This is a genomic window from Empedobacter sp. UBA7248 (assembly GCF_002472945.1).
GTDB classification, from domain to species: Bacteria; Bacteroidota; Bacteroidia; order Flavobacteriales; family Weeksellaceae; genus Empedobacter; species Empedobacter falsenii_C.
The window spans coordinates 314,109-371,779 of record NZ_DKSU01000005.1 but is presented as its reverse complement, the minus strand read 5'-3'; the positions used below and the strand labels follow the sequence as shown (position 1 = coordinate 371,779).

General features: G+C 32.3%; 54 protein-coding genes (2 of these 54 cut by a window edge). 29 read left to right on the top strand and 25 right to left on the bottom strand.

Going from position 1 to position 57,671, the window contains the following annotated elements; genetic code table 11:
- Nucleotides 1–1,183, bottom strand: partial view of a SusC/RagA family TonB-linked outer membrane protein gene (locus B4A23_RS04130; RefSeq protein ID WP_291117184.1) — the start only. It extends 1,898 nt beyond the left edge of the window; only the first 1,183 of its 3,081 coding nucleotides appear in the window; it begins with the start codon at nucleotides 1,181–1,183; its stop codon lies off the left edge, out of view.
- Nucleotides 1,184–1,668: 485 nt separating this feature from the next.
- Between B4A23_RS04130 and B4A23_RS04125 the strand changes: the two genes are divergently transcribed.
- Nucleotides 1,669–2,691 (top strand): LacI family DNA-binding transcriptional regulator, encoded by a 1,023-nt coding sequence (locus tag B4A23_RS04125; RefSeq protein WP_291117180.1) that lies wholly within the window; start codon nucleotides 1,669–1,671, stop codon nucleotides 2,689–2,691.
- A gap of 1 nt (nucleotide 2,692) precedes the next feature.
- Here B4A23_RS04125 and B4A23_RS04120 read toward each other — a convergent pair whose 3' ends face one another.
- From B4A23_RS04120 to kduI, 8 genes are read right to left on the bottom strand one after another with little or no spacing between them, the layout of a single operon-like run.
- Nucleotides 2,693–4,306, bottom strand: a complete 1,614-nt coding sequence (locus tag B4A23_RS04120) for a UxaA family hydrolase (RefSeq protein WP_291117177.1) — start codon at nucleotides 4,304–4,306, stop codon at nucleotides 2,693–2,695.
- A 9-nt stretch (nucleotides 4,307–4,315) separates the two neighbouring features.
- Entirely contained in the window at nucleotides 4,316–5,773 is a 1,458-nt protein-coding gene (locus B4A23_RS04115) for a tagaturonate reductase (protein WP_291117174.1), read from the bottom strand.
- 19 nt (nucleotides 5,774–5,792) lie between these two features.
- A complete protein-coding gene (locus B4A23_RS04110) occupies nucleotides 5,793–7,313 on the bottom strand; it encodes an MFS transporter (RefSeq protein WP_291117171.1) in 1,521 nt (506 codons plus the stop codon).
- Between the two features lie 44 nt (nucleotides 7,314–7,357).
- Nucleotides 7,358–8,032 (bottom strand): bifunctional 4-hydroxy-2-oxoglutarate aldolase/2-dehydro-3-deoxy-phosphogluconate aldolase, encoded by a 675-nt coding sequence (locus B4A23_RS04105; protein ID WP_291117168.1) that lies wholly within the window; start codon nucleotides 8,030–8,032, stop codon nucleotides 7,358–7,360.
- Nucleotides 8,033–8,034: 2 nt separating this feature from the next.
- Nucleotides 8,035–9,042, bottom strand: a complete 1,008-nt coding sequence (locus B4A23_RS04100; RefSeq protein ID WP_291117165.1) for a sugar kinase — start codon at nucleotides 9,040–9,042, stop codon at nucleotides 8,035–8,037.
- 8 nt (nucleotides 9,043–9,050) lie between these two features.
- On the bottom strand, nucleotides 9,051–10,448 hold the full coding sequence (gene uxaC / locus B4A23_RS04095; RefSeq protein WP_291117162.1) for a glucuronate isomerase: 1,398 nt from the start codon (nucleotides 10,446–10,448) through the stop codon (nucleotides 9,051–9,053).
- A gap of 14 nt (nucleotides 10,449–10,462) precedes the next feature.
- A complete protein-coding gene (locus B4A23_RS04090) occupies nucleotides 10,463–11,245 on the bottom strand; it encodes a gluconate 5-dehydrogenase (RefSeq protein ID WP_180906636.1) in 783 nt (260 codons plus the stop codon).
- Between the two features lie 7 nt (nucleotides 11,246–11,252).
- Nucleotides 11,253–12,089 (bottom strand): 5-dehydro-4-deoxy-D-glucuronate isomerase, encoded by an 837-nt coding sequence (gene kduI, locus B4A23_RS04085; RefSeq protein WP_291117159.1) that lies wholly within the window; start codon nucleotides 12,087–12,089, stop codon nucleotides 11,253–11,255.
- A 413-nt stretch (nucleotides 12,090–12,502) separates the two neighbouring features.
- Between kduI and B4A23_RS04080 the strand changes: the two genes are divergently transcribed.
- Nucleotides 12,503–12,994, top strand: a complete 492-nt coding sequence (locus tag B4A23_RS04080) for a hypothetical protein (RefSeq protein ID WP_291117155.1) — start codon at nucleotides 12,503–12,505, stop codon at nucleotides 12,992–12,994.
- Between the two features lie 49 nt (nucleotides 12,995–13,043).
- On the opposite strand, the gene B4A23_RS04075 is transcribed toward B4A23_RS04080, so the two are convergent.
- The 4 genes from B4A23_RS04075 to B4A23_RS04060 are packed head-to-tail and all read right to left on the bottom strand — an operon-like array spanning nucleotide 13,044 to nucleotide 15,681.
- Nucleotides 13,044–14,363 (bottom strand): serine hydrolase domain-containing protein, encoded by a 1,320-nt coding sequence (locus tag B4A23_RS04075; protein WP_291117153.1) that lies wholly within the window; start codon nucleotides 14,361–14,363, stop codon nucleotides 13,044–13,046.
- Nucleotides 14,360–14,956, bottom strand: a complete 597-nt coding sequence (locus B4A23_RS04070) for a hypothetical protein (protein ID WP_291117150.1) — start codon at nucleotides 14,954–14,956, stop codon at nucleotides 14,360–14,362. Before B4A23_RS04070 ends, B4A23_RS04075 begins: the two co-directional genes overlap by 4 nt.
- Entirely contained in the window at nucleotides 14,937–15,416 is a 480-nt protein-coding gene (locus B4A23_RS04065; RefSeq protein ID WP_286500612.1) for a PH domain-containing protein, read from the bottom strand. Before B4A23_RS04065 ends, B4A23_RS04070 begins: the two co-directional genes overlap by 20 nt.
- Entirely contained in the window at nucleotides 15,409–15,681 is a 273-nt protein-coding gene (locus B4A23_RS04060; RefSeq protein WP_286500611.1) for a DUF2089 family protein, read from the bottom strand. The genes B4A23_RS04065 and B4A23_RS04060 overlap by 8 nt, the downstream gene beginning before the upstream one ends.
- 125 nt (nucleotides 15,682–15,806) lie before the next feature.
- Between B4A23_RS04060 and B4A23_RS04055 the strand changes: the two genes are divergently transcribed.
- Entirely contained in the window at nucleotides 15,807–16,349 is a 543-nt protein-coding gene (locus B4A23_RS04055) for a lipocalin family protein (protein ID WP_291117145.1), read from the top strand.
- A gap of 59 nt (nucleotides 16,350–16,408) precedes the next feature.
- Here the strand turns inward: B4A23_RS04055 and B4A23_RS04050 are convergent, their stop codons facing one another.
- Together B4A23_RS04050 and B4A23_RS04045 are read right to left on the bottom strand one after the other, a co-directional pair.
- The gene (locus tag B4A23_RS04050) at nucleotides 16,409–17,779 is read right to left on the bottom strand and encodes a peptidylprolyl isomerase (protein WP_286485166.1); all 1,371 of its coding nucleotides are present in this window, start codon (nucleotides 17,777–17,779) and stop codon (nucleotides 16,409–16,411) included.
- Between the two features lie 135 nt (nucleotides 17,780–17,914).
- Complete coding sequence (locus B4A23_RS04045) at nucleotides 17,915–18,781, bottom strand: hydroxymethylglutaryl-CoA lyase (RefSeq protein WP_286485165.1); 867 nt, start codon at nucleotides 18,779–18,781, stop codon at nucleotides 17,915–17,917.
- A 64-nt stretch (nucleotides 18,782–18,845) separates the two neighbouring features.
- Between B4A23_RS04045 and pepT the strand changes: the two genes are divergently transcribed.
- Complete coding sequence (gene pepT, locus B4A23_RS04040; protein WP_291117140.1) at nucleotides 18,846–20,087, top strand: peptidase T; 1,242 nt, start codon at nucleotides 18,846–18,848, stop codon at nucleotides 20,085–20,087.
- Nucleotides 20,088–20,175: 88 nt separating this feature from the next.
- Nucleotides 20,176–20,844 carry a head GIN domain-containing protein gene (locus B4A23_RS04035; protein ID WP_038331627.1) on the top strand — a complete coding sequence of 223 codons (669 nt, stop codon included), beginning with the start codon at nucleotides 20,176–20,178 and terminating at the stop codon, nucleotides 20,842–20,844.
- Nucleotides 20,845–20,876: 32 nt separating this feature from the next.
- Here B4A23_RS04035 and B4A23_RS04030 read toward each other — a convergent pair whose 3' ends face one another.
- A complete protein-coding gene (locus tag B4A23_RS04030) occupies nucleotides 20,877–21,968 on the bottom strand; it encodes a DUF3810 family protein (protein WP_291117137.1) in 1,092 nt (363 codons plus the stop codon).
- Nucleotides 21,949–22,923, bottom strand: coding sequence for a bile acid:sodium symporter family protein (locus B4A23_RS04025; RefSeq protein WP_291117134.1), 975 nt, complete (start codon nucleotides 22,921–22,923; stop codon nucleotides 21,949–21,951). The genes B4A23_RS04030 and B4A23_RS04025 overlap by 20 nt, the downstream gene beginning before the upstream one ends.
- A gap of 156 nt (nucleotides 22,924–23,079) precedes the next feature.
- On the opposite strand from B4A23_RS04025, the gene B4A23_RS04020 reads away from it, so the two are divergent.
- Entirely contained in the window at nucleotides 23,080–23,418 is a 339-nt protein-coding gene (locus B4A23_RS04020) for a hypothetical protein (RefSeq protein ID WP_180906674.1), read from the top strand.
- A 151-nt stretch (nucleotides 23,419–23,569) separates the two neighbouring features.
- Entirely contained in the window at nucleotides 23,570–26,371 is a 2,802-nt protein-coding gene (gene uvrA / locus B4A23_RS04015; protein ID WP_291117131.1) for an excinuclease ABC subunit UvrA, read from the top strand.
- Nucleotides 26,372–26,945: 574 nt separating this feature from the next.
- Here uvrA and B4A23_RS04010 read toward each other — a convergent pair.
- The 5 genes from B4A23_RS04010 to B4A23_RS03990 form a co-directional block, all read right to left on the bottom strand.
- Entirely contained in the window at nucleotides 26,946–27,377 is a 432-nt protein-coding gene (locus B4A23_RS04010; RefSeq protein ID WP_291117476.1) for an OsmC family protein, read from the bottom strand.
- A gap of 129 nt (nucleotides 27,378–27,506) precedes the next feature.
- A complete protein-coding gene (locus B4A23_RS04005) occupies nucleotides 27,507–28,232 on the bottom strand; it encodes a hypothetical protein (RefSeq protein ID WP_291117128.1) in 726 nt (241 codons plus the stop codon).
- Nucleotides 28,229–29,038, bottom strand: coding sequence for a DUF4097 family beta strand repeat-containing protein (locus B4A23_RS04000; RefSeq protein ID WP_291117125.1), 810 nt, complete (start codon nucleotides 29,036–29,038; stop codon nucleotides 28,229–28,231). The genes B4A23_RS04005 and B4A23_RS04000 overlap by 4 nt, the downstream gene beginning before the upstream one ends.
- A 22-nt stretch (nucleotides 29,039–29,060) precedes the next feature.
- Nucleotides 29,061–29,888, bottom strand: a complete 828-nt coding sequence (locus B4A23_RS03995) for a hypothetical protein (protein ID WP_291117122.1) — start codon at nucleotides 29,886–29,888, stop codon at nucleotides 29,061–29,063.
- Nucleotides 29,881–30,444: an RNA polymerase sigma factor gene (locus tag B4A23_RS03990; protein WP_291117119.1), complete on the bottom strand. Its 564-nt coding sequence runs from the start codon at nucleotides 30,442–30,444 to the stop codon at nucleotides 29,881–29,883. The genes B4A23_RS03995 and B4A23_RS03990 overlap by 8 nt, the downstream gene beginning before the upstream one ends.
- A 221-nt stretch (nucleotides 30,445–30,665) precedes the next feature.
- Between B4A23_RS03990 and B4A23_RS03985 the strand changes: the two genes are divergently transcribed.
- Nucleotides 30,666–31,616 carry a M20/M25/M40 family metallo-hydrolase gene (locus tag B4A23_RS03985; RefSeq protein WP_291117116.1) on the top strand — a complete coding sequence of 317 codons (951 nt, stop codon included), beginning with the start codon at nucleotides 30,666–30,668 and terminating at the stop codon, nucleotides 31,614–31,616.
- A 59-nt stretch (nucleotides 31,617–31,675) separates the two neighbouring features.
- Nucleotides 31,676–33,871 carry a B12-binding domain-containing radical SAM protein gene (locus B4A23_RS03980; protein WP_291117113.1) on the top strand — a complete coding sequence of 732 codons (2,196 nt, stop codon included), beginning with the start codon at nucleotides 31,676–31,678 and terminating at the stop codon, nucleotides 33,869–33,871.
- Nucleotides 33,872–33,925: 54 nt separating this feature from the next.
- On the opposite strand, the gene B4A23_RS03975 is transcribed toward B4A23_RS03980, so the two are convergent.
- The gene (locus B4A23_RS03975) at nucleotides 33,926–34,552 is read right to left on the bottom strand and encodes a hypothetical protein (protein ID WP_291117110.1); all 627 of its coding nucleotides are present in this window, start codon (nucleotides 34,550–34,552) and stop codon (nucleotides 33,926–33,928) included.
- Nucleotides 34,553–34,899: 347 nt separating this feature from the next.
- Here B4A23_RS03975 and B4A23_RS03970 point away from each other — a divergent pair, with 347 nt between their 5' ends.
- The 19 genes from B4A23_RS03970 to B4A23_RS03880 all read left to right on the top strand — a co-directional run bounded on the left by B4A23_RS03970 (nucleotide 34,900) and on the right by B4A23_RS03880 (nucleotide 54,930).
- Nucleotides 34,900–36,057: a homogentisate 1,2-dioxygenase gene (locus B4A23_RS03970; protein ID WP_291117107.1), complete on the top strand. Its 1,158-nt coding sequence runs from the start codon at nucleotides 34,900–34,902 to the stop codon at nucleotides 36,055–36,057.
- A gap of 266 nt (nucleotides 36,058–36,323) precedes the next feature.
- Nucleotides 36,324–37,454, top strand: a complete 1,131-nt coding sequence (gene hppD / locus B4A23_RS03965) for a 4-hydroxyphenylpyruvate dioxygenase (protein WP_125350265.1) — start codon at nucleotides 36,324–36,326, stop codon at nucleotides 37,452–37,454.
- Nucleotides 37,455–37,597: 143 nt separating this feature from the next.
- Nucleotides 37,598–38,386: a phosphatase PAP2 family protein gene (locus B4A23_RS03960; RefSeq protein ID WP_291117105.1), complete on the top strand. Its 789-nt coding sequence runs from the start codon at nucleotides 37,598–37,600 to the stop codon at nucleotides 38,384–38,386.
- A gap of 129 nt (nucleotides 38,387–38,515) precedes the next feature.
- Nucleotides 38,516–39,775, top strand: a complete 1,260-nt coding sequence (locus tag B4A23_RS03955) for a dihydrolipoamide acetyltransferase family protein (protein WP_291117102.1) — start codon at nucleotides 38,516–38,518, stop codon at nucleotides 39,773–39,775.
- 5 nt (nucleotides 39,776–39,780) lie between these two features.
- A complete protein-coding gene (locus B4A23_RS03950; protein WP_291117099.1) occupies nucleotides 39,781–41,835 on the top strand; it encodes an alpha-ketoacid dehydrogenase subunit alpha/beta in 2,055 nt (684 codons plus the stop codon).
- Nucleotides 41,836–41,951: 116 nt separating this feature from the next.
- Nucleotides 41,952–43,289 carry a phenylacetate--CoA ligase family protein gene (locus tag B4A23_RS03945; RefSeq protein WP_286500589.1) on the top strand — a complete coding sequence of 446 codons (1,338 nt, stop codon included), beginning with the start codon at nucleotides 41,952–41,954 and terminating at the stop codon, nucleotides 43,287–43,289.
- Nucleotides 43,290–43,293: 4 nt separating this feature from the next.
- A complete protein-coding gene (locus tag B4A23_RS03940) occupies nucleotides 43,294–43,866 on the top strand; it encodes a TetR/AcrR family transcriptional regulator (protein WP_115000316.1) in 573 nt (190 codons plus the stop codon).
- Between the two features lies 1 nt (nucleotide 43,867).
- Nucleotides 43,868–44,950, top strand: a complete 1,083-nt coding sequence (paaE, locus tag B4A23_RS03935; RefSeq protein ID WP_180906686.1) for a 1,2-phenylacetyl-CoA epoxidase subunit PaaE — start codon at nucleotides 43,868–43,870, stop codon at nucleotides 44,948–44,950.
- Between the two features lie 22 nt (nucleotides 44,951–44,972).
- On the top strand, nucleotides 44,973–45,938 hold the full coding sequence (gene paaA / locus B4A23_RS03930) for a 1,2-phenylacetyl-CoA epoxidase subunit PaaA (protein WP_038335708.1): 966 nt from the start codon (nucleotides 44,973–44,975) through the stop codon (nucleotides 45,936–45,938).
- A gap of 4 nt (nucleotides 45,939–45,942) precedes the next feature.
- Nucleotides 45,943–46,230: a 1,2-phenylacetyl-CoA epoxidase subunit PaaB gene (paaB, locus tag B4A23_RS03925; protein ID WP_038335709.1), complete on the top strand. Its 288-nt coding sequence runs from the start codon at nucleotides 45,943–45,945 to the stop codon at nucleotides 46,228–46,230.
- Between the two features lie 3 nt (nucleotides 46,231–46,233).
- Nucleotides 46,234–47,010: a 1,2-phenylacetyl-CoA epoxidase subunit PaaC gene (gene paaC / locus B4A23_RS03920; RefSeq protein ID WP_286500585.1), complete on the top strand. Its 777-nt coding sequence runs from the start codon at nucleotides 46,234–46,236 to the stop codon at nucleotides 47,008–47,010.
- Nucleotides 47,004–47,492: a 1,2-phenylacetyl-CoA epoxidase subunit PaaD gene (paaD, locus tag B4A23_RS03915; RefSeq protein WP_291117092.1), complete on the top strand. Its 489-nt coding sequence runs from the start codon at nucleotides 47,004–47,006 to the stop codon at nucleotides 47,490–47,492. Before paaC ends, paaD begins: the two co-directional genes overlap by 7 nt.
- Before the next feature lie 6 nt (nucleotides 47,493–47,498).
- Nucleotides 47,499–48,284 (top strand): enoyl-CoA hydratase-related protein, encoded by a 786-nt coding sequence (locus B4A23_RS03910; RefSeq protein WP_291117089.1) that lies wholly within the window; start codon nucleotides 47,499–47,501, stop codon nucleotides 48,282–48,284.
- A 3-nt stretch (nucleotides 48,285–48,287) separates the two neighbouring features.
- The gene (locus B4A23_RS03905; protein WP_291117086.1) at nucleotides 48,288–49,445 is read left to right on the top strand and encodes a 3-hydroxyacyl-CoA dehydrogenase NAD-binding domain-containing protein; all 1,158 of its coding nucleotides are present in this window, start codon (nucleotides 48,288–48,290) and stop codon (nucleotides 49,443–49,445) included.
- 13 nt (nucleotides 49,446–49,458) lie between these two features.
- Nucleotides 49,459–49,872 carry a hydroxyphenylacetyl-CoA thioesterase PaaI gene (paaI, locus tag B4A23_RS03900; RefSeq protein ID WP_291117083.1) on the top strand — a complete coding sequence of 138 codons (414 nt, stop codon included), beginning with the start codon at nucleotides 49,459–49,461 and terminating at the stop codon, nucleotides 49,870–49,872.
- Nucleotides 49,873–49,943: 71 nt separating this feature from the next.
- Nucleotides 49,944–51,149: a 3-oxoadipyl-CoA thiolase gene (gene pcaF / locus B4A23_RS03895; RefSeq protein ID WP_291117080.1), complete on the top strand. Its 1,206-nt coding sequence runs from the start codon at nucleotides 49,944–49,946 to the stop codon at nucleotides 51,147–51,149.
- Nucleotides 51,150–51,305: 156 nt separating this feature from the next.
- Complete coding sequence (locus B4A23_RS03890) at nucleotides 51,306–51,899, top strand: transferase hexapeptide repeat family protein (RefSeq protein ID WP_291117077.1); 594 nt, start codon at nucleotides 51,306–51,308, stop codon at nucleotides 51,897–51,899.
- Between the two features lie 146 nt (nucleotides 51,900–52,045).
- Nucleotides 52,046–54,097, top strand: coding sequence for a phenylacetic acid degradation bifunctional protein PaaZ (gene paaZ / locus B4A23_RS03885; protein WP_291117074.1), 2,052 nt, complete (start codon nucleotides 52,046–52,048; stop codon nucleotides 54,095–54,097).
- A 77-nt stretch (nucleotides 54,098–54,174) separates the two neighbouring features.
- Nucleotides 54,175–54,930, top strand: a complete 756-nt coding sequence (locus B4A23_RS03880; RefSeq protein WP_291117071.1) for an enoyl-CoA hydratase/isomerase family protein — start codon at nucleotides 54,175–54,177, stop codon at nucleotides 54,928–54,930.
- 52 nt (nucleotides 54,931–54,982) lie between these two features.
- Here B4A23_RS03880 and B4A23_RS03875 read toward each other — a convergent pair whose 3' ends face one another.
- Entirely contained in the window at nucleotides 54,983–55,879 is an 897-nt protein-coding gene (locus tag B4A23_RS03875) for an aspartyl protease family protein (RefSeq protein ID WP_291117068.1), read from the bottom strand.
- Nucleotides 55,880–55,966: 87 nt separating this feature from the next.
- Between B4A23_RS03875 and B4A23_RS03870 the strand changes: the two genes are divergently transcribed.
- Complete coding sequence (locus B4A23_RS03870) at nucleotides 55,967–56,401, top strand: FKBP-type peptidyl-prolyl cis-trans isomerase (protein ID WP_286500574.1); 435 nt, start codon at nucleotides 55,967–55,969, stop codon at nucleotides 56,399–56,401.
- A gap of 174 nt (nucleotides 56,402–56,575) precedes the next feature.
- Here the strand turns inward: B4A23_RS03870 and B4A23_RS03865 are convergent, their stop codons facing one another.
- Nucleotides 56,576–57,671 carry the 3' portion of a tetratricopeptide repeat protein gene (locus B4A23_RS03865; RefSeq protein WP_291117063.1) on the bottom strand. It continues 599 nt past the right edge of the window, so only the last 1,096 of its 1,695 coding nucleotides appear in the window; the start codon falls outside the window, past its right edge; it ends in the stop codon at nucleotides 56,576–56,578.

Genomic DNA, 57,671 nt, shown 5'->3' with positions numbered 1-57,671 from the left:
TATCAGAACCATCTTGTTGTTCTGTTAATGCGACATTAAGATTAATTCCAACCGAAAATTTATCATTGATTCTATGATCAACACCAATATTTACAGAGTATTTATCTAAAGCTTCATTTTGTAAATTTCCTTTCTCTTTTTGAGCACCTAATCCAATGTTATAACCCATTCCATTCTCTGAACGTCCAGATAAATTAACATAATTATTTTGCGTCATTCCGGTTCTAAGGACAGCATCAAACCAGTCAAAGGTTTCATTTGCATTTACACGTCTCAAAAGTTCTGTATTTCTGGTACCAACAACTGCATTGTATAATGTTTGAGCAGATACTTGTCCAGTTGCCTGATCTTTTCCTGCCGTCGCTAGATAAGCGGATTGATGATAATACCACCATTTACTTCCGTCCATCATTTTAGGTAAACGAGCTACATCTTTTACACCATAATAGGTATCATAAGAAACAGTGAATCTTCCTTTTGCATTCGATCCATTTTTAGTCGTTACAATTACAACTCCATTCGATCCGCGTGAACCATAAATTGCAGTGGATGAAGCGTCTTTTAAAATATCAATTCGCGCAATATCTTGAGGATTTAAAAAATCTATATCAGAAGTAGGAACTCCATCTACAACAAAAAGAGGCTTAGAATCTGCGTTCATAGAATTGTTCCCTCTAATCACAATATCAAAACCATCCCCAATTCTACCTGTAGAAGTAGAAATCTGTACACCAGGCACATTTCCTTGCATCGCTTCCATAGGATTAGTCATACTTCTTTCAGTCAGTTTAGAAGCATCAATAACTCCAACAGAGCCAGTTAAATCTGATTTTCGTGCTTTTCCATATCCAATTACAACAACTTCTTCTAACTGTTTGTTTTCATTTTCTAATGGATTTAAAGAAAAATCAAAACTTTCTGTAGACTTAATAGGAATCTCAATTTGCTGATATCCGTCGTAAAGTATTGTAAGCGTAGCATCTTCTGGAACTTCAATTTCGTAGTATCCATTTTCATCTGTATATGCTTCTAAATCGGTTCCTTCTACAAAAACTTCTACTCCTGCCAAAGGTGTTTTTCCGTCAGTTGATTTTATTATTCCGGAAACAACCTTATTCTCCTGAGCAAAAGCTGCTATAGGTAAGAGTAAAAGGGCAAATAATGATATTTTAGACTTCTTCATAAAGTGTTAATTTTGTGCTTTTTAGTTAATTCATTATTAAATATATTTAAGTAATCGATTGCATTATTATATATTGATAGTTTTGTAATCGATTGCAAATTGATTTATTAAGTGTATAGAGTACACTAAAATATAACTATTTTTTTAAAATCAAACAAAATCTTAAAATTTTATAAAAAATAATTAATCTATTTGTTAATTATTGATATTTAGTGTAATATGTATTTATTTTGACTAATATTGATATATACTCTAACTTGAATAAGCTAAATGGTTAGTTAAAATCATAATTCTTTTGATGACTTATTGAATTTTTAATTCTAAAAATATGTAAATTGAAGTAAATTTGTAATCGATTACAAATTGTTTTAGATTCTGAAAAAAAAGTTTTAGAACCATTGTAATTTATACATTACTATATAATACTATTGAGATTTAATTTATATTTACCGAATCTTGATAACGAACTTGAATTTTACCTTATTATGAAAAAAAGTGCTACAATATATGATATTTCTGAAAAATTGAATATTAGTGCAGCTACCGTTTCGAGGGCTTTAAATGATCATCCTAAAATTAGTCAGAAAACGAAAGAGTTGGTTATGAAAGCTGCTAAAGAGCTTAATTACAAACAAAATACTTTAGCACAGGCTCTAAAAAGTGGGAAGACAAATAATATTGGGATTATTGTTCCATATATTAATACAAATTTTTTCTCATCTCTAATTCGTGGGATAGAAGAGGAGTTGTCTCCACATGGTTACCATGTTATTATTTGTCAAAGTCACGAAGATGTAGATTTAGAAAGAAAACAACTAAATACATTATTGAATGCACAGGTTGATGGTATTTTTATGTCTGTTTCTAAAACGACAGAAGATATTTCGCATATTGAAGCTGCAAAAGAATCTAATACTCCAATCATATTTTTTGACCGTAAAAAAGATATTGCAGGTATCAGCACTGTAACAATTGATGATTATAAAGGAGGATACTTAGCAACCGAACATTTGATTAAACAAGGTTGCCGAAGAATTTGTCATTTATCTGGAGATTTACGTTTGGAGATTTATCAGAATCGTTACAATGGATATATCAACGCATTGAAAGATAATAAATTGACGTTTAAAGAAGAATATGTTTTTCCAATTAAAAGTTCGATAGAAGATGGAGTTGAAGCAATAAAAACATTGTGGAATTTATCAACGCCACCAGATGGAATTTTCTCAGCCAGTGATTATGCAGCATTGGGTGCTTGTCAACAATTGAAAAAGAAAAATATTAGCATTCCAAAAGATGTTGCAATAATAGGTTTTAGTAATGAACCATTTACACAATATATGGAATTGCCTATTAGTAGTGTTGATCAGACACCAGATATAATGGGAAAAATTTCCGCTCAAGTATTTCTGGAATATATGAACGAAAATTTTTCAGGGATAAGCATAGAAAAAAAGGTTGTTTTAAATCCTCAAATTCATATTCGAAAATCTTCGAAAAGAAAATAGATTATAGAGAAACGCCTCTTTTCCATGGGATAAAATCGTTTTGATTTAAAATTTTAGCTTTTACTTTGACTTCACCGCTAGCAACTTTTATGATAAATTCTAAAAGTTCGTCAGCGGTTTCTTCAATTGTTTTATTTCCTGTGATGATTTCTCCTGTATTAAAATCGATAATGTCAGGCATTTTTTCTTGTAATGCTGTGTTCGAAGAAATTTTTACAACAGGAGCAACAGGATTTCCTGTAGGCGTTCCTAAACCTGTGGTGAATAAGACAATATTAGATCCAGTTCCGACTAAAGCCGTTGTACATTCTACATCATTTCCTGGAGTACATAACAAATTTAATCCTAGTTTTTTGATGTATTCTGTATAATCTAACACATCTTGAATAGGAGAGGAACCGCCTTTTTTGGCTGCGCCAGCAGATTTCATCGCATCTGTTATTAATCCATCTTTTATATTTCCTGGAGAAGGATTCATGTCAAATCCAGAACCAGCGGCAACAACAGAATCTTCGAAATCTTTCATTAATTGTAAAAATTTTTCGGCATCTTTTTCGTTTACACAACGATTGATTAATTCTTGTTCAACTCCGCATAATTCTGGGAATTCGGACAAAATTGTTGCGCCTCCAATTGCAGCCATAATATCTGATAAATAGCCTAAGGTTGGATTAGCAGAAATACCAGAAAAACCATCCGATCCTCCACATTCTAAACCTAAAACTAATTTAGATAATGGAGCTGGTTTACGTTCAATTTCATTGGCTTTTTTGATTGCTTCGAACGAATCTTTAATAATTCCGTTCAACATATTATCAACCGTTCCAGATTTTTGTTGTTCGTAAACGATAATTGGTTTTTGATTATCAGGATTGATTTTATGCAAAGCTTCTTTAAAAATTTCAACTTGTAAATTCTGGCAACCAAGGCTCAAAACTGTTGCACCAGCAACATTCGGATTGTTCACGTAACCAGCAAGCAGCCTTCCCAAAGCTTCAGCATCTTGTCGAATTCCGCCACAACCACCTTGATGTGTAACGAATTTGACATCAATATTTTTGAAAACTCTTGTGTCTTCTTCATCTGTTTCTTGCTCGTTTTCATCAGAATTCTGAATTAAAGAACGTAAAAGCAATTGATGTTTTGATGGTTTTTCGAATAATAATTCTTTTTCAAAAACATCTTTCAAAATTTCGACATTTCTATTTTCGCAAAAAACCAAAGGAAAAAACAACCAAATATTTTCCGTTCCAACTTGTCCGTCTTCTCTGTGATATCCCATAAATGTTCTGTCTTTCCATTTATCGATATTTGGAGCGGTCCATGACGTTGTAGCTGTTTTCTTTTCGACTTTAGAACTTTGATGTTTTACATTTTCAGTCGTAATAACTTCACCTTTTTTTATGTTGCAAACGGCTTTTCCGACAGTAATACCATACATCGTAATCGTATCATTTTCTACAAAATCTATTGCAGCAAATTTGTGTTTCGCATTTGTATCTTTCTGAATTTCATATTCAGCATTATCAACGACCACAATTTCATTTGCTTTTAGGTCAACTAATGCAACAATTACATTATCCGTTGGATTAACTTTTATAGCTTTTTTCTGCATTTTTCTCTCTTAAATCATTTGGTTGCTATACATTTCATAAGATTTTTCAATCCCATATTCATCAATTAGTCGAAGAGCTTTTTCAACTTCATTCTCTAATTGATTAACCTTTGTCAAATCTTGTTCCCAAAAATTTATATTTTTCAAAACAGAATGACTTATTTGTTGATAATCATTGTTTTTCCAAATATTTCTGAACTCATTTATAATCGCTTCGTCATCATTTACAGGTAATTCTTCATTGTTCCAATCACCTTTGTAAAAACGAATTAAACAAGCCAAAGAAAATGCAATTCCTTTCGGAATTTGATTGAATTTCTCTACATAATCTAATAAACTTGGAAGAACACGAACTTTGAATTTAGAGATAGAATTTAACGCTATACTCGATAAATAGTGCTTGATAAAAGGATTTCTAAATCGATCTAAAACATCTTCTGTATATTCTTTTAATTGTTCTTCTGGTAAATCAAGGATAGGAATGATTTCATTATAAATAATATTTTTAATAAAATCTCCAGCTACTTTGTTATCGATTGCATCACGAACAGTTTCTATACCTAACATAATAGAAAAAGGAACCATTGAAGTGTGAGCTCCATTCAAAATTCTGACTTTAGAAGTACGATAAGGCGCTATATTTTCGACAAGCAAAATCTGTTCATTTGCTTTACTAAAAGGAATTTTTTCTTCCAATTTTTCATCGCCTTCAATTGCCCAAAATAAGAACGCTTCTGAAACGACAATCAATTCATCTTCATAGTTTAATTGATTAGTGTAGTTCTCTAAATCATCTTTTGGAAAACCTGGTACAATTCTGTCTACTAATGTGTTATGAAAGTTATTTGAAGTGTTAATCCAAGTAATAAATTCATTTTCTAAGTTCCATAATTTAGCATATTCTAAAATATAATCTTTTAAAATAATGGCGTTATTCTCTATTAATTCACATGGAATAATTGTTAAGCCTTTGTCATTATCTCCATTAAAATAAAGATATCTTTCATACAAGAACGCAGTTAATTTTGCAGGAAAATTTTCGTGTGGTGCATTTTCTAAAATATCTTCTGAAGGATCAAATACAATTCCAGATTCTGTTGTATTAGAAAAAACAAATTCCAATTGTTCCTCTTTAGCTAAATTCAAAAAATCTTGGTATTCTTTATAAGGATTAATCGATTTTTGAATTGCAGAAATAACACGATTTTCATCAATCAATTCACCCTTTTTAATTCCTCGAATAAATAAAGTGTACAGATTATCTTGTTCTTCAAAAGTATGAAATGAACTTCCAGAAGGCGTAACTTTTATGTTTGCGATTCCTGCATTAAAATTGGCATCTTTATTCAGTTTATCGATTACATAATCTGTAAAAGCGCGCATAAAATTTCCACCTCCAAATTGAATAATTTTTATAGGAAGTTCATTTTCTTGATGATATAGTTTTTTATTTAATTTTGTTTTCAAGTTATTGAATTTAAATTGATTATTTAATCACTTTGTATTTTGGTACTAATATTTTCATGACAATCCATGCTGTTAAATATGCAACTCCACAAATTGTAAAAATGATCATATAACCTTTATTGATTCCATCAACTATAATTGCTCCTGATTTTTCTAAATCTGAAAGTAAATTTTCTGGTAATCTTTCGTTAATGTATTGAGGATATTTTTCTAATAATGGCGTACCATCGATAGTTGTCCAGTTTTTGTGCGAATAATCAAATAAAACTCCTGATGATTTGTTGATCAAAAAAGAACCAATTCCACCAGCCATACCACCAATTCCAACTATTGTAGCAATAGCACTTTTAGGAAACATATCTCCAACAGTAGAGAAAATATTTGCAGACCAAGCTTGATGTGCTGCTCCAGCAATACCGATGATAATTACAGGAATCCAAAAAGAGGTTGCACCAAGAGGTTGAGCTAATAATGCCAATAATGGAAAGAAAGCAAAAATTAACATTGCGCGCATTCTTCCTGAATATGGATTCATATTTAATTTGTCGACAAAATATTTTGGTAACCATCCGCCAATAATTGAAAGTAATGTGATGATGTAAAGAACAAATAAAGGTAAGGCACTTTGTGTGCTATCCATCTTGTATACTGAGCTTAAGTAGGCTGGAGTCCAGAAAAGATAGAACCACCAAACGCCGTCTGTCATAAATTTTCCGAAGATAAAGGCCCACGTTTGTTTGTATTTAAAACATTCAGAAAATGTTAGTTTTCTACCTTCTGTAGATGCGCCTGTATTTTCTTCTATATCTTGTTGAATATATTCTAACTCAGCACTATTAACCTTTGGATGTTTGTGTGGTTCTTGGTACAAATAAATCCAAAATCCCATCCAAATAAATCCTAATGCTCCGATGATGATAAAAGCCATTTCCCAACCCATCGATTTTGCAATAAATGGAATTGTAAGAGGAGCAGCTAACGCACCAACAGTAGCACCAGCATTGAAAATACTTGTAGCAAACGCGCGATCTTTTTTCGGAAAATATTCGGCTGTAGCTTTGATTGCTCCAGGGAAATTTCCTGCTTCACCAATTGCTAAAATTAATCGAGCAAAAATAAATAAGCTAACACTTGTTGAAATAATTAATGAAGTGTCACTTACTTTTTCTAAGATTTCTTTTGCTCCAGCAAATCCAACAAACCAGTTATCTGTAATAAGTCCTGCAGTTGCAATTCCACAAAAAGCGTGTAAACATGCACCAATCGACCAAATTGCAATAGCATATAAGAAACCTTTTTTAGTTCCCATTTTGTCAATAAATCGACCCGCAAATAACATACTTACTGCATAAAATATTGAAAAAAGAGCGGTAATATTTCCGTAATCATTATTATTCCAGTGAAATTCTGGAACTAAGTAATCTTTCCAAGTTAATGATAAAACTTGACGATCTAAGTAATTTATGGTTGTGGCAACAAATAGTAAACTGCAAATAGTCCATCTAAAACTACTTGGTTTAATGGAAGTTTCGTTCTTCATTTAGTGTGTTTTTGTGATTTATTATTTTGACTTCTTCCTTTAAATCATATATTTTTTAATTCTTTATAAATTTGTATTGATTCTCCAACTGTTCGTTCTATTTGTGAGTAATCATATTCTTTAGATGAATTTTTTGTGAACAATTGTGATCCAATTCCGACACAATAAGCGCCAGCATTTATCCAACTAGCGATGCTTTCTTTTGTAGGCATAACACCTCCACTTGGCATAATACTCGTCCAAGACATTGGTCCGTTTACAGCTTTTATAAAATCTGGCCCTCCAACTTGGCTTGCTGGAAATATTTTGATGATTTCTGCTCCTAATTCTTCTGCTAAAGATATTTCCGAAACAGAACCACATCCAGGCATCCAAGCTACTTTTCTTCGGTTACAAATTTTTGCTACTTCAGGATTTAATGAAGGTGCAACAATAAAATTTGCTCCTAATTGTAGATATAATGCAGCAGTTGGTGCGTCTAAAACAGAACCTATTCCTAAAATTAATTCTGGTAATTCTTTTGCCGCATATTTATTTAATTCAGCAAAAACTTCGTGCGCAAAATCGCCTCTGTTTGTAAATTCAAATAATCTAGCGCCACCATTGTAGCAAGCTTTTATTATTTTTTTAGAAATTTCGATGTCTTGATGGTAAAAAACAGGAACAATTCCAGTTTCTTTTGCTTTTAAAGCGACTTCTATTCTTGTAAATCGTGCCATTTTTATCTTTTTATTCTTCCCCCAAAATTCCCATTAACTAACTCTAAAATATCATCAACAGAAGCTAAATTTGTGTCACCTAAAATGGTATGTTTCATTGCGCAAGCAGCATTTGCAAAGTTTAAAGCAAATTGATCGTCATGATTAATCAAACCATAAATCAAACCTGCAGCAAACGCATCACCAGTTCCAATTCTATCAACGACATGGTTGATTTGAATTTCTTCTGTTTCTAAATATTCATCATTAATCCAAGCTCTACCTTGTGTTGCTTGCGAACTTGCATTAATTCCAATTCTAACTTTATCAAATACTTTTTGAATTGATGGAATTTCTTTCATCAATGTTTTAGATGCTTCAATAAATCCATTCTTATCCGTTGAGAAATTTGTTTCTAAAATTTCATTGATTTCATTCACTCCACCAATAAAAATGGTTGAATATCCGATTAATTCTTTCAAAATATCTTGTCCTTTTTTACCGTAATTCCATAAATTACTTCTATAAGCAGGATCAGTTGTGATATGAATACCTTTAGAATAAGCGAATTGTAAACCTTGCTTCAACGTTTCATAAGCAGATTCTGAAATTCCAGGTGTTATTCCTGTCCAATGGAAAAAATTACAGTTTTCTAAGGCTTTATTCCAATCAACTTCGTTTGGTTTTATATTTGAAAAAGATCCATTTAATCGATTATATGCAATACGACTTGGTCTGACGTCAGAACCAACTTCCAAAAAATATAATCCAAGTGGATGCTCATTTTTTGTGATAAATGAAACATCAATTCCTAAACTCTTCATGTAAGAAATAGCTGCATCTCCGACAAAATCATTCGAAACATTTGAGATGTGCTGCGTTTTACAACCAAAAGTTGACAAAGAAGCCGCAACATTCATTTCTGTCCCGCCAAAAAAGAATTCTACTTCTTTACTTTGTTGCAAAGTTTTATGATTTGATGGAGAAATTCTCATTAAAACTTCTCCAAAAGTCAAAATATTATTGCTCATAAATAGATCTAAAAATCAAAATATTCTTTTGCATTATAATAGCAGATATCTGATATTGTTTTTCCAACTAATTCAATATCATTTGGTAATTCTCCATTTGCCATTTCTTCTCCGAATAAATTACAAATAACTCGTCTGAAATACTCATGCCTAGGGAAAGATAAGAAACTTCTTGAATCTGTCAACATTCCAATAAAGCAACTTATTAACCCCATATTAGATAAAGCATTTAGTTGTTTGATGATACCATCTTTTTGATCTAAAAACCACCAGCTTGAACCAAATTGTACTTTTCCTTTTACGCTTCCATCATTGAAATTCCCAATCATTGTTGCGAAAATTTCGTTATCAGCTGGATTCAAATTATAGATGATTGTTTTTGTCAATTTATCATTTCCATCTAGTCTATTTAAGAATTTAGAAAGATTGGCTGCTTGTTTAAAATCTCCGATAGAATCCCAACCTGTATCGGGCCCTAAAACACGATGCATACGAGCATTGTTATTGCGAAGTGCGCCTAAATGATATTGTTGAATCCATCCAAATTGATGATACGTTTCTCCTAAAAATAGAAGTAGGGCAGTTTTGAATTGTTCGATTTGAGTATGATTTAACGGTTGATTATTTCTTTTTGATTCGAAAATTGTATTGATTTCATTATCAGTAAATTCTTCGTAAGAAATATTATTTAAACCATGATCACAAATCTTGCAACCGATTGCATTAAACGCTTCAATTCGATTATATAATGCATCTTTCAAGTTTTGGAATGAATTAATTTCGAAACCAACAACTTCAGAAAGTTTATTAATGTAAGAATTATAATCTTCATTTTCAATCAGAATTGCTTTATCTGGTCGGAAAGCTGTACTAACTTTTGTCTTGAAATTACTTTCATTCAACGTTTTGTGATATTTTAACGTATCTGTCGGATCTTCAGTCGTACAAACCGTTTCAGCATTTACTAAGCTTAATAAACCTTGACAAGATTTATCTGCTTGTTGTAATTGAGCCGAAGTATTTTCGAAAATTTCTTTTGCGTTATTTTCGTTCAATAATTCATCTATTCCAAAATATCGTTTTAATTCTAGATGAGTCCAATGAAATAAAGGATTTCGAAGTGTATGAGGAACAGTTTTCGCCCAAGCTTCAAATTTTTCTAAATCAGAAGCATTTCCCGTGATACAATTCTCATTAATTCCCAACGTTCGCATTGCGCGCCATTTGTAATGATCACCAGCTATCCATACTTTCGAAATATTTTCAAAAACTCTATTTTCTGCAATGTCTTTTGGCGATAAATGATTGTGATAATCTATGATAGGAAGTTTTTCAGCATAGTTGAAATACAGTTCCTCGGCATATTTATTTTGTAATAAAAATGTATCAGTAATAAATGATTTCATATAGTATTTAAATTTTACTCGTTTGATGGTTTACCTATTGTTGCTAAAATTCCTCCATCGACATAAATAATTTGTCCATTAACAAAATTACTTGCTTCCGAAGCTAAGAAAACCGCTGTACCAGCTAAATCTTCGGGATTTCCCCAACGACCTGTAGGTGTTCTGTTGATGATAAATTCGTTGAAAGGATTTCCATCAACACGAATAGGTTCTGTTTGAGAAGTAGCAAAATAACCAGGTCCGATTCCGTTAACTTGAATATTATGTTTTGCCCATTCTGTCGCTAAATTGCGTGTTAACATTTTCAATCCACCTTTTGCAGAAGCGTAGGCAGAAACATTGTCTCGTCCCAATTCGCTCATCATCGAACAAATATTAATTATTTTTCCAGCTTTACGCTCAATCATTCCTTTTGCAACCAATTGCGACATGATGAAAGGACCAACTAAATCGACATCGATAACTTTTCTGAAATCTTCGATATCCATATCTACCGCAAGAACTCGTTTGATAATTCCAGCATTGTTGACAAGAATATCAATTTGACCATGATTTTTTTCGATTAACTCAACTTGTTCTTTTGCTTTCAGTTGATCAGTCACATCAAAAATATATCCAGTTGCAGTAAACCCTTTGCTTTTATAATATTGTAAAGCTTCTTCAAGTTTTGAAGGAGTAGTACTTGTAATAACTAATTCAGCACCAGCTTGCGCCAATCCTTCTGCCATTGCTAATCCTAAACCGTGTGTACCTCCTGTTATTAAAGCTATTTTTCCAGATAAATCAAATAAATTCATAATTCAATTACTTTAATTCATCCGTATTTATACCATCCATATCACTGTAATCCATATTTTCACCTGCCATTCCCCAAATAAAAGTATAATTTGAAGTACCTACACCCGAGTGAATAGACCATTCTGGTGAAATAACAGCTTGATTGTTTTGTAAGAAAATATGACGCGTTTCATTTGTTTGTCCCATAAAATGGCTAATCGATTGCCCTTTTTCTAAATCAAAATAAAAATATGCTTCCATTCGTCTTTCATGTGTATGAGCCGGCATTGTATTCCATACACTACCAGGATGTAATTCGGTCATACCCATTTGTAATTGGCAAGTTTCTAAAACACTATTTACAATCAGTTTATTAATTGTTCTTTTATTCGCATATTTAGAGTCGCCTAACTCAACAATTTCAGCTTCGTTTTTTGTTATTTTTTTAGTTGGAAAAGAGTAATGAGCTGGAGCAGAGTTGATATAAAATAAAGGCTGTTCGTTATTTACTTTATCAAAAACAATTTCTTTATTTCCTTTACCAATGTACAAAGCTTCTTTATTACTCAATTCGTATTCAGTTCCATCAATTGTAACTTTTCCTTTTCCACCAACATTAATAATTCCTAGCTCTCTTCTTTCTAAGAAAAATTCTGCTTTAAGATCTTTTGTAGGTTCCAGAGTTAGTGCATGATTAACTGGGTAAATACCACCAATAATCAAGCGATCATACATTGAATACACTAATTTCACCTGATCTTCTATAAATATATCAGGAATTAAAAAATGTTCTCTTAGTTCTTCAGTTGTATATTTTTTAACATCATTAGGATGATGTGCATACCTAAATTCAGAATTTATCATAATAGTTATTTATTAAAATTAATGTAATCGATTACATTTTGTATTTAAAAAAATACATCGAGATGATGTTTTGTAAAAGTATTAAAAAGTTTTTTAATAATGTACATAAAACACTATAAAAATTTCTTTACAAGAGATGATGAATGTAAGTTCTTTGAAAATTATTAGTTTATATGATTTTTTAAAAAATATTCATAATGATTTATAAATGTAAAACAAACAAAGAGCAAAATTTCTTCTGCTCTTTGTTAAATAACCTAACCAGCCCTATACTATGAAAAACCTGTTTAATCTTTAAACTCTTTTGTTACGAATCACAAATAAGAATTGTAAATTTAGGAATACAATTTATTTTTTAAATTGATGTAGATCAAGAAATAACAATCAAAGAGATAATTTTTAATAAACTAATTATGTATAAACTAATAAAATGTTTCGTTTTAACTTTTGCAATTCTAATGTTGAACTCTTGCGAGAAAAAAGAGCTCAAAACTAATCTTAAAACTCCTTCAAATAAAGAAATTGTAGTTGATAAACTTTCGGTTTCCGAATCAGATTATGGAGTAGGTTGTGTGACTGAATATTATAAAAAAGGAAGTAAAATGAAAGACGAAATCTATTTACAAACAAGCTCTAAAGACGAGTTAACTTGGGTTAATTATATTTCGATTAATGGAAAAAGAGAAGTTTTTTTTTCTAGAAATGATGATACCAAATCTACTGAAAATGACAATGGATATACGTTGCGTTTAGAAAATGATGATTATATAATCGAAATTCATGCAAAAATTGGAGAACAAAATATTGAATCTGATTCAGCTTTAGCTAATGGAACAATGACAATCACTCGAAAATCGGATAAAGAAACTACAACTATAAACTTTGAAGGAGGAACTGCATGTTAATTTTTAAATAAAAATACAATGCTAATTAGCTTTGTATTTTATGGTTATACTATTTTTTATTAAAATTAAATGTTTTACCATTTTGAATTAATTTCATTTCTAAACCATTTTCATTAAAATTAATTTTAATTTTTGCAGGAGCAAATTCAAATTCGGTTGTGGAAATTGCTGTTAGTGGAAATGCAGATTGTCCTGTACCTTGTGCCATGAAAGTTCCGTCTTCTACGAAAAATTTAATTGCAATAGGAAGTTCATTAGAAGAATATTCGTGCGAATATTTTTCTAAAATTTCTGAAGAAACATCTATTGAAATAACCTTTTTAGGAAACACTATTTTCTTGTTGAGAGTAGCATTGTATAAATTAGTTTTAAGTAATTCTTTCGAAATTTCATTTGCATTTTGAGTAATTGAATAACAAAAAATTGTGTTATCAAAGCAAAAAGTATACGAACTAAAACCGTCAATAGAGCCGTTGTGCCCAATTCCTTTTGTATCATTTATCTTATCATAAAATAATCCAAAACCAAATTCATCATTAATAGTTGTCATTTGTTTGACAGATTTTTCAGAAACTATTTTTGCATTTAAAAGCGAATAAATAAATGTATTCAAATCTGTTGGAGTAGAAACCATGATGCCTGCGCCAAGTGGAATTGTCATTGATGATTCTGGTAGTAAATGATACGTATTATTGAAATAATTATAAGACTTTGCTTCGTTTTGATTTATTAATATTTTTCCTCCAACTTTTGTGTTCTTCAATTTTAAAGGCTTGATAATGATATTTTCGACCAAATCTTGATATGATTTTTTTGAAACATCTTCTAAAATGAAACCTAACAAAATATAATTTGTATTCGAATATTCTTCTTTTGTATTGGGTTCGAAATCAGATTTTAATGAATAGATTTTTTCTAATAATTCTTCTTTAGTAAAATCTTTTAAATACCAATCAAGAAATTCTTTGTTGCTTGTAATATTATTAATTCCAGATTGATGTTGTAGCAAATTCTGAATCGAAATTTTATCTGCATTTTTTACTTTCGGATAAAATTTTGAAAGTTTTGTATCAAGTGTTAATTTGCCATTTTCGATCATTTTCATAATCAAAGTTGCTGTGAAAGTCTTTGTGATGGAACCAATTCTAAATTTTGTGTCTTTATTATTGACGAGATTACTCTCATAGTCACGATTTCCGTAAGAATTAGAATAAATTTCTTTTCCATTCTCAAAAATAGAAACACTTCCTGCACCAATTTTTTGTTCATGTAAAGAGAGAAATAAACTATCCAAAGCTAGTTTATTAATTTGTTGCGCAAATGCACTCGTAGTAACTGTACAAGCCAATGCTAATAAAACTTTTTTCATATTTTTTGTGGTATTAATAATGATAATATTGAGGTTGAAATAATGATGAATAATAAGACAGCAATGAAAGCAAGAACTTGTTTGATGCTTTTCATGTTTGTAACCGTTTTGAAACCGATGTATAAATAATAGAACATCACACACAAGAAAAATATTGCGATAAAAGCTACAATTACAATGACAATCATTGTAGAAGCTTCGTGCAAAACTTCGAGATTATTTGCTGTAATTCCTTTCAAAACCTTGTCCATACTTTTGTTTACAATTGGAATAAAATCGGTGATGAATACAATGTAATAAGCGATTCTTGAGATTAGAACGACGTTTACAATGTCTATAATTCGTGTTCTGTTATTGATGATTTTTCCTAAAATGTAAAATAGGAGGATTGCAATTGCTAAATTTCTTGTGTTTTGATACAACAAATCGAGATAAGAATAAGAAATTCCATTTTTCTTGATGCTTAAAAAATCAGGGAAAAAAGATTCCGTTATTTTAGCGATATAAGTGAAAAAGAAATGGGAAAATAGCCCAATAATGAACAAGATTTTTTCATCGAAATATGCAAATGGATTAAGGAGTTTCTTTATCATTTTTTAGGGTATTTATGGTGTTAACAAATTCATCAGGCTGGTCGCAGCTCACCAAATATTTTACATTTTCTAATTCAATAGCAATAAGTTTTGTACGATTTTTTATATTACATCTGTAATTGTCCATAGATCTTCCTATCAATCCCATAAATCCTCTGCATCCAACGATTATCAAATTATTTTGAGATTTTCTTGTAATAATTTTTACTTCATTTATCGGAATAGTTATCGTTTTTATTTTTGAAATAAGATAAATATTATTCAAATCAACTTTAATTTTATTTAAAGAGATTAAATAATAATACGCAAACAATGGATAAATAATGATTGTATAAATTACCGCAACATATACTTCTGTTTCTTTAAACAATATTCCTCCAATTAAGATTAATAATATGATTAAAATTGTGGTTGTAACCTTGAAAAAAGGCGACATCGATACTGAAAATTCTTTATTCATCAGACATTATTTTTATTTTATTAATCAAATCATCTACTTTATTTCTCATCGTTGGATAGCTGACTTCAAATTCTTTTGCCATGTCTTTTAAACTTCCTGAATTGACAAAGAATTGCATAATAAATGCTTGTTCTTCATTTGTAAGTTTCAGAAATAAAGGAAGTTCATAGTTTCCTACAACTTGTGTTTCGCAATGGTTGCAAATTAATTTTTCGACAGCTAATTCTTCGGTACAACTGGGGCATATAACAGGAAGTTTTTTCATTAGATTAAATAATATTAAAATTAGTTTTAATAAAATTAAATAAAACTTTAATTAATTCAAAATGTGAAATCATATTTTTTCAACTTTAATATTATTGATACATTTGCAACCTAAGTTTTAGTAAAATGAATTTTAAGAAATTAGCCCTTGCAGCATTGGCGTTAGGGACAACAGCATATATCGTTAATCACAATAAGAAAAATGTAAAATACAAACCTGTTCAAAATTTTGATTTAGGTGGATTTTTAGGACGTTGGTACGAAATTGCGCGTTTGGAAAATAAAGCGCAAAAAGGACAAACAAATGTGACACATCGTTTTAATTTGAATGAAGAAAATGGACAATTGGAAGTGATTGTGCGTGGATATAATGCGAAGAAAAAAGGGTGGGAGAAAATTGAAGGAATTGCAACACAAGACATCGAAAATGTTGGGTTGTTTTCAACAACTTTTTTACCAATTTTTGCAAAGAAATTATATGTAATCGATTTTGATAAAGATTACAACAATGCATTAGTTGCAAGTGAAGATTATAAAAAGTTATGGATTTTATCGCGTAAGAAAGAGATTTCGGATAAGGTAAAAGACAGATTTTCTGATTCGGCAAAGAAAGTAGGGTTTGATCCAAGTAAATTAATTTGGCCTTCTCAAGTTCCGATTGCGAAATAAGATTATTTATTTTTAAGACATAAAAAAACCTCGAGAATTTCTCGAGGTTTTTTGTTTTATTATTTTTGGTTTTTCTTTTCCCAATCGATCGGGAAATTACAACTTTGGTATTCTTTTCCAATTTTAATGTAAGCATCACCAACTTGACGTTTTACCCAATCCATCAACAATGTACGTTCTTTATCTTGAACTGCAAATTTTTGAATTCTATAATAATCATCTTGGTAATTGATTTTATGCTCTGGATAAAATTTATTGATTTTTAAGATTCTTAAAGCTTTTCTGTTATCAAAATCATCTTCGAAAACTTGAGAAATATCTCCTTCATTTAATGTTGCAATCGCTGTAAACATTGGTAGAGGTAAAGCCATTTTCTCGAAACGATCGTCACCAGAATTTTGGTTCATGATATTTCCTGAGTTGAATTTCGTGTATTTATCATCAGAAAATCTTAATGCAGCATCTTTAAATGTCATTTTTCCGTCGTTAATTAAAACTCGAATCGAATCTAATTTATTATAAGCCTTTTTTATTTCTTCTTCCGTTGGTTTCAACGTAATCAAGATATGACGCAAATCTAATTCTTGTCCACGACGTTTTTCTAACTTAATAATATGATACCCAAAATCAGTTTTGAATGGATCAGAAATTTCACCTTCTTGTAAGTTAAATGCAACCGCATCAAACTCTTTTACCATTTTACCACGAGAAACTTTTTTGTATTCACCACCATTACTTGCAGAACCTGGATCTTCTGAATATAAAATTGCTTTCGTTGCAAAAGAGGCACCTTCTTCAATTTCTTTTTTGATTTCTTTTAATTGATCAATAATCTTTTGTTGATTTTCTTGCGAAACTTCAGGATAAGTTACAATATGGCTAATCGAAACTTCGTCTTTCACATCTGGTAATTCACCTTGGTGTTTTTCGAAAAACAAACGAACTTCTTCTGGCGTAGCATCAGCACCTTTTACAACCATTTCTCTTTTGTTACGCGCATAAATATTATCTTCAACGATATATTTAGTCTCGTTTTTCATTTCCGCCATTGTACGGAATCCAAAATAGTCTAAAATTTGTTTTTCTCCTCCAGCTTGAGCAATCCAACCTTCAATTTGGTTGTTTAATTGACGAGTTACCTCATCTTGTGTCACTTTGATTAAAGTATCTTGTTTTGCACGATCAACCAACATTTTATCTAACATGATATCGTTTAAGAAATCACATTTGTCTTCGACTTTCATCCCTTGTTGTTTCGACATTAAATAGTCACGATCTACATCAGACTCTAAAACAATCTGATCTCCGACAACAGCAGCTATACCATCTACTTTAGCAAGACGTTTTGGTGTTGGTTTTGCTGTTTGTGCAAAAGTATTTACCGTAAATAATGCTGCAATTAGCAACATCATACTCGATTTAAATTTCATATACTTTAATTTCATTTTAATATTCTAAGCTCGATAAAAAACTTACCGATGAGCAAATTTAACTTTTTTTGTTAAAGTCCAACATATTTTAATTTCCTTTAACAAAAGAATTGATTTTTTAGTTTATTGTTAAGATTAAACTAAGCCAAATGTACGCAAAGAAACATTCCAAGCAGATTCGAAATCAAAAAGATTCAAACCATGTTTTTCTTTATGCTCATTTGCGAAACTAATTAACTTCTCGGTTGGCATATTTCCGACCATATCACTTTTTGACATTGGGCATCCGCCCAAACCTTTTATAGCACCATCAAAACGACGACAACCATTATCATAAGCGGCTTGTACTTTAGAATGCCATTCGGTATAAACGGTATGAAAATGTGCGCCAAATTCAATTTCTGGATAATGAGGAATCAAATTTTGGAACAAATCAACAATTGTTTTTTCATCTGCAACACCAATTGTATCTGATAAATTGATCGAAGAAATTCCGATATCAGCCATTTTTTTTGACCATTCTTTTACGATTTCTTCATTCCAAGTTTCTCCATAAGGATTTCCAAACGCCATCGATAAATAAATTAACATATGTTTACCATTATCATTTGCAATTTGGTTGATTTCTTTCACCATTTCGAACGCTTCTTCACGACTTTTATTCGTGTTGAATTGTTGAAAATTCTCTGAAATAGAAAAAGGAAATCCAATAATATCCACTTTTTCGTGCTCAGCAGCTTTCATTGCGCCACTTTTATTGGCAACAACAACAGATAATTTCGATTTTGAATTGGTTTTATCAATATTATCTAAAACTTCTTTCGTATCCGCCATCTGTGGAATCGCTTTTGGCGAAACAAAACTTCCACAATCTATCGCTTCAAAACCAACAGTCAATAAACGATTTAAGTAATCGATTTTCTTGTCAGTTGGTATAAAATCTTTGCGTCCTTGCATCGCATCGCGTGGACATTCAATAATTTTAAAAGTTAGCTCACTCATTTTTTTGGTTTATTTGCGCCTTAAAGGTAGATAATTTAGTAATTTTGACAAAAATTAAAACGCAATGCAAACAGAATGGAGAGAAAAGTTGGTAACACGCTTTTTGAAATATGTTAAAACTTACACTGAAAGTGAGGCTTTTTTAGATAAATTTCCAAGTACAGATCGTCAATGGGATTTAGCAAATTATTTGGTTGAGGAGTTAAAACAAATCGGTTTAGAAGACGTTTCTATTGATGAAAATGGTTATGTTTTCGGATATGTTCCTTCTACAGTTGATCACGAAGTGCCTACAATTGGGTTTGTTTCTCATATGGATACATCGCCAGATTTTTCTGGAGAAAATGTACAACCTCAAATTTGGGAAAATTATGATGGTGAAGATATCAAATTGAACGAATCAATGATTTTATCACCAAACGAATTTCCTGAATTATCTCAATATAAAGGTCAAACTATCATTACAACTGATGGTACAACATTATTAGGTGCTGATGATAAAGCTGGTGTTGCAGAAATTGTAACAGCTGCTGAGTATTTGATTGCTCATCCAGAAATTAAACACGGACGTATCGCTATTGGATTTACACCTGACGAAGAAGTTGGTCGTGGTGCAGATTTCTTTAATGTAGAGAAATTTGGTGCAGAATGGGGTTACACAATGGATGGTTCTGAAATTGGAGAATTAGAGTACGAAAACTTTAATGCTGCATCTGGAATTGTTACAATCAAAGGTAAATCTGTTCACCCAGGTTATGCAAAAGATAAGATGATTAATGCATCTAATATTGCAATGGAGTTTGCTGCACAATTACCAAATGACGAAGTTCCTGAATTAACTGATGGTCGTGAAGGATTCTTCCATTTAGCTAAAATTACAGGAAATGTATCTGAAGCAAAAATGGTGTACATTATCCGTGATCACGATATGGAGCAATATGAAGCGCGTAAAGCTCTATTTTTACAAATTGCTGCTGATATTCAAGAGCGTTTTGATCATGAGGTAATTACAGCAGAAGTTTCTGATCAATATTTTAATATGATTGAGAAAGTAAAAGAGAAATTTCAATCAGTTGAAATCGCAGAACAAGCTTTGAAAGATTGTGGAGTTACGCCAAATATCAAACCAATTCGTGGTGGTACAGATGGTGCTCGTTTATCTTTTATGGGATTACCTTGCCCTAATATCTTTGCTGGAGGTCACAATTTCCACGGACCTTACGAATATGTTCCAGTAGAATCTATGGAAAAAGCAACAGAAATTATTGTACGTATTGCTGAATTAACAGCTGAAGGAGCGAAATAATTCTTACAATATATCTTAAAAATAACTTAAGTTTTCTTTTTTGGTTTAAATTTTGTGTAATTTCAAATCAAATTAGAAAACTTTTTTTATGAAAAATATCGTATTATCAGCAGCAGCTATATTTTGTTCAACTTTTGCATTTGCGCAAGAAGAGATAAATGTTGGAGATTTTAATATCTTAAAAGTTTATGATAAAATCCCGGTTGAATTAATTTCTTCAAATGAAAACTTAGTAAAAATAGATGGAGTTAATGCGAGTGATGTTCAAGTTGAGAATAACAAAGGTGAACTGAAATTGAAAATGACAGGAACCAAATTGATGCAAGGAGGAGAAGCAACGGTTAAGGTTTATTACAAATCTTTATACGAAATTCAAGCAAGTCAAGGTTCTCGTATTTATTCTGATGATGTTGTAAAATCACAAGCATTGTATTTGACATCTAACGAAGGTTCATCTATCAAATTACCAATCGAAACCTCAAAATTAGAAGTCAAAATAAATTCTGGTGCAGAAGTAATTTTAACTGGTGATACAGAATTTCAGACTGTAATTGCAAATTCTGGAGGAAAATATTATTCGAAAACATTAAATTCTGATACAGCAAGTTTAACAACAAATGCAGGTGGAGTAATAGAAGCGAGAGCAGAGAAATCTGTAGATGCAAAAACTAGAGCAGGTGGAGTGATTGATATTTATGGTAATCCAACGCAACGTAATCAGAAAAAATTAGCTGGCGGAAAGATTAATTTTAAATAATTAGAACTTTAACAATAATAGAAAAGCAACGATTAATTCGTTGCTTTTTTTGTTTGATATAACAAGTAAATCAATTCGACATATTTGCTATAACTTATCGTTCCTTCTTGGTTATTTGCCTTCAAAAACTGATTATTTAATTCAGAAAAAGTATCGCTTGTAGCACCTTCATATTTCAAATAATGTTTTAATTCGGCTTTTCTGTCTTGCTTTATTTTAGAATGCATATTATCCAATTCCATTTTCACAAAATACGGATCAGATTTGTAAATAGCGCCTAAAAGTGTGTAAATACTTTTGTAATAAACCGAATAATTAATTTCAGGATTTTTAGATTTTGTACCTAAATAATAAGCCAAAAAATTAGCTTCACTTTCTGATGCAAATCCCATTTGATGCCCATATTCGTGAAAAAGTGTAGCAGGTTGTTTTAAATTTGTATTGTATCGATTCAAATTTGCTTCTACCGTAAAAGGATTATAGTATCCCAAAATTCCCATATAATTTTGCATTTCCGAAATCCAAGATAATTTGTAATGTGTATCATTTAATAATCGATAATTTTTCAACCATTTTACATTTTTTACTTGAGATTGCAAAGCAAAAAACTCTTGGTTATACTCTTCTAAATCTGATTTGAATTTTATCGTGGTTGTCGAATCATTGTGTTCGATTAAATTTCTTGCTGATATTGCTTTATCAAGTTCGTAGCAATAGATTTCTTTCAGAATTTTAGGTTGAATAACGATTTTTTCTTTGTCAATTGTTAACGTTTCTTTTTTGTACATCACGCCCCAAGCAAACGTGTAAATAAAGTAAATACAATTTACAAAAATCATAATATAATAAATTGAATGCAAAACTTTTTCTTTTGATTTAAAAAAACTTCGAATCAATTTAAAAATCAGTACAAAACCGATTATTCCAATAATTAAATAAAATAATTCTCCAACAGGAAAATGAACTGAATTCGTGATTTTTGCAATAAATCTTGAAATTGGAAATGTAAGATGATTCACGATAAAATCATCAACGCTTTCTATTGAAAATAGTATCGAAAATAAAATAATTTGAAATAGAAAAATAAGGATACTTCTATAAGTTTTATTCAACTTCTTTAGCATATTGATTGGCGATATAACTGATATAAATTAACTGAAAAGTGTGGTAAAGCATAATCGGAATCAAATAAATACCGATATCTCCCGTGAAAATAACTGCTGCAATTACCGAGCCATGAACCAATGATTTTTTAGTCGAACAAAATTGAATTGTGATATCATCTTCCCGATTAAAATTCATTTTCTTAGCAATCCATTTTGAAAGATTAAAAAAGAAAAAGAACAACGCAACTACAATTATGAAAACAGCCAACAACGGAAGAACGCCTAATTTTGTAAATAATCCATCCAAAAAAGTATGACTAAAACTGTTGTAAACAATAAGTACAATGGTTAGTTTATCTAAATTCCCGAATTGCTTTTTATATTTATTATAAAAGAATCCTAAATAAGGTTGTAAAAGTGCACCGACAAAAACAGGTAAAATAATTTTAAGAACCAAATCTAAAAAAGTGGCTAATAAATCAAATTCACCATTACTTTTTGATAAAAACAAACTCATCCAAAGTGGTGTAACAACAATACCTATTAATCCAGAAATACTTGCATTAAAAATAGCACTTGGTATGTTTCCTTTTGCAATCGAAACCATTACAACTGACGAAGAAACGGTACTTGGTAACGCGGCTAAATAAAATATTGCGACATAAAGTGTAAAATAAATTGGGAAACTTTTTACTAACGGATAAAAACACAAGACTAATAATGGGAAAAAGATAAATGTAATAGATTGAATCAAGACATGCATTTTCCAATTTGCTAAATCCTTGAAAACTTCTTTCCAATTAAGTTTTAACCCATAAAAAAAGAATACTAGAATAACGCCAATATCAATTACTGTGTTCAGATTAAAATCTTTGTAAGACCACAAACTAATATCGGGGAAAAAATAGGCAACAACAATGGCAACGAATAAAAACAGAATAAAAGGGTCGGGTAATTTGTTTAAAATTTTCAAAATCAATAAAATTTAAACAAAAATAATAAATAAGATTATAAACATTTATTAAATATTTATGACTTTACTTAAACACAGTAACTGTATAACGTTAACTATTTGTAAATTCAATAACTTTTTTTTTATATTTGTACTTACATACCTTAAAACTAACTTATGAATACATGCCTACAGTGCAACCAAACACTATTTGGTCGAAAAGACAAAAAGTTCTGCAATGATTTTTGTCGTAATTCTTATAATAATAATCTTAATCGAGATAAAGTTGAAATTGTTCGTAATATTAATAACAGATTAAGAAAGAATAATCGTATATTGAAAACTTTATTAGATGAAGGAATTCGTTCGGTAAATAAAACCGAATTGAGTTTGAGAAACTTTGATTTTAAGTACATTACAAATGTAGATGAATCAAAAAACGGCACGATTTTTTATGTGTACGATGTTGGATACCAAGAGTTAAACGAAGAAAATTATTTATTATTTCAGGAATAAATTTTTATTTTTTTATTGAAAAAAGCGCGTCAACATGTTGATGCGCTTTTATATTTTAACTAAATCTGTTCTTTTTTATACGTTATATTTTATGACTAATTTCTGTGGTAATTAAGTTTAACTTTCTAAAATAACTTAACTTTGCGCCACGATGAAAAAAGATATCAATCAACTTGATCCGAAAGAATTTATTCTGATTAAAGGTGCAAAATTGCACAACTTAAAAAACATTGATTTAGCGATTCCAAAAAATAAATTGGTCGTGATTACTGGGATGTCTGGTTCTGGGAAATCTACTTTGGCTTTTGACACGTTGTATGCGGAAGGTCAGCGTCGTTATGTCGAAAGTTTGTCGTCTTATGCACGTCAGTTTTTAGGAAAATTGGATAAACCACAAGTTGATTATATCAAAGGAATAGCTCCAGCAATAGCGATTCAGCAAAAAGTAAATTCAACAAATCCACGTTCTACAGTTGGGACAACAACAGAAGTTTATGATTATCTAAAGTTGTTGTACGCACGAATTGGAAAAACATATTCGCCGATTACAGGAGAATTAGTTCAAAAAGATTCGGTAACGGATGCGATTGATTATCTAAAAACTTTTGCGGCTGAAACTAAATTTATTCTTCAAATAAAATTGGTTGTGCCAGAGGAACGTTCGTTTGCAGAGCATTTGAATATTCTTCAACAACAGGGGTTTACACGTTTGAGTGTCGATGGAAATCAAGTGAAAATTGAAGATTTAATTTCATTTAATTTTGAACCTCAACCCGAAAATGATGTTCATCTTGTCATTGATCGTATCGCTTTGCCAACAGAGGATGAAGAATCTTTTTATCATCGTTTGGCAGATTCTATCGAGACAGCTTTTTTTGAAGGAAAAGGAGAAATAGCGATTGTAAATGCAGAAGATAATTCGGTAAAATATTTTTCTAATAAATTCGAATCAGATGGTCTGATTTTCAATGAACCAACGATTCATTTCTTTAGTTTCAATAATCCTTATGGAGCTTGTCCAACTTGCGAAGGTTATGGGAAAGTAATTGGAGTTGAGGAAAATCTTGTCGTTCCAAATAAATCGTTGTCAATCTACGAAGATGCAGTGGTAGCTTGGAAAGGTGAGAAAATGGGTGAGTGGAAAAATCATTTTATCAAACTTTCTCAGAAAGTAGATTTTCCAATTCATAAACCATATTTTGAATTATCAGAAGAACAAAAAGATTATTTGTGGCACGGAGATAATGATTGGGAAGGATTGGATGGTTTCTTCAAAATGGTTGAGGAGAATACATACAAAATTCAATATCGTGTTATGTTGTCTCGTTATCGTGGTAAAACAACTTGTCCGACTTGTAAAGGAAAGCGTTTGCGTAAAGAAACAAATTACGTGAAAATAGCGGATAAATCGATCAATGATTTGGTTGATTTACCTTTGAATGAGTTGAATGATTTCTTCACAAGTATTACATTTAACGAATATGATCAGCAAATAGCGGGTCGAATTATATACGAAATTAAGTCGCGTTTAACGTTTTTGTTAGATGTTGGTTTAGAATATTTAACGCTAAATCGTGCTTCGAATACTTTGTCTGGTGGAGAATCACAACGTATCAATTTAGCAACTTCTTTGGGAAGTAGTTTGGTTGGTTCGATGTATGTGTTAGATGAGCCTTCGATTGGCTTACATTCGCGTGATACAGCCAAATTCATTACGATTTTACATCGTTTACGCGATTTAGGCAATACAGTGATTGTGGTAGAACATGATGAAGATATTATGAAAGCTGCCGATTATATCATCGATATTGGTCCTGAAGCGGGAACAAATGGAGGTGAAGTAGTTTTTGAAGGAACCTATGATGAATTATTAAAAGGTGATACATTAACATCTAAATATTTGAACGGAAAATTAGAGATTGAAGTTCCTAAAAAACGTTTAAAATCTCCTAATTATCTAAAAATTATTGGAGCAAGAGAAAATAATCTAAAAAATATTGATGTTAAATTTCCTCTGAACGAATTAACTGTGATTACAGGAGTTTCGGGTTCAGGAAAATCGACGTTGATGAAAGATATTTTAGCACCAGCCGTTCAGCGTCATTTCGAGATTTTTGGAAATAAAATCGGTGATTTTGATGAGTTAGTTGGTGATTTGAAACAATTAGAAGGTGTTGAGTTAATCGATCAAAATCCAATCGGAAAATCTTCGCGTTCTAATCCTGTGACTTACGTAAAAGCTTACGACGATATTCGAAATTTATTTGCTAATCAAAAAGCGAGTAAAGTAATGGGATTTCAACCAAAACATTTTTCGTTTAACGTAGATGGCGGACGTTGTGATACATGTAAAGGAGAAGGAACGATTACCATCGAAATGCAGTTTATGGCTGATGTTGAGCTGGTTTGTGAAGATTGTCATGGAGAACGTTTCAAGAAAGAAATCTTAGAAGTTAAGTTCGAAGGAAAATCTATTTCAGATATTTTAAATCTAACAATTGATGAAGCAATTGACTTTTTTGCAACTCATCAACAAAATAAAATTGTCGAAAAACTAAAACCGTTGCAAGACGTTGGTTTGGGTTATGTAAAACTTGGGCAATCGTCGAATACACTTTCTGGTGGAGAGGCGCAGCGTGTGAAGTTAGCTTTCTTTTTGACGAAAGGAGAAACGACTAACAAAACCTTGTTTATTTTCGATGAACCTTCTACTGGTCTGCATTTCCATGATATTCAGAAATTGATTAAAGCATTACGTGCTTTGATTGATTTAGGACATTCGGTTTTTGTAATTGAGCATAACATGGATATTATCAAAGTAGCGGATTGGGTGATAGATCTTGGTCCAGAAGGAGGGAAGAAAGGCGGTTATTTGGTTGCCGAAGGTACGCCAGAAGAGATTATCAAAGTAAAAGAATCCTACACTGCTAAATTCTTGAAAGAGAAATTGTAATGAAATAATTTACAATATATTTTGTTTAAAACTCATCGAATTCTATGATTATTAGATGGATTTTGATGTCTTAGACATCGTCATCTTACTAACTTTGTAAGTTAGCTTCGTAGTTTACTAAGTGTACGATGTAAAAAACTAAGCTGGCTTGGTCTGTTAGTAAGCTGGCTTGGTTCGGGACTAAGCCAATGGGGTTAGTTAACGTATATTTTGGGGTTAAAGACGTGAACGAAGAAATTCGGAACGTGAAAGTTTGGGTTGTGTAACCCAATTGTATTGGTTATGAACCAGGCTGTCTTGGTTCAAGACGCCGTCAGCTTACTGAATTTGTAAGCTAGCTTACTTCGGGACGTGGTCAGCTAGGTTCAGAACCACGTCAGATACGTCTTGGATGCAGTCGACGACGTTCGGAACGTCAAAAAAGGTGTATTTTTTGAAGACGATTGATGATAATGAATCAGTAATAAGATGAATTTTATCTTCTAAAACCTATTCTCGATACAAAATTCTAAACGAGTTTCACTCGAATTGACGGTTTTAGGAAAGTTAATTTAAAACCTAAATCAATTCAGTTTTATTTTGCGCTACATTTTGCGTGATGATATACTGGGAAATTACATGAATTTGCTATAAAACACAATTCATTTGCCTTTTTGTGAAGTGAAAGCGCCAACTCGATTTGTGATGAATCAGAAATAATAATTTCAGGAAATAAATCTACTTTTACAATCTTTCCGCTTCCGTCAGGATTGACTTGCAGTGTAGCTTCTGAATGATCTTGGTAAGAAATTACATCAATTTTATGTTGTATACAACAATATAAATACGACATCATGTGACAAGAAGTCAAACTACTCAAAAGCAAATCTTCGGGATTGTATAAATTTGGATCACCTTTGAAAGCTTTCGCAGCAGAAACCTCTAAATCAGGTTTTCCTTCAATCGAAATATGATGACTTTTTGTATATATTCTGCTTAAAGAAGAAGAAATATTATCTTTCTTCATCCAATTTAGCGCAACTTTAAATAAATGATTCAAGGCTTAATTTTTATCAAAAATAATCTTTTCTAAAAGAAAAACACAACTGAGAATCCTCAATTGTGCTTTCAAAAAATGTTATAATTTATCTACTATTTATTTTCTCAAATAGACATTTCCATATTTAGAAGAAAATTCTTGCAATGGCTGTTTACCTACGTTTGCTGCAATTACTGAATGAAAATTATCTGATTTTATAGTTTTGATTGTAAAATCTAAATTCGTGTACATTTTCCCAAAAAAAGTTTCCACTTTTATTTCTCCAATTTGTTTTGCATTCATTGTTGCATCCACACTCCCATATGTTGATTGTGCGATAATTGGTGCTTCAAAATTAATAACTTCAATTGTTCCATACGTTGATTCGATAGTTGTTTTCATATGTTCAGGAACTTTAATTTCCAATACAATATCCATTTGTACTCCTGTAGAAACCGAAGAAGATTTGATGTCATTTGCATCAACATATTTCTGATAATCCTCTTTGGTTTGAAATTGTTTTTTTTCACTTCCAAAAGTCGCTGTCACTTGATGCGGAATATCTTTTAGGTTAAAAACTTTACCTTCGATCGTTTTTCCTTGACTGTTCTTGCTTTCTGTTAAGTTGAAATTTGAATCATTTTTACCATTATTGATGTTTACATTTCCAGAAATACTCACTTCGTTTTGTTTCCAAGTGGTGATTTTAACGATTTGCGGATAATCAAATTTTAATGTTAATTCTTGACCTTTTTCAACTGAAAAACTCTTCTGAATTTTTGTTTGAGCGATTGATAAATTTGCCAATAAGCCCATTGCTAAAGATAAAATTACTGTTCTCATAACGCTCTTAAATATATTTTACTATAATCTGATCTGAAAAGGAAGCTTGTTCCTCCGCCATTTAATGTTCCTGTTGCTTGATTGTTAATTTTTATCATTTCAGATGATTTATCAACTGTTTCTAATTTCAATGATAATTCAGGTGCAATCAAAATATCACCAAACGAAGTTGTTAATTTTACATTTGCTTTAGACGATTTCGGAATCGAAGCATCCACGTGACCATAGATCGACACAAGCGACAAAGGTCCTTTTGCATTTTGACTAAATTTCGCATCGATAGAACCATAAATCGTGTTGATTGTTGCAGGACCTGTTACATTCTCTAACACTACATTGTTGTAACTTGCAGTTGCTTCAACTTCGTTTTCAATATTTTTGAATGTAATGGTACTTCCAAATTGAGATTGATGATTAAATGAAATTGTTACACCTTTCGGAACCAAAATTTTGATGTTTGGAGGCGTCATTTGTTGAAGTTGTTTTACCTCGATTACACCATTTTTTTCTACAACATTTATTCCTAAATCTGTGTTATCCTCAAGCCCTAATGAGTTGATTGAGCGCAATCCTTTTGCTCTTTCGTCATTATCTCGCGATCTTGTTTTTGTAGAAAAAACAATTTCGTTTCCGTTGTAACCTTCTACTGTTACACGTCCAAGATCAAGGTTCAGTTTTCCTTTACTTACAGCTAATTTGTATGTTTTTGAATTATCTTCATTCGCACTTTTCGATTCATTTTGTGCAAAAGTGTACGTAGACATCATCATAACAGATGCAGCTACCAAAAATATTTTTCTTATCATTTTTTTGATTTTTTGTTAATTATTATTTTCTAAAAAGAACCGCGTACGCTTCGTCTTTCACAAACGGTTTTGTTGTAGGATCCATAACCATTTCTTGTAATTTATTTGTTAATTTCAAATCGATTTGATCATTATTGATATGCGCTATCATTCCTATTAATTCCATTTGTACCATCGGATCATCTTGCTTCATAAAAATGTCTGTTAACTCTTTTGAAACGTCCGATTTAGGTAATTTTGAAGCAAGTGCTTCGAGTGCATTTAGTCGCACAATTGTATTGTTGTCATTTAAAGCTAAGTTGTATAAACTCTCTTTTAAATTGTGATCAATACTTGGTAAATCAGCTATTTTTGCAATTGCATTAATACGATTACTTGTTGATTCTTGATCGTTTAATGAACTTAAAATTTCATTTTTAAGGTTTTCATTTATACCAATTAGTTCTTCTTTTGGTTGAACAATTTTTTCGAAATTTTTCTCTTTCTGAACTCTTACAAACTGAATTTCTTTTTGATTTTTTTCAGTTTTAATTTCAGTTGGATGAACAATTTCTGGCTGAATTTCTTCTACTTTTTTAACCTGTTTTTCCTTAACAATTTCAATTGTTTTAGGCGAATTTACTTGATCATTTTTCAAGAAAAAATATCCACCAACACTCAATAAAACAAGTGCAGAAGCAGCGATACTCCAATTCTGAATTCTCCATTTCTTAGGTTGTTCAATTACCAAAGTTTTTTCTTCCTTTTTAGGAATCTCAGCCTGAATTCTTTTCCATAATTCTGCAGAAGGTTCTTTGTTTTCAAAGGCTTCTCTGTTATTATCAATATGTTTTTTTAAAGAATCATTCATTGCAAACGGTTTGTTGTAAGGTTTCGTAAATTTTCTTTTTTGCACGATGATATTTACTTCTCACCGTGTTGTGGCTCAATCCCAAAAGTTGAGCAATATCTTCTTGCGGCATGTCTTCGAATAGAAATAGATTCACAATTGTTCTTGTATCCGTTGGTAATTCTTCAATCGCTTGTTGCAATTCTTCAATTTTACCATCCAACATTTGTTTTTCTTGCAAAGTTTCTTCACTGTCATCAATAATATTTGCTCCTTCAACATCAGAAAAATAAACTTTGTTTTTTCGTAAATGTGAAATCGATTTATTAATCGCAACTCTACTAAACCAAGCTCCTAAATTCTCGATGTTTTTCAACTTTTGAATATCAGAAAAAAGTGAAATAAAAATCTCTTGTGTCAAATCTTCCGCATCAGAAACTTCTGTTACCAAACGATAAACAGAATTGTAAACTGATTTCGAATAGCGATGATAGAGCTGAGTATAACCAGCCTCTACACCAGATTCGCACCAATCTAATAGTTGTTTATCATTTATTGAAAAATTTTCTTTCTCCAAAATTTTCAAGGTTTCATTGTTGTTTCTATTGTATAGACGCAGCAAGTTTTTGAATGTTGCATCAATTTTTAAAAAAGTTTTTGAAATTTAACAATTATTGAACTATTCACCCTGATTTTCAGTGATAATAAGTAAAATTAAATTTCTAAAATTATCCTATTCATCTATATTCTTGATTATTTTTCTATTTTTGTTAGAAGTATACTTAGTCGAAATTGAATATGAAAAAAATAGTTATCATCTTATCTTTGATTGTAGGAGCCAAGTCTTTTGCGCAAGAAATTGAAGTCAAAAACCTTAAAAAACACGTTTATTTTTTGGCAGATGACAAAATGAAAGGAAGAGGAACTGGAAGTGAAGAAAATTTGAAAGCTGCAAAATATATTGCGAAAGAATTCAAAAAATATAAACTTCAACCTTTAGGAGAAGATGGTTATTTTCAAGGATTTGAAGCGAAAGTGAAAAAAGTGAAAGTTGTTGACAGTATTCGTTCTGCAAAAAATGTGATTGCTTTTTTAGATAATAAAGCGGATAAAACGATTGTGATTGGTGCACATTACGATCATTTGGGAGAAGGAAAGCAAGGAAGTTCTTTGGCGAAAGATAGCTATGGAATGATTCACAATGGTGCTGATGATAACGCTTCTGGCGTTGCAGGCTTGTTAGAATTGGCAAGATTTTACAGTAAAAATAAAGTGACAGAACCTGTTAATTTTTTATTTATTGCTTTTGGTGCTGAGGAATTAGGTTTGGTCGGTTCACGTTATTTTGTGAAACACCCAACGTATGATTTATCGAAAGTACATTGGATGTTAAACATGGATATGATTGGTCGTTTGAACAAAGAATCTGGTGTTTCTATTATAGGTTATGGAACTTCTCCAGCTTTTGAAACGATTTTTAACGAAATTAATCCGACTGATTTTGTCAAATTTTATACAGGTTATGAAGGTAGAGGCGGCTCGGATCAAACTTCGTTTTATGAGAAAGATATTCCAGTTTTATTTTTCCATACAGGTGGTCACGACGATTATCACAAACCAACTGACGATGCAGATAAAGTAGATTATGAATCGTTGAAAGGAATTCTTAATCTCGAAAAAGCTGTGATTGAAGGAAGTTTCAAAATTGGAATGATGCCATTTAGAAGCACCGATAAAACTGAAAAATAATTGATAAAAATCTAAAATTATTTTTTTTCAATCCGTATTTTTGCAACAAATTTCAACGATTGAAAACGGATCTTTTATTAATCACACCACCATTTACGCAATTAAACACACCATATCCTGGAACAGTTTATTTAAAAGGATTTCTAAATACACTTTCATATTCAACTTTTCAAGCTGATTTAGGTTTAGATGTTATCTTACAATTATTTTCAAGAAAAGGTTTAATTGATTTATTTGAATTTATTCAAAATCAAGAAATTGAATTAGGTGATAATAGTAAAAGAATGGTGATGTTAAGCGATGAATATATCGCAACTATTGATCCTGTTATTCGATTTCTACAAGGTAAAAATTCGACTTTAGCTGATTCAATTATTCAAGATGGATATTTACCAGAAGCTTCTCGTTTTGCTGAGGTTGAAGATTTGGAATGGGCCTTTGGTTCGATGTCTTTTCAAGATAAAGCGAAGCATTTGGCAACTTTATATTTAGAAGATTTATCGGATTTAATCATTGAAGCGGTTGACGAAAATTTTGGTTTTTCTCGTTATGCAGAACGTTTGGGAAGATCAGCAAATTCTTTTGATGAATTGTATCAAGAATTAGCGAAAGATCCAACTTATATTGATAAAATAACACTTTCGGAATTAGAAAAATTAATTCAGAAAACGAATCCAAAAATGATTGGTTTTTCGGTTCCTTTTCCAGGAAATTTATATTCGGCTTTTCGTTGTGCTCAATATATCAAGGCAAATTATCCTGAAATTGTTGTGGACATGGGCGGAGGTTTTCCGAATACAGAATTACGTTCTTTAAGCGATCCACGAGTATTTGAGTTTTTCGATTTTATTACATTAGATGATGGTGAAGCGCCAACTGAGCAATTGTTAAAATACATCAATCAAGAAGTTGAGATTTCTGATTTGAAAAGAACTTTTGCACTTCAAAATCAACAAGTTTCTTATATCAATAATCAAACTGTTCGAGATTATAAATTTAGCGAAGTTGGAACACCAGATTATACGGACATCAAATTAGATCAATATATTTCGGTTATCGAAGTAGTAAATCCAATGCATCGTTTGTGGAGTGATGGACGTTGGAACAAGCTGACGATGGCGCATGGTTGTTATTGGGGAAAATGTACGTTTTGTGATATTTCCTTAGATTATATTAAGATTTATGAACCAATTGCGGCAAAACAAATTGTAGACAGAATGGAAGAGTTGATTAAAACAACTCAAAATACAGGTTTCCATTTTGTTGATGAAGCTGCTCCACCAGCATTAATGCGAGAAGTTGCGTTAGAAATTCTTCGAAGAAAATTGACCGTAACGTGGTGGACAAATATAAGATTCGAGAAAAGTTTTACATACGATTTGTGTCGATTACTAAAAGCTTCGGGTTGTATTGCGGTTTCTGGAGGTTTGGAAGTGGCTTCGGATCGATTGTTAAAACTGATTGATAAAGGCGTAACGGTAGAACAAGTTGCGGTTGTCAACCGTAATTTTACGGAAGCTGGAATTATGGTACATGCGTATTTGATGTATGGTTTTCCGACGCAAACAAAGCAAGAAACGATTGATAGTTTGGAAATGGTTCGTCAAATGTTCGAATTGGGAATTCTTCAATCAGGATTTTGGCATCAATTTGCGATGACAGCGCATAGTCCAGTTGGATTGAATCCAGAGAAATATCAAGTGATTAATCATAGTACTGAATTAGGAACTTTTGCGAATAATGATATGATTTGCGAAGAAAAATCAGGCTTAATTCACGATCAATTTTCGTATGGATTAAAGAAATCATTGTTTAACTATATGCACGGTGTTGGTTTTGAGTTGTCGCTGAATGAATGGTTTGATTTTAAAGTTCCGAAAACGTCAATTCAACCAAATTATATCGAAACAGTTTTGAATAATGAAACTTTCATAACGCATAAACCAACGCAAAAAGTAGTTTGGTTAGGAGGAAAGCCTCAAATAGAATTTGTTACGAAAACCAAAAAAGGGAAGACTTTTGAGAATGCTGTTTTACAGTTTCATACCAAACAAGATTATCTTGAAATTGTTGTGGACAAAGAGATTGGAGAATGGTTGGTTGATTTTGTTCAATACTTGAAAGAAAGTCCAAAAGCAGTTTCGTATCTACAAATGAAACAAAGTTTTGAAGAAAAAATACAAACTGATTTTGAGATTTTTATCTATTCAAAACAAGCCGAAAAATTAAAAGAAACAGTTTTACTAATCGTATAAACATAAAAAAAACCTTGAATTATTCAAGGTTTTTTTGGTAGATATGAATTTGTATTAATTTTGATCAAATGATTTTAAAGAGCCATCAGAATTAAACATTCCTGTATAATTTCCTCTTGTACCTTGTACGCTTGCCATCCATCTTAGTTCGCCTGTAGCGGGATTCATTGCATAATAAAGTGCTCCCAAAGGTTGCGCTCCTTCAATATCTTTTGATTTTACTTCAACTTGTTTGTTGATGTTTGCAACCGTTTCAAATTTAATATCACTTAAAGGAAAAACATTATCATCCATGCTTCCTCCACCAGAAATTTGAACTGGTTGTGGCTCTTGCCATTTTCCGTTTTGAAATAAATAATCATCTATATTTTCCGGTTTCGTAGGATCTTGAATCGCTAATTTAATTCTTCCATCACCATAAAAGTAGACTTGTTGAAATACTTTGATTTCTTTTCCTTTGAATTTTGGTAATTCTTTCAATTCTTTTTCAGCTTTATTCAGTAAAGTGACATCAGCTAATAAATTAGAAGTGGATGTAGCTTCTCCAGAATTGCTTTCAGTTTCATTGTTACTTTTTGCTTCCACATTTTCGTTATTCGTTTCAGTAGCTTTTTTATCATTTTTACAAGAAGTAAAAATTAAGGCAGAGATTGCTAAAATTGCAAATAAATTCTTTTTCATAATGTTTGTGTTTTTATACTCACAAATTTAATCTGCTAAATAACGTTATACAATCCCTGAAAATAGGGAGTTTGTTTAATTTGTATTGTGCCTTAAAGTTGATAATATATTTAAAGTGTATTTTGTACAATCAAAAAATGTTTCTATCTTTGAGATAACCACAGAAAAGAAATGCAAAAAATTAAGGAAAATATTAAACCTTTATTTGTTGGAATGAATAAGCAAACTTCTGCTTTACTTTCCAAAATTGTATTTGCTCAATATTCACACTAGAATATTGCAGATTATTTGTTGACGAATCTCGTCATCTATCTACCTTTTCATCAAAATAACAAACAAAATACGATATGCCACTTTATCATCATTTGGGAGAATTCCCACAAAAGCGACATACGGTATTCCGAAAACCAAATGGAGAATTATATGCAGAAGAATTAGTTTCTACGCATGGATTTTCGAGTACGTATTCCAATGTTTACCACTGTTATCCGCCAACTTTGGTAAAAGCGATTAGTGAACCTTATTCGGTAGAACCTAAAATTGCTCGCGCAAAACATTTAAAACATACATCTTTAAAAGGTTTCAAAGTAAAGCCAACCAAAGATTATTTAGAATCTCGTGTACCAGTTTTGGTAAACAATGATTTACATATTTCGTTAGCTGCACCGCAAGAGTCGATGACTGATTATTTCTACAAAAATTCGATGGCGGATGAAGTAATTTTTATCCATGAAGGTTCTGGAGTTTTGAAAACTGGATATGGTCAAATTGAATTTGAATATGGAGACTATTTAGTGATTCCACGCGGAATCATTTATCAGCTTCATTTTAATGATTCAAATAACCGATTGTTTATTACAGAATCATTTAGTCCAGTTGAAACGCCTCGTCGCTATCGCAATCATTTTGGACAATTAATGGAACATTCACCTTTTTGTGAGCGCGATATTAAACGTCCTCAAAATCTTGAAACCAATGATGAACATGGAGATTTCAAGATTATGATCAAAAAAGAAGATTTGATTTATCCGTATGTTTATGGAACTCATCCTTTCGATTTTGTAGGTTGGGATGGTTATCATTATCCATGGGCTTTTTCAATTCATAATTTCGAGCCAATTACAGGGCGAATTCATCAGCCGCCACCTGTTCATCAAACTTTTGAAGGTGCAGGATTTGTGATTTGTAGTTTTGTTCCGCGTCTTTTCGATTATCATCCAAATGCGATTCCAGCTCCTTATAATCATAGTAATGTAGATTCTGATGAGATTTTATATTATGTGGATGGAGATTTTATGTCGAGAAAATCGGTTGAGAAAGGGCAAATTACATTACATCCAGCTGGGATTCCACATGGACCACATCCTGGAACAGTTGAAAAATCAATTGGAGCGAAAGAAACACACGAATTAGCAGTGATGATTGATCCTTTTCGTCCATTGATGTTAACTGAACAAGCGTTAGAAATAGAAGATCCAGATTATTATAAATCTTGGCTTTATTAAGAGATTTTAATTTTGTTCTAAGTTCTAAGTTCTAAGTTCTAAGTTCTAAGTTCTAAGTTCTAAGTTCTAAGTTCTAAGTTCTAAGTTCTAAGTTCGTTGTTATTCTGAGCTTGTCGAAGAATCTAAGACAGGATTTAATAAAAGTCATTATGAACTTGATTCAAAATCAAATATTTTAAATAAATAGAAGCTGAATAAATCATATACAGTAAAACTTAATACATTTTACTTTTTACATAATACATAAAAATAAAAACACAATAAAAATGAGTACACAAACATTTGCAGAAAAAATAGCATTAGCACAAGATTTTCTTCCAATTAATGGAACGGATTATATCGAGTTTTATGTTGGTAATGCAAAACAATCTGCACATTATTACAAAACAGCTTTCGGATTTCAGGAGGTTGCGTATGCAGGGCCAGAAACAGGAGTGAGAGATAGAGCTTCTTATGTTTTACAACAAGGGAAGATTCGTTTGGTATTAACTTCTGGTTTGAAATCAGATTCTCCAATTTGTCAACATGCAATGAAACATGGTGATGGAGTTAAAATTTTGGCACTTTGGGTGGATGATGCGTACGATGCTTTTGAGCAAACAACGAAACGTGGAGGAAAACCGTATATGGAGCCAACTACGATTACAGATGAGTTTGGTGAAGTAAAAATGTCTGGAATTTATACATATGGTGAAACGATTCATATGTTTATTGAGCGTAAAAATTATGAAGGTCCTTTTATGCCCGGTTATGTGAAATCTGAATCAACATATCAACCAACAGATTGTGGTTTATTGTATGTAGATCATTGTGTTGGTAATGTAGGTTGGAATCGAATGAACGAGGCAGTTGCTTGGTATCAAGATGTTATGGGATTTGTAAATATTTTATCGTTTGATGACAAACAAATCAATACAGAATATTCGGCATTAATGTCGAAAGTGATGAGTAACGGAAATGGTTATTCAAAATTTCCTATTAATGAGCCTGCAGAAGGTCAAAAGAAATCTCAAGTTGAAGAATATTTAGATTTTTACGAAGGAGAAGGTGTGCAACATATTGCAGTTGCAACTAAGGATATTGTAAAAACTGTTACAGAGCTTAAATCTCGCGGAGTTGAGTTTTTATCTGCGCCACCAGAGGCTTATTACGATATGATTCCAGAACGTGTTGGTGAAATTGATGAGGATATCAAGAAGTTACAAGATTTAGGAATTTTGGTTGATTGTGATGAAGAAGGTTATTTGTTACAAATTTTTACAAAACCAGTTGAAGATCGTCCAACATTATTCTACGAAATTATCGAGCGTCATGGAGCACAATCGTTTGGAGCAGGAAATTTCAAAGCATTGTTTGAAGCCTTAGAAAGAGAACAAGAACGTCGAGGAAATTTATAAATAGATATTTTTAAAAGCCATTGGATTATTTCTAATGGCTTTTTTCTTAATCAAATCTTAAGTTTTGTGTAAGGAGGTTTCAAATACATTTGTTCAATAAAATGAATGTGAAAATGAACCAAATTAAAACAAAAACGATATTAATGAATTGTGTATTACTTTCAATATTTTCGATAAAAGGAAATGCACAAGATACGATTCAGCAAACTAAAACGGATTCTATTCAACTTGATTCTATTTCGAAGCCAACATTTAATCCAGAAGATAAAGTTTATCATTTTAACGCCAAAAAGTTGATTATTCCTGCAACTTTAATTACGTATGGAAGTTTGAGTTTGGCAATTCCTGCGTTGGATAATTTGAATAAATCTACTCAAAATGAAATTTTAGAAGATAAAACAAAAGGAAATAAATTTGATAATTATACACAATATTTACCTGCTGCAGCGGTCTATGGATTGAACTTAGCTGGCGTTCAAGGGAAACATAATTTACGAGATCGGACAATAATTTTTGCAACTTCTCAAATCATTAATACAGGTTTGGTGATGGGATTAAAGCACACTGTACAAGAAGAAAGACCCGATGGTACAAACAATCTTTCTTTTCCCTCTGGACATACGGCAAATGCGTTTTCTACGGCTCAATTTATGTTTCGAGAATATCAAGATTCTAATTTTTGGTTGAGTTTAGCTGGGTATCCTTTGGCTGCTTTTACAGGTATTTATCGTGTTATCAATAATCGCCATTGGGTTGGAGATGTTGTTGCTGGAGCGGGAATAGGAATTTTATCTACGGAATTGGCGTATTGGTTATTTCCAACGATTAACAATTGGTTTTATCCAAAAAATAAAGAATCAAAAGTAGCGACAATGGTTTTTCCTGTTTATCAAAATAATCAAGCAGGAATTGGTTTGGTGATGAGGTTTTAATAGGATTGAGTTTTGGATAATGTAATAGCTACACTAAAAAAGCAAAATTTCAATGAATATTTCAACTAACATTCATTAGTTTTTATAAAAAATCATTATCTTCAACGCTCAAAACTGCAAACAAATAAAATGAAGAATATAGAACTAACGATTCCAAAATTGGGAGAAAGTGTTGAGTCTGTACAATTAGTTCGTTTTACAAAAAACGTTGGCGATTTCATTCAAGAGGATGAGGTAATTGCCGAAGTTTCGACGGATAAAGTAGATTCTGATGTGCCTTCTACAACTGCTGGAAAAATTATTGAGTTTAGATTTAATGAAGGAGATGAAATAAAAATCGGAGAAGTTTTCGCTTTAATTGAGCCTTCAGAAAATCAACAACAATCAGCTCAAAAAATTGAAAATGTTGAAGAAAAAAAGATTGAGACTGTTACAACTTTACAAACTATAAATTCAATCGATACAAATCAATTTTTATCACCTTTGGTAAAAAGTATTATTCAAAAAGAAAATCTTCAATCAACTGATATTTCACAAATAAAAGGTTCTGGTCGTGATGGAAGAATCTCTAAGAATGATGTATTAAATTATATTCAAAATAAACCATTTACAACTAATAACTCAAGTAATACTTTAAGTGAAAATAGTGTAGTTTCGAGTTCTTCTTTTGGAGCGAAAGATGAAATCATTGAGATGGATAAAATGCGTCAATTGATTTCGAAACACATGAAAAAGAGTAAACAAACTTCGCCTCATGTGACGGCTTATGTAGAACCTGATGTTACGAATTTTGTGAAATGGCGCGAAGAAAATAAAGCTGCTTTTGAAGCAAAATATAAACAAAAATTAACGTTTACTCCGTTAATTGTAGATTGTGTTGTTCGTGCAATTAAAGATTTTCCAATGGTTAATGTATCAGTTGATGAGACTGAAACTAAAATAATCAAACACAATGAGATAAATATTGGAATTGCAACTGCTTTACCAAGCAATAATTTAATTGTTCCTGTTATTCATCAAGCCAATGAATTGAATTTAGAAGGTTTAGCAAAAGGCGTAAATTCAATTGTAGATAAAGCGAGAAATAATAAACTTTCGCCAGATGATGTTCGTGGAGGAACGTTCACAATTAGCAATGTAGGAACTTTTGGTAATTTAATGGGAACGCCAATTATCAATCAACCTGAAGTTGCAATTTTAGCCACTGGTGTGATTAAGAAAAAACCTGCGGTTTTAGAAACTGAATTTGGAGATATTATCGTGGCAAGACAATTTATGTATTTGTCACTTTCGTTTGATCATCGTGTGATAGACGGATCTTTGGGAGGCGTTTTTTTGAAACGAATTTCAGATTACATGGAGAATTGGGATGTTAACACGCAAATTTAATCAGAATGGAAACCACATTATCAACAACAATATTACTTAAACAAGCATACGAATTATTGGTTACTGCAAAATCTTTAACCGAATTATACGAAGAAAATAAAGTTGTAACAAGCAAATATGTGCATGCAACAGCGCGTGGACACGAAGCAATTCAAATTGCTACAGGATTACAATTATTAACACAAGATTACTTAAGCGCATATTACCGTGATGACGCCATGTTGTTATCAATAGGAATTACGCCTTACGAATTGATGTTGCAATTATTAGCAAAACGAAATGATATTTTTTCTGGAGGAAGAACCTATTATTCTCATCCAAGTTTGCGTCGTGATAATATGCCGAAAATTCCGCATCAAAGTAGTGCAACGGGAATGCAAGCGATTCCAACAACGGGAATTGCGATGGGAATGCAATACAAAGAATTAGAAGGTCTTTGTGACGAAGAAATAAAACCAATTGCAGTTTGTTCGTTAGGAGATGCGTCTTGTACAGAAGGCGAAGTGGCAGAAGCTTTCCAAATGGCAGCTTTGAAACAATTGCCAATTTTATATTTGGTTCAAGATAATGAATGGGATATTTCGGCTTCAGCAGATGAAATTCGTGCGCAGGATATCGCTCATTATGCAAAAGGTTTCAAAGGTTTGGAAGTTTTTGTGGTTGATGGAACGGATTTCTTAGCTTCTTATGAAACTATTCAACGTGCAATTGAAATTATTCGTACAGAACGTCGTCCGATTTTGGTGCATGCAAAAGTCCCTTTATTGAATCATCATACATCTGGCGTTCGCAAAGAATGGTACAGAGATGATTTGGAGGAAGCACAATCTCGTGATCCTTACAATAAATTAAAGGATACATTATTAAATGAAGGTTTCGATGAAAATGATTTAATCGAAATTGAGAATAAGATAAAAGAACAAGTTCAGGCTGAATATCAAGAAGCATTGAAAGCAGAAGATCCTCGTCCTGAAGACTTATATACGCATGTTTTTGCGCCTACACCGATTACCGAAGAAAAAGGAAATCGTTCGCCAGAAGGAAAAGACAAAAGAGTAATGGTGGATTCTGCATTGTTTGCGATTCGCGAATTAATGGCAGAACATCCAGAAGCTTTATTATATGGACAGGATGTAGGGTTGCGTTTGGGTGGAGTTTTTCGTGAAGCGGCAACTTTAGCAAAACAATATGGTAAAAATCGTGTATTTAATACACCAATTCAAGAAGCATTTATAATCGGATCTACAGTTGGAATGTCCGCAGTAGGTTTAAAACCAATTGTTGAAGTTCAGTTTGCCGATTATATTTGGCCAGGTCTTAATCAATTGTTTACAGAAGTGGCACGTTCTAATTATTTATCAAATGGTAAATGGCCAGTTTCGATGATTTTACGTGTGCCAATTGGTGCGTACGGAAGCGGAGGACCTTATCATTCAAGTTCGGTTGAGAGTGTTTTGATAAATATAAAAGGAATCAAAATTGCTTATCCATCTACTGGAGCAGATTTAAAAGGTTTGATGAAAGCAGCTTATTATGATCCAAATCCTGTGGTGATGTTAGAACACAAAGGTTTGTACTGGAGTAAAATAAAAGGAACAGAAGATGCGGCGACAGTTGAGCCAGACGAAGATTATGTATTGCCTTTTGGTAAAGCACGTGAAGTTTTAATGGTTGAATCTTCTCAAAATCATAATTCTGTAACGATTATTACTTATGGAATGGGTGTGTATTGGGCGAAGCAAGCGGCTAAGGATTTTCCTAATCAAGTCGAAATTATCGATTTAAGAACGTTAGTTCCGTTAGACGAGGAGTCGATTTTTAATAGTGTAAAAAAACACAATCGTTGTATTGTTTTGACAGAAGAAGCGAAGCAGAACTCCTTTGCACAGAGTATTGCAGGCTTAATTAATGAAGAGTGTTTTGAGTACTTAGATGCACCAATTCGCGTGTTAGGAGCGCAAGATATGCCAGCAATTCCATTAAATTCGACTTTAGAAGCAGAAATGTTACCAAATGCTGAAAAATTAAAAACATTGATTAATAGTGTTTTATCCTATTAAAAAGGCAATAATTAATAATAATTGTATTTTTTACACTAAAAAAACTAACGTTTGTTAGTTTTTTTATTTTTTTTGATTAAATTTGTTATTATCAAAAATCAAAATCTGCAAAAATTATGATATTTAATCCCGAGATAGAACAAATGCCAATTGAAAAATTGCGCGTTCTTCAAAACGAAAGACTTCAAAAAATGTTGAACAAAGTGTACAACAATGTACCTTTTTACAAAGAAGCGTTTGATGCAGCTGGAATAAAGCTAGAAGACATCAAAGGTGTTGAAGATCTACACAAATTACCTTTCACCAAAAAAACACATTTAAGAGAGAACTATCCGTTCGGATTATTTGCAGAACCAAAGAGCAACGTAATCCGTTTACATTGTTCAAGCGGCACAACAGGAAAACCAACTGTTGTAGGTTATACCAAAAACGACATCGAATTATTTTCAGAAGTAGTAGCGCGTTCTTTAGCGGCTTCTGGATGCGAACCAGGAATGACATTACAAAATGCCTATGGTTACGGTTTGTTTACAGGAGGTTTGGGATTACATTATGGAGCAGAAAAATTAGGAATGACAGTTGTTCCTATTTCTGGTGGAAATACTGAAAAACAAATCATGTTGTTGAAAGATTTTCAAGCTGATGCGATTTGTGCAACGCCTTCGTATGCATTAACAGTGGCAGAGGAAATCAAAAAAAGAGGAGAATCGTTAGAAAGCTTAAACCTTAAGTTTGCGATTTTAGGATCAGAACCTTGGTCAGAAGCGTTACGTCAAGAAGTAGAAGGAAGTTTAAATATCAAAGCGTCTAATATTTATGGATTGAGCGAAATTATCGGACCTGGTGTATCTAACGAAGATTACGAAGAGCAAGGAACAGGATCTTACATTTGGGAAGATCATTTCTTTCCAGAAATTGTAGACGAGAAAACAGGTGAGCCTGTGCCTTACGGACAACCTGGTGTTTTAGTGATTACAACGTTAACAAAAGAAGCTTTACCATTGGTGCGTTATTGGACTGGAGATATTACAACCCTTACATACGAACATTCTAAGAAAAGAACACATATCAAAATGGGGCCGATTATTGGTCGTGCAGATGATATGATGATTATTAGAGGTGTAAATTTCTTTCACACGCAAATCGCTGATTTTATTCCAGAATTCCCAGAATTATCACCAAATTATCAAGTAGTTTTAACAAAACCTAAAAATATGGATGCTGTAGAAGTTGGATTTGAAATTAATCCTGACTATTTTGCAAGCCAAGGTTTCACTTGTGATAATTTGAACGACGAATCTAATCATGCATGTTGCAAATTAATCTCTAACATTCACAAAAAGATTAGAGACAATATTGGATTAGGAATGAATGTTAAATTGTATCAAGTTGATGGACTTCCGAAAAGTGAAGGAGGAAAATTAAACCGAATCATCGATAACAGACATTTATAAATATATGCCTAAACAAAGTAAAAAAGAACTGATTATTCAAGAAGCTGCATTAATCTTCAAACAAAAAGGATATTCGGCTACATCAATGCGCGAACTAGCTGAAAAAGTTGGAATGGAAGCGGCAAGTTTATACAATCACATTCGTTCGAAGGACGAAATTTTAGAAGAGATTTGTTTTAAAGTTGCCAATCAATATGTTTCTCACATTAGTTCGATCGAAGATACTGACGAATCAAATGTTCAGAAATTGAGAGATTTAATTCAATTACACGTCAGAATGATTATTGATGAGCCAAACGAAGTTTCTGTTGCAAATAATGATTGGAAAAATCTTTCGGATACGAAAAAAGAATTGTACAAAACAATTCGAAAAGGATACGAAAAAAGAATCGCTAATCTTATCAAAGCAGGAATTGCAGCAGGCGAATTTAAAGACTTGAATGTTTCGGTTGCTTTATTTACTTTATTATCATCATTACGTTGGATAGAATTGTGGTACAAACCTGGACGAGATATCTCACCAGAGCAATTAGAAAATGACTTAATGACACTATTAATTAACGGATTTCAAAAATAATATGGCTATAAATTTTCACCAATTACGCGTTAAAAATGTAAAAAAGGAAACACCAGATTGTGTATCCGTTACATTTGAAGTGCCTGAAGAATTAAACCAAGAATTCAAATTCAAACATGGTCAATATTTAACGTTTAAGAATCTTCACAATAACGAAGAAATTAGACGTTCTTACTCAATTTGTTCAAGTCCTTTGGATAATGAATTAAGAGTTGCTGTAAAGAAAATTGAGGATGGAATTTTCTCGACATTTGTTAACGATACAATCAAAGTTGGCGATGTTCTTGATGTAATGACTCCACAAGGAAATTTCTTTACAGAAGTACACGAAGACAACAAAAAATTATATGTAGGAATTGTGGCGGGATCAGGAATTACACCTGTACTTTCTATCATCAAAACAGTTCTACAAACAGAACCTAACAGTCAATTTGTGCTGTTATATGGAAACAGAAACAAAGGTTCGATTATTTTTAAAGAAGAAATCGAAGCATTAAAAAATAGATATATGGAACGCATTAGCGTTTACAATATCTTGAGTCGTGAAACGGCTGATGCTGAGATTTTGAGTGGTCGTATTGATAAAGCAAAAATTGAATATTTCTTGCAAAATATCATCGATCCAAAAGAAGTAAGCGAAGTTTTCCTTTGTGGACCAGAAGAAATGATTTTAAGCGGTCGTGACGCTTTTGTAGAAGCAGGAGTTGATGCAAAGCATTTGCATTTCGAATTATTCTATAGTGCATCTGCAGAAGCGAAAAAGGTAGAGCGTCAAAAAGCTGTAAAACAATCAGATGACACAATGAGTAAAGTTACCATCAAATTAGATGCAACAGCTTTACAGATTGATTTGGGTTACAATGGCGACACAATCTTAGATGCGGCTTTACAAAACGGAGCTGATTTACCTTATGCTTGTAAAGGTGGTGTTTGCGCAACTTGTAAGTGTAAAGTAGAGAAGGGTGAGGTAGAAATGGACATCAACTACTCACTTGAGCCAGATGAATTAGAAAGAGGATTTGTATTAGCGTGTCAAGCGCATCCTCGTTCTGCAGAAGTCGTGGTAGATTTTGATGCCAAATAATCAACTTTAAAAACGTTTAGAAATGAGTGCAAAAGAAATTGATTTTCAAGAAATCTTCGATAATAAGATTGAAAATGAAGTTCGTATCGAACCAAAAGACTGGATGCCAGACGCATACCGCAAAACATTAATTAGACAAATCTCTCAACATGCTCACTCAGAAATTGTTGGGATGTTACCAGAAGCAAACTGGATTACAAGAGCGCCTTCGTTAAATAGAAAAAAAATTTTGTTAGCGAAAGTTCAAGACGAAGCTGGTCACGGATTATACTTATACTGTGCTGCAGAAACGTTAGGTGTTTCTCGTATTCAAACTTTGAATGATTTACATTCAGGTAAAGCAAAATATTCATCAATCTTCAATTATCCAACCCTTACTTGGGCAGATATCGGAATGATTGGTTGGTTGGTAGATGGAGCTGCGATTTTGAATCAAGTTCCACTATGTAGAACTTCTTACGGACCTTATGCTCGCGCAATGGTACGTGTTTGTAAAGAAGAATCTTTCCACCAAAGACAAGGTTACGAAGCATTAGTGGTATTATCAAAAGGAACACCAGAACAAAAAGCGATGTTGCAAGATGCAATGAATCGTTGGTGGTGGCCTACATTAATGATGTTTGGACCAAAAGATGAAGAATCATCAAACTCAGAATTATCAATGAAATGGAGAATTAAACGTTTCTCGAATGACGAATTACGTCAACGTTTCGTGGATATTTCTATTCCTCAAGCTGAATATTTAGGATTAACTATTCCAGATCCAGATCTAAAATTCAACGAAGAAACAGGTCACTACGAATTTGGAGAAATTGACTGGGAAGAATTCTGGAATGTTGTGAAAGGAAACGGTAAATGTAATAAACAACGTTTGGATGCTCGCCGTAACGCACACAACGAAGGAGCTTGGGTTCGTGATGCTGCAACAGCTTACCACGAAAAAAGAAAACAAAGAGAATTAGAAAAAGAACAACGCAAAAACGCATAAAAAGATGGAAAATAGAGATTGGCCTTTATGGGAAGTATTCATTAGAAGTAAACAAGGGTTAGACCACAAACACGTTGGGAGCTTACATGCTGCTGATGCTACAATGGCACTAGAAAATGCACGTGATGTATATACACGTCGTTTAGAAGGTGTAAGTATTTGGGTGGTAGAATCTGCTAATATTCATGCTTCTAATCCTGATGAAGCGGAACAATTTTTTGATCCTGCAGAAGACAAAGTTTACCGTCATCCAACTTTTTATGATGTACCAGAAGAAATTAAAAACATGTAATTTATGACAAGTACAGTTTATCAAAACAATCAAAATTACATTGATTTTATCTTGCATTTAGCGGATACAAATCTAATTTTGGCACAACGTTTATGCGAATGGTGTGGTCATGGTCCAATTTTAGAACAAGACATTGCAATGTCTAATATGGCGTTGGATTTATTAGGTCAAACATCTAATTATTATGACTATGCGGCTGAAATGATTGGGAATGGAGCAACTGAAGATACGTTAGCAATGTTACGCGAAGAGCGTGAATACAAAAACTTATTGTTAGTTGAATTACCAAACGGACATTTCGGAGATACGGTTGCACGTCAATTCTTTTATGATTCTTACCATGCATTATTGTTAGAACAATTCTTGAAAGTTAAAGATCTTAAATTACAAGCCATCGCTGAAAAATCATTAAAAGAAGTAAAATATCACTTAAAATGGTCATCAGAATGGATGATTCGTTTAGGAGACGGAACACAAGAATCTCACGATAAGATTCAGGAAGCTGTAAACAATATTTTACCTTATGTAAAAGAAGCGTTTTTATTAGCGCCTTACCAAAAAGCTTTAGTTGAAGAAGGATTAATTTCAAGTCCAGAAGAATTTCAAGCAACTTGGTTAGCAAATGTAAAAGCAATTTTAGACGAAGCGACAATCGATGCAGATGTAGAAAATGCTTTTGTACAAAAAGGAGGTAAAGAAGGTGTTCATACAGAGCATTTAGGATTTATCTTAACAGATTTACAATATTTACAAAGAACTTATCCAGATTCGCAATGGTAACCGAAAAAGAAATTTGGCAATACATGGAGGAAGTCGCTGATCCAGAAATTCCTGTGATTAGTGTAATTGACCTTGGTGTTGTGCGTAAAATTGAATTAATTGACCAAGAAAGTGTTAACGTTACAATTACGCCAACGTATTCGGGATGTCCTGCTATGAGTGCAATTTCAATTTCTGTTCGTTTAAAATTAATCGAAAAAGGATTTAAAAATATCAATGTCATTAATCAGTTGAGTCCTTCGTGGTCAACTGATTGGATGACAGAAGAAGGAAAGCAAAAAATGAAGGCTTATGGAATTGCACCGCCAACCAAAAATCCTTCGTCTGATGTGCTTTTTTCTGACGAACAAAATGTAGAATGTCCACAATGTGGCTCTACAGATACCAGACTTATCAGTCAATTTGGTTCTACAGCCTGCAAAGCTATGTATCAATGCAATAGTTGCCACGAACCATTTGATTATTTCAAATGTCATCACTAAAAAATTATGGAAAATTCAACATCAATCCTATACACACAAGAGGGAGGAATTGCTACGATTACGTTGAATCGTCCTTCTGTTTTTAACAGTTTTAATCAGGAAATGATTAAATCTCTTCAACATCACTTGGATGTTGCAGCCCAAGATGTTTCTGTTCGTGCAGTGGTTTTAACTGGAACGGGGAAAGCATTCTGCGCTGGTCAAGATTTAGGCGAAGTTTTAGAAGAAAAAGAAATCGACTTCAATAAAATCGTTCAAGAAAATTACAATCCATTGGTTCTTAAAATTAGAAACATGGACAAACCAGTTGTTGCTGCTGTAAACGGTGTTGCTGCCGGTGCGGGAGCAAATTTAGCTTTGGCTTGTGACATTGTTGTCGCGAAAGAATCGACAAATTTTATTCAAGCTTTTTCTAAAATTGGTTTAATTCCAGATTGTGGAGGAACTTATTTCTTACCTCGTTTAATTGGACTTCAAAAAGCGACTGCTTTAATGATGCTTGCTGATAAAGTTTCGGCGGCTCAAGCAAAAGAAATCGGAATGATTTATGAGTTTTTTGCTGATGATATTTTCGATGCAGAAGTTGCTAAGATTGCTCATAAATTAGCCAATCTTCCAACAAAAGGTTTGGCTTATACAAAGAAATTATTGAATCAAACATTTAATAATTCAATCGAAGAACAATTAATACAAGAAGGATTATTTCAAGCTAAATCAGGGAATACATCGGATTATCAAGAAGGTGTAGACGCGTTTATCGAGAAAAGAAATCCTGTTTTTAAAGGCGAGTAAGAAATGAAAAAAATAGGAATTATTGGTGGAGGAGCAATGGGTTCTGGAATTGCGCAAGTTTTTGCTCAATCTGGTCATCCAGTTGTTTTATATGACACAAATAAAGAAGCATTAGATCGTTCAAAACAAAACTTAGCGAAGACTTTCGAGAAGTTAGTGGCGAAAGAAAAATATACTGTTGAAAAAGCACAAGAAATTCAAAATAATATCGAATATGCAGATAGCTTATCAGCTTTTGCATCCATCGACTTGATGATTGAAGCAATTATTGAAAACTTAGATATTAAAAAATCAGTTTTCAAACAAGTAGAAGAAATCGTTTCTGACGAATGTATTTTAGCTTCAAATACTTCTTCATTATCAATTGCATCAATCGCATCTGCGTGTTCAAAACCAGAACGTGTAATCGGAATTCATTTTTTCAATCCAGCTCCATTAATGGCTTTGGTAGAAATTATTCCAGCCGTACAAACACGCGAAGGATTAGCAGACGAAGTAAAAGCATTGATTCAATCTGTTGGTAAATTACCAGTCATCACAAAAGATACTCCTGGATTTATAGTAAATCGTGTGGCTCGTCCATTCTACAGCGAATCTATTCGTTTATTAGAAGAAGGTGTAGCCGATGCAGAAACTATTGATTTTGCGATGACTTCTGTTGGAGGTTTCCGTATGGGACCTTTCGAATTAATGGATTTTATTGGACATGATGTGAATTATCGTGTAACTGAATCTGTTTTCGAATCATTCTTTTATGATCCTCGTTTCAAACCATCTTTTTCTCAAAAACGTTTATTCGAAGCAGGATATTACGGACGTAAATCTGGTCGCGGATTCTACAATTATGCAGAAGGAGTGGAGAAAAAAGCACCATTTCAAGATCAAGCTTTATTAGTAAAAATTTACAAACGTGTTTTAGTGATGTTAATCAACGAAGCAGCTGATGCTTTATTTTTAAACATTGCAAATCGTGAGGATTTAGATACAGCGATGACAAAAGGTGTAAATTATCCAAAAGGATTATTGAAATGGGCGGATGAATATGGTTTAGAAAATGTACAAAACGATTTAGATGAATTGTACAATTATTATCACGAAGATCGTTACCGTTTAAGTCCAATTATCAGAAATTACGTCAAAGAAAATAAAACATTCTACTAAAAAATATCAAAACATGGAACCACAAAAGTTATTAAATGCAATGCTTGACCACGATAAATTTAGTGAATGGTTAGGTTTAGAAGTAATAGGATTAGATGCAGGTTATGCTAAAGTTCAAGCTATAATTCGTCCAGAAATGATGAACGGAGTTGGCTCTGTACATGGAGGTGTAACGTTTGCGATGGCAGATTCTGCTTTTGCATTTGCTTGTAATTCATACAATAATATTTCTGTTGCTTTGGATGTTCATATTTCATTTACAAAAGCAGGGAAAGTTGGAGATGTATTTACAATCGAAGCGAAAGAGGTGCATTCTTCTAAAAGAACTGGTATTTATGATATCAAAGTTACAAATCAAAATAATGAGTTAATTGCTTTATTTAAAGGAACTTGTTTTAGAACAGGTAAACCTTTAATTGAAGAGTAAAATGTTATAAGTTCTACGTTATAAGTTCTAAGTTTTTTGAACGTATCACGTAAAACGTAAAACGTAAAAAAATGAACCAAACATATATTATAGATGGAGTTAGAACTCCAATTGGTAAATTAAAAGGTGGATTATCTGCTGTTCGTCCAGACGATATGGGCGCAATGGTAATCGCCGAATTATTAAAAAGAAATCCATCAATTGATCCTGCTGCATTTTACGATGTAATTTTAGGAAATGCAAACCAAGCAGGAGAGGATAACCGTAATATAGCTCGTATGTCGGCTTTATTATCTGGTTTACCTTATACAGTTCCGGGAGAAACGGTTAATCGTTTATGTGCGTCTGGATTATCAGCAGCAATTGCGGCATCAAGAGCAATTCAAGTAGGTGATGCACAATTAATGATTTCTGGTGGAGCAGAATCGATGACACGTGCACCTTTAGTGGTTTCTAAATCGGCTTCTCCATTTGGTGGTGATGCGCAAATTTATGATTCAACTTTTGGTTGGCGTTTTATCAACCCTAAAATGAAAGAAATGTGGGGTGTTGATGGAATGGGAAATACAGCAGAAAACTTAGCGGAACGTGATAATATTTCGCGTGAAGATCAAGATTTATTTGCGGTTTGGTCGCAACAAAAAACGGCTGTTGCACAAACAAATGGTCGTTTAGCGAAAGAGATTGTTCCTGTAGTTATTCCACAACGTAAAGGAGATGCAATCATTTTTGATACAGATGAATTCCCAAAGAATAATACAACAATGGAGATTTTATCGAAGTTACGTCCAGCTTTCAAAGCAGATGGTACAGTAACTGCTGGTAATGCTTCTGGTCTTAATGATGGTGCAGCGGCGAATATTTTAGCTTCTGAACAAGCAATCAAAGATTTTGGTTTAACGCCAATGGCGCGTATTGTTTCTTCTGGTGTTGCAGGTGTTGAGCCTCGTATCATGGGAATCGGTCCAGTTAATGCAACGAAAATTGCATTAGAAAAAGCTGGTTTAACAATGAATGATATTGATGTAATTGAATTAAATGAAGCATTTGCAGCTCAATCTTTGGCATGTACGCGTGCATTAGGTTTAGTAGATAACGATTCTCGTATCAATCCAAATGGTGGAGCAATTGCTTTAGGACATCCACTTGGAATGTCAGGAGCACGTATCTTAAATTCTGCGGCTTACGAATTACAAGCTACAGGAAAACGTTATGCATTAGTTACAATGTGTATCGGTTTAGGACAAGGTTACGCGGTAATTATTGAAAGAGCATAAAAATAGATTTTAGTATTGAGAAGTTAGATCTTAGATTTTAGTCATGCTGAACTTGTTTCAACATCACATTAACTTAATTGTCATTCTGAGATAAACTCAGAATGACAATTAAATAAAACCTCATTACTCAATACTACTATCTCAAATCTATAAATTATGATTTACGAATTCAAAGGATATAAACCCGTTGTTCATCCAACAGCATTTATTCATCCACAGGCGGTGGTGACAGGAAATGTGATTATCGGAAAAGATGTTTACATTGGTCCAGGTTGTGCGTTACGTGGTGATTGGGGACAAATTATTATAGAAGATAATTGCAATGTGCAAGAAAATTGTACGATTCATATGTTTCCAGGAACAACAGTTCATTTGAAAGAAAAAGCGCATATTGGTCATGGAGCAATTATTCACGGAGCAACAATTGGTCGCAATTGTATGATTGGGATGAATGCCGTTGTAATGGATAATGTTATTGTAGAGGATGAATGTATTGTTGGTGCTTTAACATTTATAAAAGCTGATACGCTTATTCCGACAAGAAGTGTAGTTGTTGGAAATCCTGCCAAAATCGTAAAACAAGTTTCAGATCAAATGATCGAATGGAAGGATCAAGGTACACAACAATACATGCAATTACCAAGTGATTGCCACGAAAGTTTAAAACCTTGTGAACCATTAACCGAAGTTCCGGATTATTATTACGAGTCGATGGCAAGTAATTATAAAACTTGGAATGAGAGTAAGTAAAATGTAAAAAGTATGATGTAAAATGTCATACTGAGCCTGTCGAAGTATCTTTTCAGAAAATCTCTTCGATAAACTCAGAATGACAAAAACTTATAACTTAATACTTACGACTTATAACTTTAAAAAAATACACAAACAACATAAAAATGGCTAAACAATTAGAAAATTATGCTTTAGGACAATGGACAAAAGGTTCGTCTGAAGGGCAAATGTTATATAACGCCATCAATGGCGAAGAAATAGGAACTGCATCATCAGCTGGATTAGATTTTGGTGCGATGATGGATTATGCACGTACAGTTGGTGGACCAGTTTTACGTAAAATGACGTTCCAAGAAAGAGGTTTAATGTTGAAAAAATTAGCCTTATACTTAATGGATCGTAAAGAAGAATTTTACACAGTATCTTGGGCAACAGGAGCAACACGTGCAGATTCTTGGGTTGATATTGAGGGTGGAATTGGAAACTTATTTGCCAATGCATCTTTACGTCGTCAATTCGGAGATCAACCATTTTATGTGGAAGGAGAAACACATAAATTATCAAAAAATGGAACATTTTTAGGTACACATATTTTAACACCAAAACGAGGTGTTGCAATACATATCAATGCATTCAACTTTCCTGTTTGGGGAATGTTAGAAAAAGTTGCAGTTAACTTATTGGCTGGAGTTCCAGCTATCGTTAAACCTGCTACAATTACATCTTTCTTAACGGAAACTGTTGTTCGCGCAATCATCGAATCTGGAATTTTACCTGACGGAGCTTTACAATTAATCACAGGTTCTGCAAACGGAATCTTAGATAATGTAGAGTCAGAAGATGTGGTAACATTTACAGGTTCAGCTTGGACAGGACAAATGTTAAAAGCACATCCGAGAATTACTTCAGAAGGTGTTCCTTTCAACTTAGAAGCTGACTCTTTGAACGCTTGTGTTTTAGGAGAAGATGTACAAGTTGGTTCAGCAGAATTTGATATTTTCATTAAAGAGGTAACTCGTGAGATGACAACTAAAGCAGGACAAAAATGTACTGCAGTTCGTCGTGCGTTAGTTCCAGCTCATTTGGTTGAAGATGTGCAAATTGCTTTAGGACAACGTTTAGCAACGACTACTATTGGAGATCCAAATGTGGAAGGTGTTCGAATGGGAGCTTTGGCAGGTGCAGCGCAAGTGAAAGAAGTTCGTGAGAAAGTAGAAGAATTAGCTAAATCGCAAGAAATTATTTTTGGTGATTTAGATAACTTCGATGTGAAAGGTGCTGATAAAAACAAAGGTTCTTTCATTTCTCCAATTTTATTTTTAAACAACGATCCATTTAATAAAACTGATGTTCACAATATCGAAGCTTTTGGACCCGTTTCTACGATTATTCCTTACAATGGAACAGCCGAAGCAATTGAATTAGTGCGTATGGGGAAAGGATCTTTAGTTTGTTCTATTGTTACTGCTGATAATGATATCGCGACTGAATTCGTATTAAATGCAGGTTCTTTACACGGGCGTATTGTTATTTTAGATGCTGAATGTATCAAAGAATCTACAGGTCACGGATCACCACTTCCATTATTAGTTCACGGAGGTCCAGGTCGTGCAGGAGGAGGAGAAGAAATGGGAGGAAAACGTGGTGTATTACACTATATGCAACGTACAGCAATCCAAGGTTCTCCAAATAAATTGACGGCAGTTACGCAACAATATCAATATGGAGCAGATTATATTGAAGAAGATAAACATCCATTTGCTAAACACTTCGAAGAAGTAAAAGTTGGTGATACATTAATCACAGCGAAACATACGATTCAACAGTCAGATATTAATGCATTTGCAGCTTTATCTGGCGATAATTTCTATGCGCACGTTGATGCAACTTCTTTGGAAGGAACTATTTTCGAACGTAATGTTGCTCACGGATACTATTTATTGTCTAAAGCGGCAGGTTTATTCGTTTTAGCGAAAAAAGGACCAGTTTTATTAAACTATGGTTTAGATGAATGTCGTTTTGTGAAGCCTGTTTATCCAGGTTCTACAATCGGAGTGCGTTTTACGTGTAAAGAAAAAATCGATCAAGAGAAAAAAGACGAAAACGATGTGGCAAAAGGAATTGTTCGTTGGTTGGTTGATATTTACGACGAAACGGGAGAAACAGTTGGTATTGCAACAATTTTAACAATGGTTAAAAAATTAAATCAAGATTAATTTATTTAGATAATGTGATAATTCGTTAATTAGCTAATAATTTTCAAATTATCACATTAACATATATTCAAATTACTATGGAAGCTTACGTAAAATCAGATATACAAAACGGAATTGGTACAATTGAATTCTTTCATCCGCAAAGTAATTCAATGCCAGGTTCTCAATTAAGAAACTTAGCAACAGAAATTGAAAAATTAGGAAACGATGATGCGGTTAAAGTCATCGTTTTAAAAAGTGCTGGAGACAGAACATTCTGTGCTGGTGCATCTTTTGACGAATTAATTTCAATCAAAGATCGCGAAACAGGATTAGAGTTTTTCTCTGGATTTGCACATGTAATCAATGCGATTCGCAAAGCACCAAAATTCGTTTTAGCTCGTATTCAAGGTAAAGCAGTAGGAGGTGGAGTTGGTATTGCTTCGGCAGCAGATTACACTTTTGCAACAGAATTTGCGTCTGTAAAGTTATCAGAATTAGCAGTTGGTATCGGACCATTTGTAGTTGGACCTGCTGTAGAACGTAAAGTTGGAAATTCTGCTTTTACACAAATGGCAATCAATGCAACTGAATTTCAGTCGGCTGATTGGGCGAAAGAAAAAGGTTTGTATGCAGAAGTTTATGCAAATGCAGTTGAAATGGATGAAGGAATTGATATTTTAGCTAAAAAATTAGCTAATTCTAATCCAGAAGCAATGAAACATTTAAAACGTGTTTCTTGGGAAGGAACAGAAAATTGGGATGAGTTATTAATTGAGCGTGCAAAAATTTCGGGTGAATTAGTTTTATCAGAATTTACGATTAACGCAATTAACAAATTCAAAGCAAAATAAAAGACAACTATAGTTTATATAAGAAATCCACTTCATTTTGAAGTGGATTTTTTTACAATTTAAAATACTCATCTTTATAATATTTACTTTTCTTTACATATAAAATATCTTTTTCTGGATTGAGAATTAGATTGAAACGTTTGATCAAATCTCCTCCCATAATATTTTTGTGTTGAATTTTTATTGTACTATCAAAAAATGACATTGGTACATTTTTGAATGTTTGATTTGCTAATTCAAAATCAGGTAAAATTGATTTTTTGGAAAGTCTTACATTTCCAGCAGCATCACTCAGTTTAGATTCTCCAATAATTTCAAATTTTTCTAATAATTTATATTCTTTCGCAAAATCATCCGAAATCATCAAAGCACTAGAAAAACCTGTGTGTATCATAAATTCTGTTTCAATCGGTTTTTTGTCAATGAATGGAAAAGCTTTTATATACAGCGTTTCTTGAGAATATCTCGAATTTAGTTTTGTATACTTTTTTAGTTTGGTAGGAGCTATATCATAGACATATAACTTGTTTTCATCAAAATTGATTTCTAAATATTTTCCTTCGAAAAACTTCAAACCTATTTTTCCATCACTTTCATGTCCAGATTGTTTGTCGATAAAAATCGGAATTTTGCTAAACTCTTCATTACCAAATTTAATTACATTGTTTTGACTCATTTTCATATCCGAATATCCCGCCCAAGATGTCACATTGTTTAAGGTATCAGAAATCGAAATAGATTTCATTTTTTTGTAAGAATCATCGATAATCGAAATATAATCAGAGCCTGTATGTAACATCAGTTGCACCGTATCTTTTTGATTGATGATAACTGGCACTAAAATATTATTGTATTTTGTTAATCGAAATGGAATCTCTTTTACCATATTCTGCCCGAAAATTACAATTGAAATAATAGTAAAAAGTAAAGTGAAAATTGTCTTTTTCATTTAGTTGTATTGTTTCATTAAAAGTAAACTAATTTGTAGTAACGATTAATATACTATAATTAAAAATTTTCCTTTTAAATTTGCGCTATGGGAGTAGCTGAATTATTATTAAAACGTAAACAAGAATTGATTGAAAAGAACAAAACTGAAGGTTTAGCTTTTCGAGAAGAGTATAAATTGAAAGAAGGTGTAACTGAGACCGAAAGTGGATTATTGTATGAAGTAATTACATTGGGAGAAGGAGTGAAGCCAACTTTGTCAGATACCGTTTTGTGTCATTATCATGGAACAAATATCAATGGAGAAGTTTTTGATAGTTCGGTTCTACGCAAGAAACCTGCTGCTTTTCCTTTGGAAAATGTAATAAAAGGTTGGGCAGAAGGAGTGCAATTAATGCCTGTCGGAAGCAAATTTAGATTCGTTGTAAAACCAGAAATAGGTTACAAAGATCGTGAAATTTCTAAAGAATTAGGACCTTATTCTACTATGATTTTCGAAGTAGAATTGATGGGGATTTTATAAATATTAAAAAAAACAAAACCTTCAAATTTGGAGGTTTTTAAGTTATTAATAATTTATGTTTTGAAATATTTCTAAAAAAGATTCAATTATGAATATTGACAAGAATTGAAATACGTATGACTATTTTTTTACCTTGATTGAACAAGTGTACACTTGTTTTGCTGATAAGATTAATTAGCTCAAGTTTCGGATAAACGTATCTAAATCAACCTCTTTTGATAAATTGAGTTTTTGTTTTAAGCGGTATTTAGTTACACTCACTGTTTTAGGATCTACACTGAGAATAGATGCAATCTGAGAATTATCCATATTCATGTAGATATATGCTGCGTATTTGATATCGAGATTGGTTAATTTAGTTGTCGTCATCTCATTTAATTTCTTGAAAAAATTAGGATGCACTTCTTTTACAATATCATGAATATTGGTTAAATCTTTATCAATAATTTGTTCGTTTTTTAAGTAATTGTTCAAATTAAATTCTTTATTTTTTTTGAAATTTTCTTTTAATTCTTCTAAAAATTTATTCTTTTGTTCTAATTGAATCGTTGTTGCCAAAACTTGTTTCTGATAATGTTCTTGTTTTAAATCAGAAATCTCTTTCTCCATTTTTAGTTTTTCTTTCTCTGATTCGAGTAAAGTAGCTCGTTGGTTTAACATTTTACGTTTGTAATAAAACATAAAACCAAGTGCTATAATGCTTGATATAGATAAGGCAATTATTCCAATAAGATATTTTCTTTGTTTTTCAAAAGCTAAATTTTTCTCTTCTAATGAATGATTTTTTTCTTCTGTATTATAGAAGGATTCAAGCGATTGCACATTATAATCATATCTTCTTTGATCTTCTGCAACTATGGCATTTTTTGTTTTCTTTAGGTATTGAATTGTATTTTCGTATTGTTTTAACTTTTCGTAAGCTTCATAAATATTTGTATAAATTGTAATTCTTTGATACTCAGAAATATCATTGTTTTTACTATATTTTTCAGAAATATTGTAATAATCTATAGCTTCTTTGTTTTTACCAATTAAAGCGTAAGTGTAACCAATACTATTATTTAGAGCACATAGAACTAATGAATCTTTAGGTGTTGTTATTTCTAACCCTTTATTATAAAAGTCTAAAGCTTTATCGAATTTATTTTGGTCTAAATATATATTACCAGAATTTGAATAGAAGTAAAATTCTAAAGTTCTTTTAGCAACTTTATCTTTTACTTGTTTAGAAAGTTGAAAACTTTTATTATAATATTGTTCAGCAGTCTTG

Bases quoted from the DNA above. Each gene is read 5' to 3' on its own strand.
- B4A23_RS03995 (WP_291117122.1), bottom strand. From the start codon at position 29,888: ATGAATGATTCTTTAAAAAAACATATTGATAATAACAGAGAAGCCTTT.
- B4A23_RS03955 (WP_291117102.1), top strand. From the start codon at position 38,516: ATGAAGAATATAGAACTAACGATTCCAAAATTGGGAGAAAGTGTTGAG.
- B4A23_RS03985 (WP_291117116.1), top strand. From the start codon at position 30,666: ATGAAAAAAATAGTTATCATCTTATCTTTGATTGTAGGAGCCAAGTCT.
- B4A23_RS04125 (WP_291117180.1), top strand. From the start codon at position 1,669: ATGAAAAAAAGTGCTACAATATATGATATTTCTGAAAAATTGAATATT.
- paaI (WP_291117083.1), top strand. From the start codon at position 49,459: ATGGAACCACAAAAGTTATTAAATGCAATGCTTGACCACGATAAATTT.
- uvrA (WP_291117131.1), top strand. From the start codon at position 23,570: ATGAAAAAAGATATCAATCAACTTGATCCGAAAGAATTTATTCTGATT.
- uxaC (WP_291117162.1), bottom strand. From the start codon at position 10,448: ATGAAATCATTTATTACTGATACATTTTTATTACAAAATAAATATGCC.
- B4A23_RS04020 (WP_180906674.1), top strand. From the start codon at position 23,080: ATGAATACATGCCTACAGTGCAACCAAACACTATTTGGTCGAAAAGAC.
- B4A23_RS03950 (WP_291117099.1), top strand. From the start codon at position 39,781: ATGGAAACCACATTATCAACAACAATATTACTTAAACAAGCATACGAA.
- B4A23_RS04105 (WP_291117168.1), bottom strand. From the start codon at position 8,032: ATGGCACGATTTACAAGAATAGAAGTCGCTTTAAAAGCAAAAGAAACT.
- paaD (WP_291117092.1), top strand. From the start codon at position 47,004: ATGGTAACCGAAAAAGAAATTTGGCAATACATGGAGGAAGTCGCTGAT.
- B4A23_RS03945 (WP_286500589.1), top strand. From the start codon at position 41,952: ATGATATTTAATCCCGAGATAGAACAAATGCCAATTGAAAAATTGCGC.
- B4A23_RS04110 (WP_291117171.1), bottom strand. From the start codon at position 7,313: ATGAAGAACGAAACTTCCATTAAACCAAGTAGTTTTAGATGGACTATT.
- paaA (WP_038335708.1), top strand. From the start codon at position 44,973: ATGAGTGCAAAAGAAATTGATTTTCAAGAAATCTTCGATAATAAGATT.
- hppD (WP_125350265.1), top strand. From the start codon at position 36,324: ATGAGTACACAAACATTTGCAGAAAAAATAGCATTAGCACAAGATTTT.
- B4A23_RS03910 (WP_291117089.1), top strand. From the start codon at position 47,499: ATGGAAAATTCAACATCAATCCTATACACACAAGAGGGAGGAATTGCT.
- B4A23_RS03905 (WP_291117086.1), top strand. From the start codon at position 48,288: ATGAAAAAAATAGGAATTATTGGTGGAGGAGCAATGGGTTCTGGAATT.
- B4A23_RS04060 (WP_286500611.1), bottom strand. From the start codon at position 15,681: ATGAAAAAACTTCCTGTTATATGCCCCAGTTGTACCGAAGAATTAGCT.
- B4A23_RS03940 (WP_115000316.1), top strand. From the start codon at position 43,294: ATGCCTAAACAAAGTAAAAAAGAACTGATTATTCAAGAAGCTGCATTA.
- B4A23_RS04065 (WP_286500612.1), bottom strand. From the start codon at position 15,416: ATGAATAAAGAATTTTCAGTATCGATGTCGCCTTTTTTCAAGGTTACA.
- paaB (WP_038335709.1), top strand. From the start codon at position 45,943: ATGGAAAATAGAGATTGGCCTTTATGGGAAGTATTCATTAGAAGTAAA.
- B4A23_RS04035 (WP_038331627.1), top strand. From the start codon at position 20,176: ATGAAAAATATCGTATTATCAGCAGCAGCTATATTTTGTTCAACTTTT.
- B4A23_RS04075 (WP_291117153.1), bottom strand. From the start codon at position 14,363: ATGAAAAAAGTTTTATTAGCATTGGCTTGTACAGTTACTACGAGTGCA.
- paaE (WP_180906686.1), top strand. From the start codon at position 43,868: ATGGCTATAAATTTTCACCAATTACGCGTTAAAAATGTAAAAAAGGAA.
- B4A23_RS03875 (WP_291117068.1), bottom strand. From the start codon at position 55,879: ATGAAAAAGACAATTTTCACTTTACTTTTTACTATTATTTCAATTGTA.
- B4A23_RS04070 (WP_291117150.1), bottom strand. From the start codon at position 14,956: ATGATAAAGAAACTCCTTAATCCATTTGCATATTTCGATGAAAAAATC.
- B4A23_RS04005 (WP_291117128.1), bottom strand. From the start codon at position 28,232: ATGAGAACAGTAATTTTATCTTTAGCAATGGGCTTATTGGCAAATTTA.
- B4A23_RS04080 (WP_291117155.1), top strand. From the start codon at position 12,503: ATGTATAAACTAATAAAATGTTTCGTTTTAACTTTTGCAATTCTAATG.
- B4A23_RS03890 (WP_291117077.1), top strand. From the start codon at position 51,306: ATGATTTACGAATTCAAAGGATATAAACCCGTTGTTCATCCAACAGCA.
- B4A23_RS04090 (WP_180906636.1), bottom strand. From the start codon at position 11,245: ATGAATTTATTTGATTTATCTGGAAAAATAGCTTTAATAACAGGAGGT.
- pepT (WP_291117140.1), top strand. From the start codon at position 18,846: ATGCAAACAGAATGGAGAGAAAAGTTGGTAACACGCTTTTTGAAATAT.
- B4A23_RS04100 (WP_291117165.1), bottom strand. From the start codon at position 9,042: ATGAGCAATAATATTTTGACTTTTGGAGAAGTTTTAATGAGAATTTCT.
- B4A23_RS03975 (WP_291117110.1), bottom strand. From the start codon at position 34,552: ATGAAAAAGAATTTATTTGCAATTTTAGCAATCTCTGCCTTAATTTTT.
- paaC (WP_286500585.1), top strand. From the start codon at position 46,234: ATGACAAGTACAGTTTATCAAAACAATCAAAATTACATTGATTTTATC.
- B4A23_RS04030 (WP_291117137.1), bottom strand. From the start codon at position 21,968: ATGCTAAAGAAGTTGAATAAAACTTATAGAAGTATCCTTATTTTTCTA.
- B4A23_RS04055 (WP_291117145.1), top strand. From the start codon at position 15,807: ATGAATTTTAAGAAATTAGCCCTTGCAGCATTGGCGTTAGGGACAACA.
- B4A23_RS04010 (WP_291117476.1), bottom strand. From the start codon at position 27,377: ATGAAGAAAGATAATATTTCTTCTTCTTTAAGCAGAATATATACAAAA.
- kduI (WP_291117159.1), bottom strand. From the start codon at position 12,089: ATGATAAATTCTGAATTTAGGTATGCACATCATCCTAATGATGTTAAA.
- paaZ (WP_291117074.1), top strand. From the start codon at position 52,046: ATGGCTAAACAATTAGAAAATTATGCTTTAGGACAATGGACAAAAGGT.
- B4A23_RS03960 (WP_291117105.1), top strand. From the start codon at position 37,598: ATGAATTGTGTATTACTTTCAATATTTTCGATAAAAGGAAATGCACAA.
- B4A23_RS04045 (WP_286485165.1), bottom strand. From the start codon at position 18,781: ATGAGTGAGCTAACTTTTAAAATTATTGAATGTCCACGCGATGCGATG.
- pcaF (WP_291117080.1), top strand. From the start codon at position 49,944: ATGAACCAAACATATATTATAGATGGAGTTAGAACTCCAATTGGTAAA.
- B4A23_RS04000 (WP_291117125.1), bottom strand. From the start codon at position 29,038: ATGATAAGAAAAATATTTTTGGTAGCTGCATCTGTTATGATGATGTCT.
- B4A23_RS04120 (WP_291117177.1), bottom strand. From the start codon at position 4,306: ATGCAGAAAAAAGCTATAAAAGTTAATCCAACGGATAATGTAATTGTT.
- B4A23_RS03870 (WP_286500574.1), top strand. From the start codon at position 55,967: ATGGGAGTAGCTGAATTATTATTAAAACGTAAACAAGAATTGATTGAA.
- B4A23_RS03970 (WP_291117107.1), top strand. From the start codon at position 34,900: ATGCCACTTTATCATCATTTGGGAGAATTCCCACAAAAGCGACATACG.
- B4A23_RS03880 (WP_291117071.1), top strand. From the start codon at position 54,175: ATGGAAGCTTACGTAAAATCAGATATACAAAACGGAATTGGTACAATT.
- B4A23_RS04050 (WP_286485166.1), bottom strand. From the start codon at position 17,779: ATGAAATTTAAATCGAGTATGATGTTGCTAATTGCAGCATTATTTACG.